58 protein-coding genes and 2 pseudogenes (2 of these 60 cut by a window edge) are annotated in these 57,671 nt (G+C 43.8%); 58 read left to right on the forward strand and 2 right to left on the reverse strand.

The features are described 5' to 3' along the window. The 14 genes from OCV99_RS00300 to OCV99_RS00365 form a co-directional block, all read left to right on the forward strand. On the forward strand, nt 1-259 hold the 3' portion of the coding sequence (locus tag OCV99_RS00300) for an STAS domain-containing protein (RefSeq protein WP_158367225.1). The gene continues 53 nt to the left of window position 1, outside the view; 259 of the gene's 312 nt are visible here — the last part of the coding sequence; the start codon falls outside the window, past its left edge; the stop codon is at nt 257-259. 1 nt (nt 260) lies between these two features. After that, nucleotides 261-719: an anti-sigma F factor gene (gene spoIIAB, locus OCV99_RS00305; RefSeq protein WP_158367228.1), complete on the forward strand. Its 459-nt coding sequence runs from the start codon at nt 261-263 to the stop codon at nt 717-719. Continuing rightward, nucleotides 698-1,411, forward strand: a complete 714-nt coding sequence (locus tag OCV99_RS00310; protein ID WP_158367231.1) for a SigF/SigG family RNA polymerase sporulation sigma factor — start codon at nt 698-700, stop codon at nt 1,409-1,411. Before spoIIAB ends, OCV99_RS00310 begins: the two co-directional genes overlap by 22 nt. A gap of 109 nt (nt 1,412-1,520) precedes the next feature. Beyond that, nucleotides 1,521-1,700 (forward strand): hypothetical protein, encoded by a 180-nt coding sequence (locus tag OCV99_RS00315; RefSeq protein ID WP_158367234.1) that lies wholly within the window; start codon nt 1,521-1,523, stop codon nt 1,698-1,700. After that, complete coding sequence (locus OCV99_RS00320) at nt 1,684-2,370, forward strand: stage V sporulation protein AA (protein WP_158367237.1); 687 nt, start codon at nt 1,684-1,686, stop codon at nt 2,368-2,370. Before OCV99_RS00315 ends, OCV99_RS00320 begins: the two co-directional genes overlap by 17 nt. After that, nucleotides 2,330-2,746: a stage V sporulation protein AB gene (locus OCV99_RS00325; protein ID WP_158367240.1), complete on the forward strand. Its 417-nt coding sequence runs from the start codon at nt 2,330-2,332 to the stop codon at nt 2,744-2,746. Before OCV99_RS00320 ends, OCV99_RS00325 begins: the two co-directional genes overlap by 41 nt. A 49-nt stretch (nt 2,747-2,795) precedes the next feature. Then, nucleotides 2,796-3,254, forward strand: a complete 459-nt coding sequence (locus OCV99_RS00330) for a SpoVA/SpoVAEb family sporulation membrane protein (RefSeq protein ID WP_227192766.1) — start codon at nt 2,796-2,798, stop codon at nt 3,252-3,254. Continuing rightward, entirely contained in the window at nt 3,254-4,264 is a 1,011-nt protein-coding gene (locus OCV99_RS00335; protein ID WP_158367753.1) for a stage V sporulation protein AD, read from the forward strand. Before OCV99_RS00330 ends, OCV99_RS00335 begins: the two co-directional genes overlap by 1 nt. A 15-nt stretch (nt 4,265-4,279) precedes the next feature. Further along, nucleotides 4,280-4,636 (forward strand): stage V sporulation protein AE, encoded by a 357-nt coding sequence (gene spoVAE / locus OCV99_RS00340; protein ID WP_158367246.1) that lies wholly within the window; start codon nt 4,280-4,282, stop codon nt 4,634-4,636. A gap of 89 nt (nt 4,637-4,725) precedes the next feature. After that, the gene (locus tag OCV99_RS00345; protein ID WP_158367249.1) at nt 4,726-6,366 is read left to right on the forward strand and encodes a Na/Pi cotransporter family protein; all 1,641 of its coding nucleotides are present in this window, start codon (nt 4,726-4,728) and stop codon (nt 6,364-6,366) included. A 167-nt stretch (nt 6,367-6,533) separates the two neighbouring features. Continuing rightward, complete coding sequence (locus tag OCV99_RS00350; protein ID WP_158367252.1) at nt 6,534-7,262, forward strand: ABC transporter ATP-binding protein; 729 nt, start codon at nt 6,534-6,536, stop codon at nt 7,260-7,262. After that, nucleotides 7,255-8,790 (forward strand): COG1361 S-layer family protein, encoded by a 1,536-nt coding sequence (locus tag OCV99_RS00355; RefSeq protein ID WP_158367255.1) that lies wholly within the window; start codon nt 7,255-7,257, stop codon nt 8,788-8,790. The genes OCV99_RS00350 and OCV99_RS00355 overlap by 8 nt, the downstream gene beginning before the upstream one ends. Further along, nucleotides 8,759-10,171: an ABC transporter permease gene (locus OCV99_RS00360; protein WP_158367258.1), complete on the forward strand. Its 1,413-nt coding sequence runs from the start codon at nt 8,759-8,761 to the stop codon at nt 10,169-10,171. Before OCV99_RS00355 ends, OCV99_RS00360 begins: the two co-directional genes overlap by 32 nt. 89 nt (nt 10,172-10,260) lie before the next feature. Beyond that, a complete protein-coding gene (locus OCV99_RS00365; protein WP_158367261.1) occupies nt 10,261-10,524 on the forward strand; it encodes a hypothetical protein in 264 nt (87 codons plus the stop codon). Nucleotides 10,525-10,573: 49 nt separating this feature from the next. On the opposite strand, the gene OCV99_RS00370 is transcribed toward OCV99_RS00365, so the two are convergent. Next, nucleotides 10,574-11,932, reverse strand: a complete 1,359-nt coding sequence (locus OCV99_RS00370; RefSeq protein ID WP_158367264.1) for a sodium-dependent transporter — start codon at nt 11,930-11,932, stop codon at nt 10,574-10,576. Between the two features lie 120 nt (nt 11,933-12,052). Between OCV99_RS00370 and OCV99_RS00375 the strand changes: the two genes are divergently transcribed. The 5 genes from OCV99_RS00375 to OCV99_RS00395 all read left to right on the forward strand — a co-directional run bounded on the left by OCV99_RS00375 (nt 12,053) and on the right by OCV99_RS00395 (nt 17,295). Continuing rightward, the gene (locus tag OCV99_RS00375; protein WP_158367267.1) at nt 12,053-12,982 is read left to right on the forward strand and encodes a LysR family transcriptional regulator; all 930 of its coding nucleotides are present in this window, start codon (nt 12,053-12,055) and stop codon (nt 12,980-12,982) included. Between the two features lie 339 nt (nt 12,983-13,321). Next, the gene (locus OCV99_RS00380; RefSeq protein WP_158367270.1) at nt 13,322-14,887 is read left to right on the forward strand and encodes an S-layer homology domain-containing protein; all 1,566 of its coding nucleotides are present in this window, start codon (nt 13,322-13,324) and stop codon (nt 14,885-14,887) included. Nucleotides 14,888-14,902: 15 nt separating this feature from the next. Next, a complete protein-coding gene (locus OCV99_RS00385) occupies nt 14,903-15,958 on the forward strand; it encodes a PTS sugar transporter subunit IIC (RefSeq protein WP_158367273.1) in 1,056 nt (351 codons plus the stop codon). Nucleotides 15,959-16,013: 55 nt separating this feature from the next. Then, on the forward strand, nt 16,014-16,538 hold the full coding sequence (locus OCV99_RS00390; RefSeq protein WP_158367276.1) for a cob(I)yrinic acid a,c-diamide adenosyltransferase: 525 nt from the start codon (nt 16,014-16,016) through the stop codon (nt 16,536-16,538). A 103-nt stretch (nt 16,539-16,641) separates the two neighbouring features. Then, the gene (locus tag OCV99_RS00395; protein WP_158367279.1) at nt 16,642-17,295 is read left to right on the forward strand and encodes a GTP pyrophosphokinase; all 654 of its coding nucleotides are present in this window, start codon (nt 16,642-16,644) and stop codon (nt 17,293-17,295) included. A gap of 72 nt (nt 17,296-17,367) precedes the next feature. On the opposite strand, the gene OCV99_RS00400 is transcribed toward OCV99_RS00395, so the two are convergent. After that, nucleotides 17,368-19,497 (reverse strand): rhodanese-like domain-containing protein, encoded by a 2,130-nt coding sequence (locus OCV99_RS00400; protein ID WP_158367282.1) that lies wholly within the window; start codon nt 19,495-19,497, stop codon nt 17,368-17,370. Nucleotides 19,498-19,754: 257 nt separating this feature from the next. Here OCV99_RS00400 and OCV99_RS00405 point away from each other — a divergent pair, with 257 nt between their 5' ends. The 39 genes and pseudogenes from OCV99_RS00405 to OCV99_RS00595 all read left to right on the forward strand — a co-directional run. After that, complete coding sequence (locus OCV99_RS00405; protein WP_158367285.1) at nt 19,755-20,669, forward strand: substrate-binding domain-containing protein; 915 nt, start codon at nt 19,755-19,757, stop codon at nt 20,667-20,669. A 34-nt stretch (nt 20,670-20,703) separates the two neighbouring features. After that, on the forward strand, nt 20,704-21,597 hold the full coding sequence (gene pstC, locus OCV99_RS00410) for a phosphate ABC transporter permease subunit PstC (RefSeq protein ID WP_158367288.1): 894 nt from the start codon (nt 20,704-20,706) through the stop codon (nt 21,595-21,597). Nucleotides 21,598-21,616: 19 nt separating this feature from the next. Continuing rightward, nucleotides 21,617-22,447, forward strand: coding sequence for a phosphate ABC transporter permease PstA (gene pstA / locus OCV99_RS00415; protein WP_158367754.1), 831 nt, complete (start codon nt 21,617-21,619; stop codon nt 22,445-22,447). Nucleotides 22,448-22,485: 38 nt separating this feature from the next. Continuing rightward, nucleotides 22,486-22,608 (forward strand): annotated as a pseudogene (gene pstB, locus OCV99_RS00420) (phosphate ABC transporter ATP-binding protein); the annotation flags it as partial. Nucleotides 22,609-22,934: 326 nt separating this feature from the next. Further along, the gene (locus tag OCV99_RS00425) at nt 22,935-23,072 is read left to right on the forward strand and encodes a hypothetical protein (protein ID WP_155512674.1); all 138 of its coding nucleotides are present in this window, start codon (nt 22,935-22,937) and stop codon (nt 23,070-23,072) included. Between the two features lie 4 nt (nt 23,073-23,076). Next, nucleotides 23,077-24,192, forward strand: coding sequence for a DUF6017 domain-containing protein (locus tag OCV99_RS00430; protein ID WP_055056112.1), 1,116 nt, complete (start codon nt 23,077-23,079; stop codon nt 24,190-24,192). A gap of 33 nt (nt 24,193-24,225) precedes the next feature. Next, nucleotides 24,226-24,402: pseudogene (locus OCV99_RS18170) on the forward strand (helix-turn-helix transcriptional regulator); the annotation flags it as partial. After that, on the forward strand, nt 24,399-24,941 hold the full coding sequence (locus tag OCV99_RS00440; RefSeq protein WP_025577432.1) for a hypothetical protein: 543 nt from the start codon (nt 24,399-24,401) through the stop codon (nt 24,939-24,941). The pseudogene OCV99_RS18170 and the gene OCV99_RS00440, both read left to right, overlap by 4 nt. A gap of 33 nt (nt 24,942-24,974) precedes the next feature. Then, nucleotides 24,975-25,901: a ParM/StbA family protein gene (locus OCV99_RS00445; protein ID WP_025577434.1), complete on the forward strand. Its 927-nt coding sequence runs from the start codon at nt 24,975-24,977 to the stop codon at nt 25,899-25,901. 16 nt (nt 25,902-25,917) lie between these two features. Then, nucleotides 25,918-26,334, forward strand: coding sequence for a hypothetical protein (locus OCV99_RS00450; protein WP_025577436.1), 417 nt, complete (start codon nt 25,918-25,920; stop codon nt 26,332-26,334). 13 nt (nt 26,335-26,347) lie between these two features. Further along, a complete protein-coding gene (locus OCV99_RS00455; protein WP_155512673.1) occupies nt 26,348-26,500 on the forward strand; it encodes a hypothetical protein in 153 nt (50 codons plus the stop codon). 130 nt (nt 26,501-26,630) lie between these two features. Beyond that, nucleotides 26,631-32,069, forward strand: a complete 5,439-nt coding sequence (locus OCV99_RS00460; RefSeq protein WP_172677213.1) for a SpaA isopeptide-forming pilin-related protein — start codon at nt 26,631-26,633, stop codon at nt 32,067-32,069. A gap of 76 nt (nt 32,070-32,145) precedes the next feature. Continuing rightward, nucleotides 32,146-32,454 carry a hypothetical protein gene (locus tag OCV99_RS00465; protein WP_070098922.1) on the forward strand — a complete coding sequence of 103 codons (309 nt, stop codon included), beginning with the start codon at nt 32,146-32,148 and terminating at the stop codon, nt 32,452-32,454. Further along, on the forward strand, nt 32,451-33,575 hold the full coding sequence (locus OCV99_RS00470; protein WP_029676832.1) for a radical SAM protein: 1,125 nt from the start codon (nt 32,451-32,453) through the stop codon (nt 33,573-33,575). Before OCV99_RS00465 ends, OCV99_RS00470 begins: the two co-directional genes overlap by 4 nt. Beyond that, nucleotides 33,556-34,617 carry a DUF3991 domain-containing protein gene (locus tag OCV99_RS00475; protein WP_025577440.1) on the forward strand — a complete coding sequence of 354 codons (1,062 nt, stop codon included), beginning with the start codon at nt 33,556-33,558 and terminating at the stop codon, nt 34,615-34,617. The genes OCV99_RS00470 and OCV99_RS00475 overlap by 20 nt, the downstream gene beginning before the upstream one ends. 12 nt (nt 34,618-34,629) lie before the next feature. Beyond that, complete coding sequence (locus tag OCV99_RS00480) at nt 34,630-34,854, forward strand: hypothetical protein (RefSeq protein WP_025577443.1); 225 nt, start codon at nt 34,630-34,632, stop codon at nt 34,852-34,854. A 249-nt stretch (nt 34,855-35,103) separates the two neighbouring features. Continuing rightward, nucleotides 35,104-36,627 carry a DNA (cytosine-5-)-methyltransferase gene (dcm, locus tag OCV99_RS00485; protein WP_025577444.1) on the forward strand — a complete coding sequence of 508 codons (1,524 nt, stop codon included), beginning with the start codon at nt 35,104-35,106 and terminating at the stop codon, nt 36,625-36,627. A gap of 511 nt (nt 36,628-37,138) precedes the next feature. Further along, nucleotides 37,139-37,462, forward strand: coding sequence for a plasmid mobilization protein (locus tag OCV99_RS00490; RefSeq protein ID WP_025577448.1), 324 nt, complete (start codon nt 37,139-37,141; stop codon nt 37,460-37,462). A 3-nt stretch (nt 37,463-37,465) separates the two neighbouring features. After that, nucleotides 37,466-38,881, forward strand: a complete 1,416-nt coding sequence (locus tag OCV99_RS00495) for a relaxase/mobilization nuclease domain-containing protein (protein WP_025577449.1) — start codon at nt 37,466-37,468, stop codon at nt 38,879-38,881. Next, the gene (locus OCV99_RS00500; RefSeq protein WP_025577451.1) at nt 38,882-39,835 is read left to right on the forward strand and encodes a hypothetical protein; all 954 of its coding nucleotides are present in this window, start codon (nt 38,882-38,884) and stop codon (nt 39,833-39,835) included. Next, nucleotides 39,836-40,255 (forward strand): hypothetical protein, encoded by a 420-nt coding sequence (locus OCV99_RS00505; RefSeq protein ID WP_025577453.1) that lies wholly within the window; start codon nt 39,836-39,838, stop codon nt 40,253-40,255. It begins immediately after the preceding gene. 10 nt (nt 40,256-40,265) lie between these two features. Then, on the forward strand, nt 40,266-41,429 hold the full coding sequence (locus OCV99_RS00510; protein WP_025577455.1) for a PcfB family protein: 1,164 nt from the start codon (nt 40,266-40,268) through the stop codon (nt 41,427-41,429). Between the two features lie 42 nt (nt 41,430-41,471). Continuing rightward, nucleotides 41,472-43,553: a VirD4-like conjugal transfer protein, CD1115 family gene (locus OCV99_RS00515; RefSeq protein ID WP_070100864.1), complete on the forward strand. Its 2,082-nt coding sequence runs from the start codon at nt 41,472-41,474 to the stop codon at nt 43,551-43,553. 111 nt (nt 43,554-43,664) lie between these two features. After that, entirely contained in the window at nt 43,665-44,003 is a 339-nt protein-coding gene (locus OCV99_RS00520; protein WP_021651237.1) for a hypothetical protein, read from the forward strand. Nucleotides 44,004-44,050: 47 nt separating this feature from the next. Beyond that, entirely contained in the window at nt 44,051-44,887 is an 837-nt protein-coding gene (locus OCV99_RS00525; protein WP_025577460.1) for a VirB6/TrbL-like conjugal transfer protein, CD1112 family, read from the forward strand. Nucleotides 44,888-44,899: 12 nt separating this feature from the next. Then, complete coding sequence (locus OCV99_RS00530) at nt 44,900-45,844, forward strand: DNA-methyltransferase (protein WP_242856463.1); 945 nt, start codon at nt 44,900-44,902, stop codon at nt 45,842-45,844. A 17-nt stretch (nt 45,845-45,861) separates the two neighbouring features. Continuing rightward, nucleotides 45,862-46,674, forward strand: a complete 813-nt coding sequence (locus OCV99_RS00535; RefSeq protein WP_081019432.1) for a DUF4313 domain-containing protein — start codon at nt 45,862-45,864, stop codon at nt 46,672-46,674. 23 nt (nt 46,675-46,697) lie between these two features. Further along, nucleotides 46,698-47,198: a PrgI family protein gene (locus OCV99_RS00540; protein WP_055056111.1), complete on the forward strand. Its 501-nt coding sequence runs from the start codon at nt 46,698-46,700 to the stop codon at nt 47,196-47,198. A gap of 130 nt (nt 47,199-47,328) precedes the next feature. Then, complete coding sequence (locus OCV99_RS00545; RefSeq protein WP_025577466.1) at nt 47,329-49,695, forward strand: VirB4-like conjugal transfer ATPase, CD1110 family; 2,367 nt, start codon at nt 47,329-47,331, stop codon at nt 49,693-49,695. Between the two features lie 174 nt (nt 49,696-49,869). Continuing rightward, on the forward strand, nt 49,870-49,992 hold the full coding sequence (locus OCV99_RS00550) for a hypothetical protein (protein ID WP_255610470.1): 123 nt from the start codon (nt 49,870-49,872) through the stop codon (nt 49,990-49,992). Further along, complete coding sequence (locus tag OCV99_RS00555) at nt 49,961-50,497, forward strand: JAB domain-containing protein (protein ID WP_262574437.1); 537 nt, start codon at nt 49,961-49,963, stop codon at nt 50,495-50,497. The genes OCV99_RS00550 and OCV99_RS00555 overlap by 32 nt, the downstream gene beginning before the upstream one ends. A 134-nt stretch (nt 50,498-50,631) precedes the next feature. After that, nucleotides 50,632-51,228 (forward strand): DarT ssDNA thymidine ADP-ribosyltransferase family protein, encoded by a 597-nt coding sequence (locus OCV99_RS00560; protein WP_025577469.1) that lies wholly within the window; start codon nt 50,632-50,634, stop codon nt 51,226-51,228. Between the two features lie 18 nt (nt 51,229-51,246). After that, nucleotides 51,247-52,284: a type II toxin-antitoxin system antitoxin DNA ADP-ribosyl glycohydrolase DarG gene (gene darG, locus OCV99_RS00565; RefSeq protein ID WP_025577471.1), complete on the forward strand. Its 1,038-nt coding sequence runs from the start codon at nt 51,247-51,249 to the stop codon at nt 52,282-52,284. A 95-nt stretch (nt 52,285-52,379) separates the two neighbouring features. Beyond that, nucleotides 52,380-53,720, forward strand: coding sequence for an LPD25 domain-containing protein (locus tag OCV99_RS00570; RefSeq protein ID WP_055056109.1), 1,341 nt, complete (start codon nt 52,380-52,382; stop codon nt 53,718-53,720). Between the two features lie 59 nt (nt 53,721-53,779). After that, on the forward strand, nt 53,780-54,601 hold the full coding sequence (locus tag OCV99_RS00575; RefSeq protein ID WP_172704712.1) for a phosphoadenosine phosphosulfate reductase family protein: 822 nt from the start codon (nt 53,780-53,782) through the stop codon (nt 54,599-54,601). A gap of 147 nt (nt 54,602-54,748) precedes the next feature. Then, complete coding sequence (locus OCV99_RS00580; protein WP_025577477.1) at nt 54,749-55,210, forward strand: hypothetical protein; 462 nt, start codon at nt 54,749-54,751, stop codon at nt 55,208-55,210. Further along, nucleotides 55,200-57,296 (forward strand): C40 family peptidase, encoded by a 2,097-nt coding sequence (locus OCV99_RS00585; RefSeq protein ID WP_055056108.1) that lies wholly within the window; start codon nt 55,200-55,202, stop codon nt 57,294-57,296. Before OCV99_RS00580 ends, OCV99_RS00585 begins: the two co-directional genes overlap by 11 nt. 12 nt (nt 57,297-57,308) lie before the next feature. Beyond that, the gene (locus OCV99_RS00590) at nt 57,309-57,515 is read left to right on the forward strand and encodes a DpnD/PcfM family protein (protein ID WP_055056107.1); all 207 of its coding nucleotides are present in this window, start codon (nt 57,309-57,311) and stop codon (nt 57,513-57,515) included. Then, on the forward strand, nt 57,512-57,671 hold the start of the coding sequence (locus OCV99_RS00595) for an N-6 DNA methylase (RefSeq protein ID WP_055056106.1). Its footprint extends 6,728 nt past the window's final position; 160 of the gene's 6,888 nt are visible here — the first part of the coding sequence; it begins with the start codon at nt 57,512-57,514; the stop codon falls past the right edge of the window. The genes OCV99_RS00590 and OCV99_RS00595 overlap by 4 nt, the downstream gene beginning before the upstream one ends.

Below are 57,671 nucleotides of genomic sequence, written 5' to 3' on the forward strand. Positions count from 1 at the left end.
GGATCATCACAATGCAGAAGAAATCAAGAAAGAGGCGGACCATCTGGTAGACCGGAACCATATTCGTTATATTATTTTTGATTTTGCCGAGACGAATTTTATGGACAGTTCGGGAATTGGTGTGATAATGGGGCGTTATAAGAAGATTTATATGTTGGGGGGAGAAGTCTGGGCCGCTCATACCAGCGAGCGGATGAAGAAAATATTGACGATGTCGGGAGTTACGAAAATTATGAAGATCTATGAGGAGGAAAAATAGGATGGAACAGATTGCGAATGAAATGGAATTGATATTTGACAGCAGGTCTTCTAATGAGGCCTTTGCCAGAGTGACAGTAGCTTCTTTTATGACGCAGCTCAATCCGACGCTGGAGGAGGTATCGGATGTAAAAACAGCCGTTTCAGAGGCGGTTACCAATGCGATTATTCATGGATACGAGAATGAATTACATAAAATCTATATCCGGGCGTGGATTCAGGGAAAGGATCTGTATCTGGAAATCAAAGATAAGGGCGTAGGAATTCCTGATATTAAGAAAGCGATGGAACCTCTTTTTACAACCAGACCGGAAATGGAGCGCTCAGGAATGGGGTTTTCTTTTATGGAGGCATTTATGGATGAGATAGAAGTAATCTCTAAGGTGAAGGAGGGAACCACGGTAAAAATGAAGAAAACAATTGGCAAAGGACGGGGGTTATGGACCACACAATCGCTTTAATCAAAAAATCTCACGAAGGGGATAAAGAAGCGAGGGCACAGTTGGTGGAAGAAAATACAGGGCTGGTCTGGTGTATTGTGAAACGGTTTTATAACCGGGGAGCAGAGGCGGAAGATTTGTTTCAGATTGGGAGCATTGGGCTTTTGAAGGCAATTGATAAATTCGATTTGTCCTACGATGTGAAGTTCTCGACCTATGCAGTTCCCATGATTTCGGGAGAGATTAAGCGGTTCCTTCGGGATGATGGAATGATTAAGGTTAGCCGATCGCTAAAGGAGCTTGCCTGCAAAGCATTCAGCTGTCAGGAGGGGCTGAGAAGGAAGCTTGGCAGGGAACCGCTGCTTGCAGAGATTGCGGCGGAACTTAAGGTGGATAAGGAAGAACTGGCGGCAGCGATGGAAGCGAGTGCAGAAGTGGAATCCTTGCATAAAACCATTTATCAGAAGGATGGGCATGAGATTTCCCTGATGGATAAGCTGGAGGAGCAGGAGACAGGGGAAGACAAGGTGGTGGATCACATGCTTTTGTCGGAGCTTTTAAAAGCGCTTAATGGGGAAGAGAGAAAGTTGATCTATCTGCGGTATTTTGCCGGCCGGACCCAGTCGGATGTGGGGAAAATCCTGGGAGTGTCGCAGGTCCAGGTATCAAGGATGGAGAAAAAAATCCTTGGGCGGCTGCGAGAAAAATTATAAATAAAAACAGCAAAAAGCATACCGGTGCATATTTTTCCGGAGATTATCCATACTAACACAAGAATCAGGAATTCTTTTATTTATTTTAGAAGAAGGAAGGTGCATAAGGATGGATGAGGCCAGAAAAAAGCTCAGGGTATGCTTAATTTGTGTAGTGGCGGCGGCAGTTATTGTGGGAGTTATTTATTATTTCGGAGATGTAAGGAATGCAGAGAATGTAAACGAAGGGACACTGGTAACGATATCAGAGAACGCCGGATGGAGGCATTTTTATGGCGGCAATGAATGAGACAGTGTATATAAAAGGTGATAAGAATGTGGAAGTGACGTCACCGGAAGTGTCTCTTGGGCAGGTCGTAAAAATTGAGTGCGGTAATCCGGAGATTGTCCCAAAACTGAAGGCGCTGAAGCTTCTGAAATTTGTTGATAATCCGAAGAAAGAGAAGAAAAAGGGAAGGAGCCGGACGGTAGTATCGGTTCTTAAGGTTATTGAGTGTATTCATGAGCAGTACCCCAATATCGAGGTGCAAAATATGGGAGAGAAGGACATGATTGTCACTTACGAGAACCAGCATACTCCGGGAGGAATGGTACATGCGGTGAAAGTGGTCTGCGTGGTGCTGATTACCTTTGTGGGGGCGGCATTTTCGATTATGGCATTTAATAATGACGTAGATACGACAAAACTGTTCGGCCAGATCTATGAGCTTCTTGCGGGTAGACCTTCCGACGGATTTACGATGTTGGAGCTGTCCTATTGTATCGGACTGGTTATAGGTATTCTTGTCTTTTTCAATCATTTCGGCAAGAAGCGGTTTTCCGTTGATCCCACGCCGATGGAAGTGGAAATGCGGCTCTATGAAAATGATATTGAAACGACACTGGTGGAAACCTATGGAAGAAGGGGGAAAGAGCTGGATGTGGGGACTACAGATTGTGCTGGCAGTCATAGGTCTTAGTGCAGGAATTACAGTGGCAGGAGGACTGTTTTCTTTTATCAGTGGCCTGGGGGTTATCTCTGATTTTGCAGACCGGACGCATACGGGGGAGCATATTTTATTATATGAGGATGCCACCGCCCTTGGAGGGATTCTGGGAAATATTTTTATTATTTATCAGATAGAGATTCCCTGTGCAGAAATTCTGCTCCCTGTATTTGGGATACTGGCGGGGATTTTTGTGGGCTGCTGGGCTATGGCGTTGGCAGAGATGCTGAATGTCTTTCCTATTTTTGTAAGAAGGGCAAAGCTGATCAGATGTATTCCGTGGGTAATACTGGGAATGGCACTTGGAAAAGGCATAGGAGCATTTCTTTTCTTTTTTCACCGCTGGTAGTATCAGTCCGGCAGTAGTTTATGAATTTGGAGGAAACACAATGAAACAGATGACAGAGAGTGAAAAACAAGCTTATCAGGAGTATGTAAAACAGAAGACTCCTATGCACAGCCTTCCGGCAAATATGGCAAAAGCCTTTGTCGTGGGAGGAATCATCTGTGTGATAGGGCAGGGAATCTTAAATTATTGTGAGAAGCTGGGACTTGATAAAGATACCGGCGGAGGATGGTGCTCGTTACTTCTGGTGCTGGGCAGTGTTCTGTTGACAGGATTAAATCTCTATCCGCGTATCGCCAAATGGGGAGGAGCGGGAGCGTTAGTGCCGATTACCGGATTTGCTAATTCGGTGGCTGCTCCGGCAATTGAGTATAAGAAAGAAGGCCAGGTCATGGGAATTGGCTGCAAGATATTCACAATTGCAGGTCCGGTTATTTTGTATGGGATTTTTACAAGCTGGATACTCGGGCTGATTTATTGGATTGCGTTGAAAGCGGGGATTGTAGGATGATGGAGAAGAAAAAAGGCGGACAAAGTATTGCATTTGACAGAGCACCTTATCTGATAGAGAGCGCCTCCGTCGTGGGAAAGAAGGAAGGCGAGGGACCGTTGGGAAAGTTTTTCGATATGGTAGAAGAAGACAATCTGTTTGGGGAAAATACCTGGGAAGAGGCAGAAAGTACCATGCAGAAGGAGGCATGTACACTGGCGCTTGGGAAAGCCCATGTGAAACCGGAAGAGGTAAGATTCCTCTTTGGCGGCGACCTTTTGCGTCAGGGAGTTGCCACATCGGCAGGGGTGGAGAGCCTGCAGATTCCGCTATTTGGGTTGTTTGGCGCCTGCTCCACTTCGGGGGAAGCGCTGGCACTGGCATCCATGTGTGTGGCGGCAGGATATGGGGAGTATATGCTGGCGGTGACATCCAGCCATTTCGGGAGCGCGGAAAAGGAATTCCGTTTTCCGTTGGGATATGCCAATCAAAGACCTCTGTCGGCACAGTGGACGGTGACGGGGAGCGGTGCTTTCCTTGTAGGAACTAGAAAAAGCCATGTGAGGATCAGTGGAGTGACTATTGGGAAAATCGTAGATTATGGACTGAAGGATTCTCAAAATATGGGCGCGTGTATGGCTCCTGCGGCAGCAGATACCATCCTTTGCAACATGGAAGATTTTGGAAGAAAACCGGAAGATTACAGTAGGATTATAACGGGAGATCTGGGGTATGTGGGACAGACGATCCTCTTCGATTTGATGCGCAAGAAGGGACTGGATATTATGAACAGCCATATGGACTGTGGAATGGCTATTTTTGACCAGCAGACGCAGGACACCCATGCCGGAGGAAGCGGCTGTGGCTGTGCTGCGACTACACTTGCGTCTTATATTCTTCCTAAAATCAGTAAAGGTGAGTGGAAAAGAGTATTATTTGTGCCGACCGGAGCGCTGATGTCTACGGTAAGTTACAATGAAGGAGCCAGTGTCCCGGGGATCGCGCATGGGATTGTGATAGAACATTGTTAATGCAGGAGGAAAATGATGGATTACGTAAATGCATTCTGGGTAGGAGGACTGATCTGTGCATTGGTACAGATCCTTCTGGACCGGACGAAGCTTATGCCGGGAAGGGTAATGGTACTGCTGGTGTGCAGCGGAGCGGTGTTTGGATTTTTGAATCTTTATCAGCCGCTTATAGAGTTTGCAGGCGCCGGAGCAAGCGTTCCTCTTCTTGGATTTGGCAATACCCTGTGGAAAGGGGTGAAAGAGGCGGTAGAATCGGATGGGTTTATCGGTATTTTTATGGGAGGGTTTACGGCCAGCGCAGTGGGAATATCGGCGGCGCTGGTATTCGGCTACCTGGCTTCCCTTGTTTTTGAGCCAAAAATGAAAAAATAAAAGAAGTAATTGTTTTCCGACTATAAAAATGCTATGATTAAAATGATGTGAAATAAAAGTAAAATATTGTCAAAAATAGGAGGAAAACGGTGGATTACGTGAATATTATTATCCCTTTTGTAGGGGGGCTGGGGATGTTTATTTACGGTATGCAGATTATGTCCCAGGGACTGGAGAATGCAGCCGGAAATAAAATGAAATCCATTTTGGAAGTCCTGACCAGAAATAAGCTGATGGGCGTGCTTCTCGGCGCTGCGATTACGGCGGTCATCCAGAGCTCATCTGCGACTACGGTTATGGTAGTAGGTTTTGTAAATGCCGGCATTATGAATCTCACACAGGCGATGGGAGTTATTATGGGAGCTAATATCGGTACGACTGTAACCGGATGGCTGGTATCAGCTGTGGAGTGGGCAGAATTTTTAAGCCCGGCAAGGCTGGCACCTATCGCGGTAATTGTCGGCGTGGTAATTATGCTTACAGGAAAGCGGAGGTCTGCAAGAGATATCGCCAGTATTATTATCGGCTTCGGACTGCTGTTTATCGGGATTACCAATATGTCTTCGGCGGTGGCGCCGCTGCAGGAATCAGAAGCTTTCAGCAGTATTTTTGTGAAGCTGGGGCATAATCCGCTTCTTGGTATTTTGGCGGGCGCATTGATTACGGCGATTATTCAGAGCTCCTCTGCGTCTGTGGGAATCCTGCAGAGCCTTGCGGCTGCAGGTTTGGTGCCGTTTAGCGCAGCAATCTATATTATTATGGGCCAAAATATCGGTACCTGTGTGACGGCAATGCTTTCCAGTATGGGAGCGAAGAAAAATGCCAAGACGGCAGCGCTTATGCACCTGCTGTTCAATATTATCGGAACGATTATTTTTAGCATATTTGCCATTTTGTTCTTTAAAGTCATTAATCCGGCGGCGGGAGTCGGCATGATCAATCAGACACAGATCAGTATGGCGCATACGGCATTTAATATCGGAACGACAGTGCTTCTTTTCCCGGTATCGAATCTTATTATTAAACTGGCAAAGAAGATTGGGCGTGTGGAGGAAGATGAATTTGATGAAGGCAAGGTTCAGCTTGATGAACGTATCATGGAAACACCTGTTATTGCGATTCAGTCTGTAGTGAATGAAGTTGCCCGCATGGGTGATATTGTTGCAAGATCACTGGAGGTGGCGAAGAAGGTTCTGTTTGTGGAGAGCTATGAAGATGTTGTCTTTTTGAAAGAAGAAGAGTCGAAGGTGGACAGGCTGAGTGCAGGAATTACCGAGTATGCGATTAAGCTTAGTTCCCTCCAGATTAGTGAGAAGGAACATCAGGATGTGGCGCACCTTTTGCAGACGGTGTCTGATATTGAACGGATCAGCGATTATTGTGAAAATATTTCGGAATTTGCCGAGAACCTGTATCAGAAGAAACTTAGATTTTCTAAAGTGGGAACAGAGCAGCTCAAAGAAATGCTGGATGTGTGTGCAGATAGTTATCAGTATGCTATAGAAGCTTTTAAAGAGAGAAGCAAAGAGAAGGCTCTTAAGGTTATTGAGAAAGAGACAAGAGCAGATGATTTGGAGATTACGCTGCGGAGCAAGCATATCAAGCGTCTTACCAATGGAGAGTGCAATACGGAAGCAGGGATTGTCTTCTTGGATACTTTGGTCTGTCTGGAACGTATTTCAGACCATGCAAGGAATATTGCAGAGGAAGTTATGGAGCAGATGGTATAGCCAGAGTGAAAGAAAGAGAATAAAGAGATATAAGGGACTGCCATGACAGAAGGAAAGAATTCTGCCATGGCAGTTTTTATTAATATTAATGAAAATTTAATAATTTATTCTATTAGTCCTTCGTTTTATTGTGTATGATTAGCATAGAGCAGTAAGGAGGGGATAGAATGCGGAGTGTGATTGAGGTAAAGAATCTGTATAAACTTTACCGCGTAGGTGATGAGGTGGTTCGGGCACTTGACGGTGTGGATTTTCAGATAAAGAAGGGAGAATTCTGCGCCATTGTCGGAACTTCCGGTTCCGGCAAATCTACTTTATTGAATATGCTTGCCGGTCTGGAACATCCCACCAAAGGAGAGATTATTATCAGCGGACAGCATATTGAGCGGCTGAATGAAGAGCAGCTTGTGAAATTCAGGCGGGAGCATGTGGGATTTATTTTTCAATCATTCCATTTGCTTGGGACTATGAATGCTGTGGAGAATGTGGCGCTGCCTTTAAGCTTTCGCGGGGTGCCAAAGAGCGTACGGCTGAAGAAAGCAGATAAGATGCTGGAACTGGTGAAGCTCGGGAAGCATAAGAAGCATTTGCCAAACCAGATGTCCGGCGGACAGCAGCAGCGTGTAGGCGTCGCCAGGGCGCTGGTGGTTGATCCGGATATTATCTTTGCTGATGAACCGACCGGGAATCTGGATTCCCATACGTCGGAAGAAGTGATGGAACTTATGCAGCAGGTGGTGAGGCGGCAGAAGATGACGCTGGTTATGGTGACCCACGATGCCCATCTTGCTACCTATGCCGACCGTGTTTTCCATATTATTGACGGTAAGATTGTGAAGATAGAAGATAACCGGAAGAACGGAAATGAAAAGAGGGAGGAAGAGAAGGATGATTAGTTTTAAGAAAGCAGCGGCAGGAATATTGAGTATTGCATTGCTGGCAGGGATGTTTCTGCCTGTAAACAGCCGGGCAGAAGGACAGGGACAAGAAGAAGCGGCGGTTGCAACCCGGAGTGTATCAGCGCTGTCCGTAGAGACGCCGGATAACGGAGTGCTTACTTATGAATACGGGACGGCGCAGGATTTTATCCTGCAGGTCACGAATCGAAGCAGTGAAGCCGTTGCCAATATCGTAATTGCGCCGAAGCTTAGGAATGGAACGGACGTCTGGCCTTTTAAGACGGAGTACCAGAGTTATAAAAGTGTGATTGATGCTTTGCAGCCGGGAGAGACGAAGGAGGTTTCTTTTAGCTTTACAGAGCGGGACGATATTGCGACGGGTACCTACAGCCTGTGTTTTCAGGTTACAGCGCAGTCTGCGGGCGGGGAGGAACTTCCGCCGGGTGAAGAATATTTCTTTGTAAATACGACGGCGAAGCCGGAAGATCCGGTTACGGATCCTGCTTTCGAGCCGCAGGAAGAGAGCGGAATGGAAGAAGAATTATTGGAGGCGTCAGCAGGCGGGTTCGCGAATGGAGACATATCCTACAGCGGCGGAGGCGGCGGAACATCTGCAGCGTCTGTCCCCAGAGTGATTGTGACAGGATTTTCCACCAATCCGGCAGAAGTAAAAGCCGGAAGTGACTTTGTACTTACGATTCATTTGAAAAATACTTCCAAAAGCACACGGGTAAGCAATATGCTTTTTGAACTGGCGGCGCCGACAGAGGGAAATGATGAACAGACATCTGCTCCGGCATTTCTTCCTACTTCAGGTTCTAATTCTATTTATCTGGATGGAATTCAGGCGGGAGGGACCGCGGATATTTCCATTCAGCTGAATGCAAAGGCAGATTTGGTACAGAAGCCATATGGAATTAATCTTAGTATGAAGTATGAGGACAGCAGCGCTTCCCAGGTGGAGGGAGAAGCCAGCATTTCTATTCCGATTAAACAGGAAGCAAGATTTGAGTTTAGCGAATTTGAGGTTACTCCGGAAATGATTGAGGTGGGCGAGGAAGGGAATGTTACCTGCAGCCTGTATAATCTGGGACGGATAAAATTATATAATGTGAAGGCTGTATTTGAAGGAAAAGGAATTAAGAAGGAAGAGGTATTTGTCGGCAATGTAGAACCCGGCGGAAGCGCTTCGATAGATGCGATGCTGGAAGGAACAGATGTGAATGCGGATACAGACAAGATTAAGATGACTTTGTCCTATGAAGACGAGTCGGGGAATGTCAAAACCGCAGAGCAGGAATTTCAGCTTATGGTTACGGAGGCTATGGAAGACAGCGGTGGTATGGTAATGATGCCGGATGAGCAGGAGAAAAGCTTTCCGGTCATTCCTCTGGTAATAGCTGCGCTGGTGCTCCTGGCAATTGTTGTAACGGTTGTAGTAAGAAAGAAAAAGAAAAAGCAGATATTGTCAGCGGAAGAGGAGGGGTTGCTGGATGAACTGGATGGACCTTCTGAGGATGAGTAGTGGGAATTTAAAGAGAAGAAAGCTTCGGACATTCCTTACGGTTCTTGGTGTAATTATCGGTACAACCTCCATTGTGGTTATGATTTCTCTGGGGCTTGGGATGCAGAAAGAGATTTATAAAGAAATAGAACAGTCCGGCGGGCTGAATACGATTACAGTAAGCGGCGTAAGCGCCGGAGACAGCATGATTTATTACGGAGACGGGGATTCCGAGGAATCTACGAAAAGGCTGACGGACAGCGTGGTGGATGAACTTGCTAAGCTTCCGCATGTGACCCTTGCTTATCCGCAGTATGATATGTCAGTTATTCTGCTTAAAGGACCTTACGAAGGATGGGCGCAGCTTACGGCGCTGACACCGGAGGGAATGCTGGCTCAGAATATAGAGCTGACACCGGGAGCGCGGCTTCCTGAGCCGGGAAGTAAGTTGGAATTATTGTATGGAAACGGCGTGATTACGCAGTTTACAGAGAAGGGGAGCCAGTTAGGATATTATGAGACAGGAGAAATTGCAGACATTGACCTGAGCAAAGATTCCCTGTTCTTAATCCTGGATCAGGAAGGATATTATGAAAGCCAGGAACAATCAGGGACTGCAATAGGTACGGACACAGAAGGAACCGGGGAAAATGACAGTACGCCGGTGAAGCCGGTGCAGAAGTATTCCGTCCTTTCCTGCGGCGTTACAGCCGGTGATTACGAAACTTATACGTCACAGTACTATAATGTGTATTGTGATCTGGATACTTTGAAGCAGGTACTGAAAAAAGAATTTTCCGGAAGAGCGATTCCGGGGCAGCCAACGACAAAATCAGGTAAGCCGTATAAAGATTTTACCTATTCGTCTATTCAGGTTAAAGTGGATGATATAGAAGAAGTAGAAGCAGTTTCGTCAGTAATTCGCTCTATGGGGTATAACACCAGTACAAATGTAGAATACATGGACTCCATGAAGAGCCAGCTGGCTATTATTCAGGCAGTGCTGGGAGGAATCGGAGCGATTTCCCTTCTGGTGGCAGCCATCGGGATTGCCAACACGATGATGATGTCCATCTATGAGAGGACGAAGGAAATCGGAGTCATCAAAGTACTTGGATGCAGTCTGAAGAATATTAAACAAATGTTCCTTATGGAAGCAGCATTTATCGGATTTATCGGCGGAGCCGCAGGCTGTATCCTGAGTTATGGTTTGTCGGCAATCATTAATTTTGTCACAGGCCATGGGGAAGCAATGGGATTTACGGGAAATATCTCTTATATCCCTATATGGCTGGTTTTTGCGGCAATGGGATTCGCCGTATTTGTTGGCATGGCGGCGGGATATTTCCCGGCATTGCGGGCCATGAAATTAAGTCCTCTTGCGGCAATCAGGAACGAATAGAAAAGCGGGTGGGAAGCTTGACAATTTATCCATTATTGCAATATACTTAGAAAATAAAAAAGAAATGGATAATCAAAGGAGACTTTGCCATGTTTCGTTTATGGGGAAAAGAATTTAAAGATAATAAGTTAATCCGTGATACGGTGGTCTGCGACGATACAGATGATACCCGGACACATAAAATCTTCCATGCACTGGAGCAGATCTGTAATGAGTTTGATTTAAGTAATCCCATTTGGCTTGACAATACTATTGTGGAATTCCAGAAGCATGCGAAAGCAAGGTTCTATCAGGACAACTTTGTAGACTCCATTGATTTTGATTATCTGGAAATCCATGTAATTGAAGAATGATTTGGCTAAAACCAGCACCGTAAAGGCGCTGGTTTTTTGCCGATGTTTTTTATGGGAGCAGTCCCTGGATTAGAATTACAACAATAAGGATTGGCAGGACAAACAGAAAATACCATTTCATCCAATTGGTAATTTTAATTCCTTTTCCTGTGTTGGCTTCTTTCTGATATTTTTCAAAGCCCCATCCCCATTTGGTAACGCAGAACATAAGGTAAATCAGAGAGCCTATCGGCAGGAGCAGATTGCTTACAAGAAAGTCCTCGCTGTCTAATACGTCGCGCCCGCCGATGAGATGTAAATCGCTCCAGAGATTGTAGCCAAGGACGCAGGGAAGACTTGCAATCAGGATTACGATACAGTTGATTACGGCGGCTTTTTTTCTGCTCCAGCCGAAGTTATCCATGCAGGAAGACATAATATTTTCAAATACGGCAATGACCGTTGAAAAGCTGGCAAAGGTCATAAATAGGAAGAAAAGGCTGCCCCAGATACGTCCGCCCGTCATATTCACGAATACATTCGGAAGCGTAACGAAGATAAGACTTGGTCCGGCATTGACTTCTACGCCGTAGCTAAAGCATGCAGGGAAAATAATAAGTCCTGCGCTGATTGCCACGAAGGTGTCCAGTGCGCAGATGCGGATGCCTTCACTTGTTAAGGTATGTTCTTTGTCCATGTAACTTCCGAAAATTTCCATTGCGGCAACCCCAAGACTTAGTGTAAAAAAGGACTGGTTCATTGCTGCGGCGACTACATTCCCGAATCCGACGCGCTGGACGGTCTCCATATTGGGAATCAGATAGAAGCTTAAGCCTTCCCGGGCGCCTGACAAGGTAATGCTGTGGATGGCCAACACAACAATGAGGATTAAGAGGGCACTCATCATGCCTTTGCTGATCCTTTCCAGACCATTTTGAAGCCCGCGGCTACACACAAGGAATCCGGCAAGAACGACCACGGCCATCCAAATTCCCATTTCCAGAGGGTTGGACAGGAGTGTGGTGAATACAGAGCCACTGCTCTCGGCGTTCATGCCCTGGTGAAAAGTCCCGGCGGCGAACTTGAAGAAGTAGGATACCATCCAGCCGGAAACGGTAGTATAGTACATCATCAGCAAGTAGCATCCGAGAATTGCGAACCAGCCGTGGATATGCCATTTGGTTCCCGGCTGCTCCAGCGCTTTGTAGCCAGAGACTGCGCTTTTTCTGCTTGCCCTTCCGACAGCCAGCTCCATGGTAAGTACGGGAAGTCCCATGGTGATTAAGAAAATGATATATAAAAGTACGAACCATCCGCCACCGTTTTCTCCCACCACATAAGGAAAGCGCCAGACATTGCCGATTCCGATGGCGCAGCCCGCACTTACCAGTAAAAATCCTAATCTTGATTTAAAGGATTCGCGTTCCATAATAAAAATTCCTCCCATTCTCTTTATAGTAACAATACTTATTTTAGAAGTAAAAATGGTAGTTGACAATGGGGCAATACAAATAATAAAATAAGAATAACTTATACTATGGAGGGTGTAATGAACCAGAATCAACTAAAATATTTTGTGGCGGCTGCAGAAACAAGAAGCTTTTCAAAGGCCGCAGAGGAATTTTTTATTTCTCAGGCTGCGATTACCCAGCAAATAAAGTTTCTGGAGTCAGAACTTGAGGTGCAGTTGTTTGACCGGAGTACAAGGCCTGTAACGCTGACAGCGGCGGGCCGTACTTTTTTCGTAGAAGCGAAGGCAATTCTGGAGCGGATGAGCCGTTCGCGTAATCTGGTCCGGGATACGGCGGCAGGAATGTCAGGAACGCTTCGAATAGGGTATCTGCGGGGATATGAAAGAAGCAGCCTGTCATCCGGAGTACAAAAGTTCCATTACAGGAATCCCAATGTGCTGGTAACCTTTTACCGGTGTTCCAGTGACATTCTGGCATCGGGAATTCTTCAAGGCGATTATGATATCATTTTTACCTGGGATAGCACGAATTTAAAGCAGAATGTAAATATAGCCTACAAACTGATAGAACGGGCGAGACTTGTCGTTGCGTTGTATAGTCGGCATCCTCTGGCGCAGAGACATGCAATTGATCGGAAGGAACTGTCTGGAGAAAGTATAATTTTTATGTCTCCCAGTGAGACGGATGATTCCTATGGGGACGCTTATTTTATGAATTTATACTACGAGGCAGGTTTCAAACCGAATATCCTGGCAAGAACCGCAGATACGGAAAGCGTCCTGATGATGGTAGCTGCGGAAGAAGGCATCTCTATTCTGCCGGATTATTGCACAACAAAATTATACCATGCGGAGAATCTGGCGTTTGTGCCGCTTAAGGGAGAGTGGGAGAAGGAAGAGATTATTGCAGTCTGGAAGAAAGAAAACAGGAATCCGGCACTTAGGCGTTTCGTAGAGACACTTGGGCAGGAGATGAGCGGAGATATAGCAGAAAAAATTATAGATTAGCACAAAGTAATAAGCTGCGGTATATACCGCAGCTTAGAAAAGAGGATAAAGAGAAAAAATCTATACTAAAAATAACTTAATGTCTTTGGACGAAGCTGACGAAAATCCAGACTCATCTGTCGTAAATCATCGGCAGCCTCTTTGTTTGTATGAATTTAGTATATAATGGAAATGTGACGAATCTGTGTCATCTATCTGAAGAAAACGTGAAAATATCATTAGAAAGTTCTAAAGTTTCTTAAGAAGATATGATTTGGCAATCCAGAGAAAAGATGATATGATGGAGAAGAAAAAAGATGCTCAGAGAGTCGGATGTTTAGAAAAAAGGAGTAGAGAAAAATGATGAGAAAAAGATTATTAGCGATGCTTCTGGTTCTGGTTCTGTCTTTTTGCCAGGCGGCAGTGGTATTTGCTTCTGAAGTACCGCAGCAGAAAGCGGGGCTGGAGACGGAAGAAGAATCAGGGGGAGAATTATCGGTGTTGGAAATCGGAGATTATCTCAGGCAAGGGCAGACAGAAGAGATTGTAGAAAAGCTGGAGATGCCCATTGTGTCATCAACACAGTTTTTTTACTCGAGCGCTGCACATGCAAAAGATGGGCTGCGTGTCGAATGGTATGACGATGGAGCAGCACGGCAGATTTCAGTTTTGTGTGAGGATAACAAAACGGTCAGCATAGATGGGATTCGCTGCGGAATGGATAAGGAGCAGGTGCGGCGTATTTTGAAAGCTGCAGGTTACCTGCCTCCGCAGTTAACAGGAGGCGGAGAGACAGGCGCATCATATGAGGAATATTGTGATAGCCGTCCGGATTTCTTTTTTGTCCTGGATTTATACTACGATGCAGACGGAATTCTGGAAGGGTTCTATTGGAATAATTATTCCCAGGGGGATATCCTTCGCGAGCCACTTTCTGATGTAACCCGTTCAGATTGGTTTTGCGGGGCGGTTACCTATGTTTATAACAACTGGCTCATGACAGGGTTGGGTGATTTTGTTTTTGGACCAGGTGAACCTCTGGCGAGGGCGCAGTTTGCGGTGATTATACACAGGATGGAGAACAGTCCGCAGACAGAATATTTTTCTGCCTTTCCGGACGTAGAGGATGAGCAGTGGTACACAGAAGCCATTCTATGGGCAAATAAAAATAAAATCGTAACCGGGTATGCAAATGGGAGGTTTGGTCCGGCGGATCTGATTACCAGGGAACAGATGGCGGTGATGATGTACCGATATGCGAAGACAAAAGGATATGATACGCAGGCAAGGGCAGAGTTGTCTGGGTACAACGATGTTTCCCTTGTCAGCGCTTTTGCAAAAGAAGCAATGGAATGGTGCGTAGCGGAAGGGATTATTTCCGGCAAGGATTATGGGACAAGGCTGGATCCGCAGGCAAATGCGGCAAGAGCAGAATGTGCGGCAATTATAGCGCGGTTTGTAAAGAAATATTCAGAAACGGAGATTCCTGAAAAATTGGACTATGAGAAGATATATGGTCCGCTAGTGGATATGTGTGCGAACAGTTATGGAGAATATGCGAAATATAATACCTATTTTCTGTATGATATCAACCATGACGGAGTGAAAGAGCTACTGCTGCAGGAAGGAACCTGTGAAGCGGATTATCTGTATTATATCTATACGATAGAAAAGGGAAGAAGCATCTGTCTCGGGTATACCGGAGGCGGGTGGACCATGTTCTATAAGGATGAAAGTGGAGGAAAAGAAGATTATATTCTGCGTTTGAGCGCCCATATGGGATATGAAAGGATAGAAAAGGTATGGATAGATTCCTTTGAGGTGAAATATCAGGTTCTGTCTGAATCGGAAACGGAAGGCGAGTACTATTCCAATCCTTATCCGCTGGAAGCACATTATGTGACAGATAAAACCGGACTTCGGTAGTTGGGAGTATATTTTATGAAGAAATTATTAGACCGTATTTTTATAGAAGGTCTGAGCGGAATGGCTCAGGGGCTTTTTGCTACGTTGATTATTGGGACGATTATCCAGCAGATTGGCTTGCTTGTGGGCGGCAGCCGGGGCGATATGATTTATGTGCTGGGGAAGGTGGCAGCATCCCTGACAGGGGCAGGCATTGGCATCGGTGTTGCAGCTAAGTTTAAAGAGAGCCATTTGGTTATTGTCTCGGCGGCTACCGCCGGAATGGTGGGTGCTTTTGCAAGCAAGCTGCTGGCAGGAGAAGTGCTGGCGGAAGGAAGTATGGTGTACGCAGGACCGGGAGAACCGCTGGGAGCATTCATTGCAGCTTATGTGGGGATTGAACTGGGACATCTGGTGGCGGGAAAGACAAAGCTGGATATTCTGCTGACCCCGTTAGTAACGATTGGTACAGGCTCTGCTGTGGGACTTCTGCTTGGACCGCCGATTTCCAGATTCATGGCAGGACTGGGCGGAATCATTAACTGGGGGACAGAACAGCAGCCCTTCTTAATGGGAATCGTAGTTTCTGTGGTGATGGGAATGGTACTGACCCTTCCCATCAGTTCAGCAGCCCTTGGCATTATCCTGAATCTTTCTGGTCTTGCAGCCGGGGCGGCGACCATAGGCTGCTGCTGCAATATGGTAGGATTTGCGGTGGCAAGCTACAGAGAGAATAAGATGGGAGGACTTCTGGCACAGGGAATCGGAACCTCTATGCTGCAGGTGCCTAATATTGTGAAGAAGCCGGTTATCTGGCTGCCGGAGATCCTTTCCAGTGCCATTTTGGGGCCGGTAGGGACGATGCTGTTTCATATGACCAGCAATGCCACCGGTTCCGGTATGGGGACGGCAGGACTGGTAGGACAGATTATGACATGGGAGACTATGATTCAGACAGAACCCGCACAGATGGTTCTGATTAAAATTCTTGTTATTCAGATTATTCTTCCGGCGGTTGTGACACTGGCGATTTCTGAATATATGAGGAAAAAGAAATGGATTAAGCCCGGAGATATGAAACTTGATTTGTAAGAGAAGAATCCTACAATATGAAACCGGATATTACAAAAGAAAAGAGGAAGAGTATATGTTGGGTACAGGATTGATACATGTGTATTACGGAGATGGAAAAGGAAAGACGACCGCTGCGGTAGGACAGGCGGTTCGTGCGGCAGGAGCGGGGCTGCGGGTACTGTTTTTTCAGTTTATGAAGGATAATACCTCCAATGAGCGGCAGATTTTGGAGAAGATACCGAATGTTACCTGTCTTCCGGGAAAACGGCACATGAAATTTTACAATCAGATGAATAAGGAAGAAAAAGCAGAGTACAGACGTTATAATACGAAAGCATTAGATGAGATTGGAAAATTCTGCGTTAATTTCGATCTGCTTGTTCTGGACGAGGCGGTGTGTGCGGCAGATCTGGAATTGTTAAGTGAGAAGAAATTAATTGATTTTCTGCGGCACAAGCCGCGTGGACTGGAAGTAATTATGACAGGACATCATGTGTCAGATGCTATCTTTAACGAGGCGGATTATGTTACCGAGATGACGAAGGTGAAACATCCTTATGATAAGGGCAGGACAGCGCGGGAAGGGATTGAATTCTAATTCTTAAATAAATATGAACTCCATGGTAGTTCCCTGTCATTTATGGTATACTGAATAAGTAAGCGATGAGCTTATGATATACAAAGTGTTGGGGGAGAACCATATGAAACTTGCTCTTAAAAACTACGAGGATGTAGACAGCTGGAAGACGATTATGTTCCTGTATACATCTGCGGTTAAAGAAGTAAATACGAAGCTGGAGATACTGAACGACGAGTTCCAGCATGTGCATCAGTATAATCCAATTGAACATATTAAGACAAGGATTAAGACGCCGGAAAGTATTGTAAAGAAATTAAAACGCAACGGGCATGAGACGTCCATTGAGAATATGGTAAAATATGTCAATGACATTGCGGGAGTACGGTTAATCTGTTCTTTTACATCTGATATCTATAAGCTTGCAGAGATGATAGGGAATCAGAGTGATTTGAAAGTCTTATCAATTAAAGACTACATAAAGAATCCCAAGGAAAGCGGTTATAAGAGTTATCACATGCTGGTTTCCGTCCCTATTTTTTTATCTGACAGCGTGGTGGATACAAAGGTAGAGATACAGATCCGGACCATTGCCATGGATTTCTGGGCGAGTCTGGAGCACAAGATTTATTACAAATTTGAAGGGAATGCACCGGAATATATCAGCCGGGAGCTGCAGGAATGTGCGGAGATGGTATCGACGCTGGATGAGAAGATGTTGTCTTTGAATGAAGCAATTCTTGCCTGCCTGGATGAAGAAGAGGAAAGCGGATGTTAGACGGGCAGACAAAACAGGAGGGAAAACTTATAAGGTTTCCCTCCTGTTTTTGTTGCCCTTTTTGGACAGTGCTTATTCAAATACAGGATAAGTTGTTACAAATCTTGTGATGATTGTAGAAGCCTGTGCACGTACAGCGCTTCCCTGTGGGTCAAGTTTACCATTATTTCCTGTGATGATTTCATTTGCAACAACCCATTCCATAGCATCCTTTGCAAAAGCAGTTACACTGGATGCATCCGGGAATGTACTCAGATCGTCAGATGCCGTAACATCCCACTTCTTATAATTTGCATAACGGTACATAATCGTAGCCATCTGCTCACGGGTGATCGGGTCGCTTGGCCCGAACAGACCGGTGTTCGTGTAACCTGTGATAATCTTATTCTGGTTTGCCCAGATAACAGCGTCTTTGTACCAGTCTTCACCGGCATCCGGGAAAGTAGGTTCTGTAGTATTTACCTTTGGTGAACCTTCCATACGGTACAGGATCAGTGCGAACTGTGCACGTGCAAGATCCTCGGTTGGCGCGAAGGTATTTTTATCTTTACCGGTCATCAGCTCCGTGAAGTAAGTAAATTCTACGTAGTTATAATACCAGTCAGCTCCGTAAACATCTGTAAATGGAAGGCTGACAAATGCATCGCTGACGGTCTTATTTCCTGCTCCGCCTGTGATGATGAAGATATTGTTTGTATCAAATCCCAGATCTTTTAAGATGGAGATAGCCGTCTTAGCACATCTGTTGCCGCTGAAGCAAGTAATATAAATTGGAGAGTCTGCATCTAAGTTTGAGGAAGCCCATTCAGCGAAAGCGATCTGAAGGTCTGCGTTCTCCACATCCTTTAAGTTACAGTTGATTGCTCCCGGAAGATGTCCTTCTGTGTAAGAATCTGCATCTCTTACGTCGATATACTGGATATAGTCTTCGCTATCCAGATCGTCGACTGCTTTCTGCGCCTCTACATATTTCCAGTCAATTTTCTCATCGTATCTGTTGGTAGTAAGAGCACCTTCGATTTTTTCCAGAGCAGCAGCTCCGCCTGTAATTGTGAAGATTCTGTCTTCGGCAATTCCTGCAGCGAGAAGGTTTCTGGTAGCTCTCTGCGCGCCTCTCTGGCCGCTGTTGCATACGATATAGATTGGTTTGGTGTCCCCTTCACCCATGAATGTAGCCTTTGCATAATCTACCAGTCCGGCATCCAGGGATTCATCATCTAATGGGAACTGCGGGCACCAGAGGGAGTTCGCAATACGTCCGGCTGTGTAGTTTTCAAAAAGACGTACATCCAGAATGTATGCGGTATCTTCTTTTGATGCAGTCAACGCTGCCTCAGGAGTTACAAATTGGTATTCCGGCTCATCGGTAACGAATGCGCCGCTGAGTGTTGCATCGGAAGCGCCGCCGCGGATGATATAAGCCTTGTCGGTATCATAGCCCAGATCCTTCAGGATAGAGATAGCGGTCTTCGCGCAACGGTTGCCGCTGTAGCAGGTAATGTAAATCGGCTGGTCGGCATCCAGGTTTTCGGGAACCCATGCGGCAAAAGCATTCTGAAGAGCAGCATCTGCCGGAGTTCCAAGGGAACAGTTAAGAGCGCCTTTTAAGTGGCCTTTTGCAAAATCAGCCTCACTTCTGACGTCAATAATCTGGATTTCGTCATTATCTACTGCTGCAATGGCGTCTGCAGGTTCTACGTATTTCCAGTCAATAGCATCGTTGTGTCTTTCTGTGGTAAGAGCGCCTTCGATTTCTTTCAGAGCAGCAGCGCCCCCTGTGATTGTGAAAATCCTTGCTTCATCAATCCCTGCTGCAAGAAGGTTTGCAGTAGCTCTCTGCGCGCCTCTCTGGCCGCTGTTGCATACGATGTAGATTGGTTTGGTGTCCCCTTCACCCATGAATGTAGCCTTTGCATAATCTGCCAGTTTAGCATCCAGTGATTCGTCATCTAACGGGAACTGTGGGCACCAGAGAGAATTTGTAATCCGGCCTGCCGTATAGTTCTCGAAAAGACGCACGTCCAGGATGTATGCGCTGCCGTCAGCAGCAGCTTTTACTGCGTCTGCCGGTGTGACAAAATTATAAGTTGCTTCCGCCTCTTCTGCTGAGGCAATTGGGTCTTCCTCTGCAGCAAATACAAGGCTTGCGTTAGAAAATACCATTGTACCTGCAAGAAGAAGAGCTAATAGTTTCTTTTTCATAAAAAACCTCCTTAGTATTATTATAGATTAATGGTAAACTACCACCTTTATTATAGTATTAATTGGATAAATCTGCTAATAGATTATATTGATAAATGATAAATATAATAGATAACTCCTATAAATGTAAGCTGGAAATGAAGGGAAACTGTTTTTACGCAGATTTAACATTCCGACGGTTTCAGATTTAACATTCCTCCTATATGATGGCAACTGTGAAGAAAATACAAATCTGAAAACAAAAGGAGATTATAATTATGAAATTGAAAAAGTTTATTGCAGTATTAGGAGTGGCAGCAATGATGACAGGTCTTCTGGCCGGCTGTGGAAATAGTGCAGATGAAGGAAATGCAGATGGAGGAAGCGAGGCGGCTGCAGAATGGGATTCCGCCAATGATATTACCATTGTTTCCAGAGAAGATGGTTCCGGAACAAGAGGCGCCTTTATTGAGCTTTTTGGAATTGAAGAAGAAGTCGAGGGCGAAAAGGTAGATATGACAACGGAGGAAGCACAGATTACAAATAGTACTTCTGTAATGCTTACTACAGTAGCAGGTGACGAATACGCAATCGGCTATGTATCTCTCGGCTCTCTGGATGATAGTGTAAAGGCTCTGAAGATTGACGGGGCAGAGGCAACTGCCGAGAATGTAAAGAGTGGTACATATAAAGTGTCCAGACCATTTAATATTGCAACCAAAGAAGGGGCAGATAATGAAGTAGCAAATGATTTTATTACTTTCATTATGAGTACAGAAGGACAGCAGGTTGTGGAAGAAAACGGATATATTCCGCTGGACGGAACACAGGCATATGAAGGAACAGCTCCTTTCGGTAAAGCAGTGGTAGGTGGTTCTTCTTCTGTATCACCGGTAATGGAGAAATTAATTGAGGCTTATAAAGAAGTGAATCCAAATGCAGAAATTGAGCTTCAGACAACAGATTCAACCACTGGTATGGAATCTACAATCAATGGAAGTTATGATATTGGTATGGCGTCCCGTGAATTAAAAGATACAGAATTGTCAGAAGGACTGACAGGCCAGGTCATTGCAACAGATGGTATTGCGGTTATCGTAAACAATGACAGTACTGTAGATGAACTGAGCAGTGAACAGGTGAAATCCATTTATACAGGTGAAGCCGTAACATGGGCAGATGTAGTGGAGTAGTAACGAAATCATCTTTAAAGAGGGAATAGAATCAATGAAATCAAAAGCATGGACAGAAAGCTTCATGCGGGGAGTGTTCTTCATTGCCGCCTGCGCTTCGGTGCTGGCGGTAGCTCTCATTTGTGTATTCTTATTTGCAAATGGGATCCCTGCCATGAAGGAAATCGGATTTGGAGAATTTTTGAGTGGGAAAATGTGGAAACCCAACAATAAGATATTCGGGATTTTTCCTATGATAATCGGAAGCTTGTATGTGACTGCCGGGGCAATCCTCTTTGGGGTGCCGGTTGGAATCCTGACTTCCGTGTTTATGGCAAAATATTGTCCAAAACGTATTTATAAACCATTAAAGGCAGCGACAGAACTTCTGGCGGGGATTCCGTCTGTTGTATATGGCTTCTTTGGATTAGTGGTGCTGGTACCGGCGATACGAAGCGTTGGAAGGATACTTTGGCAGATGGGGCTTATAAAGTCACCCGGAAATGGAAATAGTATGCTGACAGCGTCACTTCTTCTGGCTATGATGATCCTGCCTACCATCATTGGTGTAACGGAATCAGCAATCCGGGCGGTCCCGGAGCATTATTATGAAGGTGCCCTGGCATTGGGTGCAACCCATGAAAGAAGTATTTTCCGGGTTGTAATCCCGGCAGCGAAGAGTGGTGTGATTGCAGGGATTGTTCTGGGCATCGGGCGTGCGATCGGTGAAACGATGGCAGTTATCATGGTGGCGGGCAATCAGGCGAGAATGCCAGCCGGAATCCTGAAAGGAGTCCGGACGCTGACAGCAAACATCGTTATTGAGATGGGATATGCTACGGATTTACACAGAGAGGCGCTGATAGCGACAGGCGTGGTATTGTTTGTATTTATTTTGATTATTAATTTCAGTGTGGCATTGTTGAACAGGAGGGGCGGACGTGAATAAAGAGACATTTAGACAAAAGATGAAATCCTATGCCCTGCATCCGGGTTCATTGCTTATGATGCTTCTTGTGATGCTTTCAGCGGTTATTACCTTTGCAGTTTTGCTTTTTTTGATTGTATATATATTGGTACACGGTATTCCGTACCTGAAGCCGTCTTTGTTTTCTTTTACTTATACTTCTGAGAATGCATCTTTAATGCCGGCGCTGATTAATACTGTTATTATGACGCTGCTTTCCTTGCTTATCGCAGTTCCGCTGGGAATTTTTGCGGCAATTTTTCTGGTAGAATATGCGGGAAGAGGCAATAAGTTTGTTGAGGTTATCCGTCTTACAACAGAGACACTGTCAGGAATTCCTTCTATTGTATATGGGTTGTTCGGTATGCTGTTTTTTGTTACTACATGTGGATGGGGGTTTTCGCTTCTGGCAGGAGCGTTTACCCTTTCTATCATGATTTTACCTCTTATCATGCGTACAACAGAGGAAGCGTTGAAATCTGTTCCTGATTCCTACAGAGAAGGAAGTTTTGGGCTTGGAGCCGGGAAGTTAAGAACGGTGTTCCGTATCGTGCTCCCATCGGCCGTGCCGGGAATTCTTGCGGGAATTATTCTGGCGATCGGAAGAATTGTGGGAGAGACGGCTGCGTTGATTTATACAGCAGGAACGGTGGCAGATGTGCCGTCAAGCGTCATGGGTTCCGGAAGGACGTTGGCAGTCCATATGTATAATCTTGCGAGTGAAGGACTCTATATGGATCAGGCGTATGCAACTTCGGTGGTGTTGCTGATTCTGGTGGTTGGAATCAATACGCTTTCCAGTGTAGTGGCAAAGAAGTTTACCAAGGCATAACCGTCTTAAATCTAAGAAAGGAAAACGAACATACAGATATGGGAAAACTAAGTATTAAAAATCTGAATTTATATTATGATGATTTTAAAGCCTTGAAAGATGTGAATCTGGAGATTGAGGCAAATAAAATCACAGCATTTATCGGACCCTCCGGCTGTGGTGATTATGTTAAAATAAGACTAAGTTAGCAGATTCCTTATAAAATAAGGGCTCACGCCAATTTAGTCTTTTTTCTATTATACCATAAAAGGTAGAAAATTCATAGACCGGGAATGAATTTTTCATAGTAAAAATCAAATGGCAGGGGCTCTTAAAGATAGAAACCTATTGCTACTGGTCCTGTCAAAATTATATCCATTCTCACAGGCGGTCAAGTTTGTGAAAAACCATTCGGTTACAATATATTGAAAAAAATATGTTAAGGACTAGGTTAGTTAAAAGATTCTGTTAGCTGGCTTAGTCCTTTTTTTCTTGGGAGGACAGAGCAATGATAAAGGTGATTATGATTGTTGGAATAATTTTTTTCCTCGTTTCGTTGTATGCGTGTCTGGTGGCAGGCAAAAGAGCAGATGAAGAAATAAGTGCTTTATTTGAAAAAGAAAAGAAGCAGGGGAGTGAGGAATAAACGTATGAATGGAGGTATTTATAGCACTGGAAATGAAATTGTAGATGAAAATGCAAAACTGAATATATCTGGAAATATCATTCCGCAGGTGTGGTATCGGACAATCATCAGAGAAAGTGGAAAGCCAAATCTAACAGCTATTATTATACTGGCAGATATTGTGTACTGGTATAAGCCTACAGAAATCAGAGATGAAGGAACCGGACAGGTCATTGGGGTAAGAAAGAAATTTAAGTCAGACCTTCTTCAGAGAAGTTACCAGCAGATCAGCGAACAGTTTGGGATTTCCAAAAAAGAAGCGACAAATGCAGTGGTATTTTTAGAGAAGCTGGGTGTGGTAAAACGGGTATTTAGAACCATTTCCATGAATGGGATTGTTGTAAATAATGTTCTGTATCTGGAATTGATCGTAGACCGGTTAAAAGAATTGACTTATCCAGAAGAAACAGGAGCAGATCCGGTTTCCTTTGAAAAAAGAAGAGAGAAATCCAAAGCAGAGAAAATCAGTTCCCATACAGCCATAGAGGAAGAGATACATTTTGTAGAAGAGAGGGCTGTCCCTTTCCAAAGGAAGAGGGTGTCACCATTCAAAGAGGGAGCATACCCCGACAGGGAAACAGAGCCCTGGATACCCAAAGAGGTACCTCAGACTGATAGCGGGCAGACAAATACAGAGATTACTACAAAGACTACAGCAGAAAGTACCCAAAAGAATACAACAGAAATAGGGAATGGGTATAGAGATAATCCTATCTTATCCTATCAGGCAGCAGAAGAACAGTTCAAAGATCAGATTGATTATGATGCGATATGGATAGACAGACCTTTTGACAGAAAACTGCTCAATGAGATTGTAGGGCTTGCAGTAGATGTTTTGACGTCCAATGCAAAGACCATAAGGGTAAATCAGGAAGAACGACCTCTTGGCATTGTACAGGGAATGTATAAAAAGCTGGATAAGTTTACCGTAGAGTATGTGATAGACTCAATTAAGCAGTGTACAAGGAAAGCCAATAATATCCGGGCAGTGCTGCTTACCGCTTTATACAATGCCACATTGACAGCAAACAGCTATATATCCAATCTGTTTGCTTATCAGGAAGCTATCCCTCAGACGTAAGGAGCGTGATAGAAAGTAACAAAATTAAGAAAATTCAGGACAGCTCATGGATATACACAGAGAGAACTTGCGGCTGTCTTGGGTATCAGTCTTCGGACGTATCAGAGGATTGAATACGGACAGCAAAAGCCAAATGTCTATGTAGTTGTCCTGCTTCAGCGGCTATTTCAAAAAGATATTAGTGAGATTATGGAGGAATATACAGAATGAGGGAAGAAAGGTTTCGTATTCAGTGCCCCAAACATTTTCTGGTTGGAGATTCAGAGCATTTTGAAAAATCTTCACAGGAAAAGGATTCGGATTTTGTAGTAGATTATGCTCCACCGGAAATATTTGAAGCCGGGATTGTTTTACAGGAGATGGGGACGGAAGGAGAGACCTATTGCACAATGTATGTCTATTTTGCCCCAGAGGAACACATGCCGGTTTATATGGACAGCATGAAATACGACTTACAAAAAGTATCCATTCGGAAAATCTTTGTTGATACCGAAGAATATCTCATAAAAGTAAATGAGAAGACAAAAAAGTTTTGTGCAGGTGAGGACGGTTGTTGGGGTTCCTATACAGAACTTTACCGGAGAGAGAACGGGGAACGTCAGACGGATGCAGTGATTGTTTTTCTGTGTATGCCAGATGAAATGAAGTTTCAGGAAATGGAAGCGGTGATGGGGGAACTGTTTGACAAACTTCCTGTGATAAACAAAGAAAAGAAAGAAGCAGGTCAAGAACCAAAGAGAACAAGATAAAATACAAACTATAACTTTCAGGAGGATAAGAACGTGGAAACTAAAATGATTATTGGAATTGATCATGGAAACCGTAACATGAAAACTGCAAATACTGTATTTTCAGCAGCAATCCAGCCTTTGCAGGCAAGGCCGGACAGCCTGGAACACATTCTGGAATACCAGAACCAGTTTTATTATGTGGGTGGGAAAGTACCGGAAAAGGAATGCGTAGATAAGACAGAGAATGAAAACTATTATCTTCTTACCCTTGCAGCACTGGCGCAGGAAATGCGCTGCCGGGGACTGACAGACGCTTCCGTAAAAATGGGAGCTGCCCTGCCACCCAGAAGATTTCAGCAGCAGAAAGAAAATTTTAAGAAATATCTGTTAAAGACAAAGGAACTGCATTTCCGCTATGAAGGAGTACATTATCATGTGTCTTTGGAAAATGTGTTTGTTTTTATGCAGGGGCATGTGGTGATCCATACGCTTTTAGAAGCGGTTCCCGGTTATTGCCTTTTAGTAGATATTGGTGGAGGGACTACCGACCTGGTAGAGTTTGTTGACGGAATGCCGGACGGGAAGTATTCGATTTCGGATAAGGCAGCTTTGTATTGTATCGGAAAAGTCAATGAGGAAGCCATTGCAAAAACAGGGGCAGGGGTACCGGCATACATTACAGAAGCATTTATGAGGACAGGAAGCTATGACTGCCCGAAGCAGTATCAGGAAGTGATTATAAACTGTTTGAAATCCTATGCAGAGGAAATTTATGGTATCATACAGGCAAATCATTATAATCTGGACCTGACCAAAATGGTATTCATGGGAGGTGGTTCTTCCATTGTGGAGCATTTTGGAGCTAATGAGGGAAAAGATGTACAGTTTGTGACGGATATACATGCCAATGCAAGGGGCTGTGAAGAAGCAGTGAAAAGTATTATCCGGGCAAAACAGAGGAAAATGCGGACGGCATGATAGGAAGTGAATGCTTATGGATACGGAAAAAGTATATACTACTTCACTGCGGCTGTATAAAAACAGGCCGGTACATCATCAGGCATACCGATATCTGAAGGAGTATAACAAAGATATTTTCAAGACGAAAGACGATTTCATAGCAGAAGCAATCGTTTATTTTGCAAAATACCTGCAGCAGGAAGAAGATGTACAGCAGATGAAACTATTAAATACCCTTCTGGAGAACCAGAAAGAACAATTTTGTAAAATCGTAAAAGAAGCGGTTTCAAAGGCACAGGAAGAAGCCTTTGAGAAGCGGGGTGTGCTGGAAAAGACCGTTCAGGGAGAACTTTCTGACGGTGGAACGATAGCAGAGAACAGGGAAAAGGAAGAAGCCTGTATGGAAAAAGATTTACGGTTTGCGGAATTTTATGGGGCATTTGAAGAATAAGGAGGAAAAAGATATGGCAGTAGGAAGAAGTGTATGGGAAGTTGTAAAAGGGATTTTCATTGCAGTGGGGAAACTGCTGTATCTGACAGGGAAACTGGTGATATGTTTGTTTCTGCTGGTTCTGCAGCTTGTTTTGGCAGTGTTCCATGCAGGAAGCAGGGAATAGAAAGGGGATTGACGGGTGCATTGGATACGGGACAGACCGTATACAAAAGATAGAAAAAAGAAGATAGAAAATGGAAAGCAGGCTTGTGTGGCCTGCTTTTTTTGACGAAAAAATGAAAAGGAGCAAAGCTATGATGAAAGGAAAAAAGAAAAGGCTGCTGGCTGGGACGCTGGCACTTCTTCTTAGTTGTTCTACGTTACTCAATACAGGGATCACCGCACTGGCTTCTGAACAGTCTGAGGAACATGCACAGATACAGGAAGTAAAACAGGAGGAGGCTGCTTCAGAAACATTACCGGAGTTGGAAGAGGTAAAGGAGCAACTAACAGAAGAAGAACTGGTGTATGCAGAGGATCTTACCATAAAAGCAGGAGAGTCCTTTGACCTGGAAACAGATTACAGGGGTTTTCAGAAAAATGATGAAAAAGTAAAGGTAACGTTTCTGAAAGCAGAAGGGGACTCCGGCAATTCTTTTGATTTCAATACCCCAGGTTCTTACCAGGCATTTTATCGTGTTGATCCGTTAAGCGGAAACCCTTCCTATCAGATTATGAGAAGAATTGTGGTAGAAGCAAGGGAAAACAGTACACAGGAACCCCAGGGAGAAGTAAGCCAGCATACCGAAGATGGCTCCGGTGAGGACGGTGAGGCGGACCCTGACCCGGAGATACCGGAGGTACTGACGGAAGAACCGGAAATGCCAGATGCAGGGGCAGAGTTGATTGATCTGACACCAAAAGAGGATAAGGGAATGTTCTTATCGGTTGTTCCGGCAGCAATGGAGCAGCAAAAAGGAAGCAATGTACATCTGGTACAGGGAGAGAAAATCCCATACCCTTCTAACGTGGGGAACTATTCTACTTCCTATTTCACCGTAAATGGCCATGTGGCATATTGTCTGGAGTCTATGAAGGCTTCCCCGCCGACCTCGGATTATGTAGCCAATGAATTTGAAAGCAACCCGGAATTACAGAAAGTCCTTTATTATGGATATGGCGGTCCCGGGGACATTACTGGGGAGTATATGCCCTCTTTTGACTGGAAGACAAAGTATATTTTTACGCATTTAGCTGCCGCTTATTCTTATTGTGGCATGGACGGTTTTTATGGCTGTACCTTTGAAGATATTAAGGCAAGCGGTGTGTGGGGATATATCCAGCATATTTACAGCCTGGAAGCACCTCCGACAGCAGCAATCACGTTGTCCCCAAAGGAAGCAAAGGGTTATGAAAGTGGAAAGGAACAGCGTACCGGAGAATTTACTTTAAAAGGTGACCATAGAAACTATATTACTTTAAAAATGCCAGAGAATGTGACTTATCACAGTGGAAGTACAAAACAGACAGGAACCGTAAAGATCAATGGAAATACCACATTCTATTTCAGTGCTCCCAAAACTGTAACTGGTACATGGAACAGTGGTAAGCTGAAAGGACAAATGGGAACTCAGTGGAAGACCTTAGTATTGTCTACGGGTTCTGGTTCTCAGGATATTGGGTATGGGGCATTTTTTGAAGAAGAAAGTGCTTCTGTGGAATTTACGGTGAAGTGGCTAGACCTGGCAAGGGTAAAGGTAACAAAAAAAGATAAGAACAGTAAAGTAAATCTGTCCGGCGCTGTTTTTGGTATTTATTCAGACAGTGCATGTAAAAACCTTCTTGTACAGATGCCGGCCACAGACAGCAATGGTACTTCTGAGGTGGAACTTCCGAAAACCCAGGATACGGTATATTTAAAAGAAATTTCTGTTCCAGAAGGATATAAGCTGAATACAGAGTCTTTTAACGTGAAGCTGGAAACAGGAAAAACAACTTCTGTTGCAGTGACGAATGAGGAACAGAAAGGAAAAATCACAATCCGTAAAAAAGGTGAGGTTCTGACCGGAGTAACCGGAGAAGAGGGAAACCTGACTTTTGTATATGGAAATGCGGACTTTGCAGGGGCAGAATATAACATTTATGCGGCAGAGGATATTTACAGCCAGGATAAAGTGACGAAGGTGCATAAAGCAGGGGATTTGGTAGAAAGTCTGACAACAGGGGAAGATGGAAGCGCTGTTTCCAAAGAATTGTATCTTGGAAAATATAAGGTTGTAGAACAGAAAGCACCGGAAAATCTGGTGATTGGGAAAACAGAACAGGAACGTACCCAGTTTGTAACCTTGTCCTATGCAGGACAGAATGTAGAGCTATCCCAGGGGGAAACCGTTTTTACCAATGCAAGACCGGAGATTTCCGTAAATGTAGTGAAAAAATCGAAACATGATGATGTTACCCTGGAAGGTGCGACGTTTGGCTTGTATGTAGAAGAAGACCTGACAGCAGCAGACGGAAAGGTCCTTGTAGAAAAAGGAAGCCTGGTGGAACGTGCTGTTTCCGACAGGGAAGGAATGGCTGTGTTCCATGCAGATATTCCTTTGAATTTCCATTACAGTGTAAAGGAAATCCAGGCACCGGATAAGTACTATATGACAGATGAGGTGTATCGTTTCTTCTATGAATATAAAGACGACAGCACCTACACATATACTTTTTCCCATGATTTTAAAAATGAGGAAGTACGGGGAGAAGTTCATGTAAGTAAGATTGACCAGGATTCCCAGGGATTTATTTCCCAGGGTGACGCAACCTTAGTAGGGGCAAAATACGGATTATATGCTGCACAAGATATTGAACACCCAAATAAGAAAGATGGGATTGTCCATAAAAAAGGGGAACTTGTAGCGCAGGGTACGATTTCCAGTGAAGGAACCGTAGATTTCAAAAACCTGTATCTTGGAAATTATTTCGTAAAAGAAATAGAGCCGGCAGAAGGGTATCTGTTAGATGAAACAGAGTATCCCGTAGAGGTTTCGTATGAGGGACAGGAAGTACAGATTGTACACCGGGAGGTGACTGTAAAGGAAACTGTAAAGAAACAGGCCTTTCAGCTTATCAAGATCTCAGAAGACGGGGAGCAGACAGAAACAGAACTGGTAGAAGGAGCTGGATTTAAGGTATTCCTCATCAGTGAGCTGTCTGGTGTAAAAGACGGAAGTTTGAAGCCGGGAAATGGTTCTTATTATACCCCGGAAGATTTTATCACCTATGATTACAGCAAAGACGAAACAGCTTCTTATTGGGAGAATGGTAAAAAGATTACGGTACCAGAGCTGTTTACGGATAAGAAAGGATATTTAAAGAGTCCAGAACTTCCTTATGGAACCTATGTGGTGTTTGAGTCTACGGTTCCGGAAAATTTAAAAGGGATTCGTCCATTTATTGTACAGATTTCGGAAGACAGCCGGGAACCCCAGGTATGGCGTGTGTTTGATGACCGTCCTTTGCAGTATTACTTCAAGATTGTGAAAAAAGATGCCCAGACGCAGAAGCCGGTGCTGGATAACAGTGCAGCTTATAAGATTTATGATGTGGAAGCAGAAAAATATGTGGAAATGATCGTAAGATATCCAAAAAAAGAAGTGGTATCTGTGTTCAGGACCAACGAAGAGGGATACCTGATTACACCGGAGCAGTTAAAATGTGGCACTTACCGGATTGAAGAAGTGGAAGCACCGGAAAATTATGTACAGGTAGGATTTGAAAATGTCCTCTTAAAAGACGGGAAGGAAGTTCCGCTGAATGAAGTTGCAGACGGGGGAGCTTACCAGGAGGCAAAGAAAGCGCCGATCACCATTACCGTAGATTCTGATACCGTACACCAGGTAGAGGAGGAAACTGGTAAATTTATTGTTGTCATTGAACAGTATAATGATGAAGCAGTAGGAAGTCTTACAATCCATAAAAAAGGAGAAAAACTTTCTGGTGCTTCTAAAGTAGAAGAAAAGTTCCTGACAAAGATGAAAAACGGTGTAGCAGGTTTCGTAAATCAGGTAAGCAGTTTCTTCACTGGGGAAGAGGTCATGGAAAAAGAGAAAGGTTATGAATTTGACTATGAAGAGGGAAATATGGAAGGTGCAGAATTTGCCATTCATGCAAAGGAAACCATTTATACCCCGGACGGACAGAAAGACGAAGCAGGAAACCGCATTGTAAAATATGAAAAAGATGCCCTGGTAGCTCGTATGGTGACAGATAAAGAAGGAAAGGCAGTCCTGAATAATCTTCCTATCGGAAAATACTATGTAGTGGAAGAAAAAGCAGGTCAGAACTGCGTGCTTGACTCGGAAGCAAAAGAATTTGAAATTGCATATAAGGGACAGGAAGTAGCAGTGGATTATGTAACAATGGAACTTACCAATCAGCGACAGAAAGTTTCCCTGAGTCTTCTGAAGAAAGACGCAGAAACCGGAAAACCGCTGGAAGGAGTGGTATTCGGGCTGTATGCGCAGGAGGATATCAAAAATGCTGCCGGGGAAGTAGTTGTAGAAAAAGATGCCCTGATTGAACTGGGAACAACAGATGAAGAGGGCAAGCTGGTATTTCAGGCAGATCTTCCTCATGGAAAATACTATATTCAGGAAGTAGAGCATAAGCCGGGATACCTGCCAAATGATGAGGTGTATTCCTTTGATGCGTCTTATACAGACCAGACCCTTGAACTGCTCGCTTTTTCAGAAGAAATTTCTAATCAGCCTACCATTACGGAATTTACAAAAGTAGATTTAACCGGTGGACAGGAAATTGAAGGTGCAAAAATGCAGATTTTAGATCAGGACGGAAAGGTGGTAGAAGAGTGGGTATCTAAGAAAGAACCCCATGTAGTCTATGCACTGGAACCAGGAGAATATGTACTGCATGAAGAGCAAGCGCCTACGGAACAGGGATATGTCCGGGCAGAAGATGTGAAATTTGTTGTGGAAGAAACAGGGGACATACAAAAAGTGAAAATGGAGGACGACCATACCAAAGTTTCAATTTCCAAAACAGATATTACAGATGGAAAAGAAATTGAGGGAGCGAAGCTGCAGATTCTGGATCAGGACGGGGAAGTGGTAGAGTCCTGGACCACAGGAGAGGAACACCTGATTGAGTACCTTCCGATAGGTACTTATACTCTGCATGAAGAAGCGGCAGTTGACGGATATATTGTGGCCAATGACGTGGAGTTTACAGTAGAAGAAACGGGAGAAATCCAGAAAGTAAAGATGGAAGATGAGCGTGCTATGGGACAACTGGTTATCGTAAAAACGGATGCAGACAGCAAAGCGGCTCTGGAAGGAGTAGAATTTGTTCTGCTGGAAAAGGAAACCGGAAAAGAAGTAGGACGTTTGAAGACTGGAAAAGATGGAAAAGCAGTTTCAGAACTACTTCCAATTGGAACTTATGAAAATGGTGTTTTCAAAGAACCGATCACCTATGTGCTGAAAGAAACTGCCACCTTAAAGGGATATGAGAAGACGGAAGAAGAGTGGGAAATCGTATTTACCTATCAGAATGATAAAACACCAGTCATTGAAGTGGTAAAAGAGATCCAGAATAAAAAAATACCAGAAACACCAGGTACCGTAAAACCAGGACCAAAAACGGGTGATGATACAAACTGGTTCCTGCCTTTGCTGGCTCTTGGTGTAAGTGCAGGTATGGTAGCAGGCCTACTTTATTACAGAAAAAGACATAAAAAGGCATAGAAAATAAAAATCAGTTTTTAAACTTGGGAAAGGGCGGCTGCGGCTGTCCTTTCTTTGGCAATATGAGGTGAGAAGCATGGAAGAGAAAAAAAGAATACGGTTTATTGACAGCCATTATCATACCCTGTTCAGCATAGCAGACGGGGACTCCATAGAGATTGTATATCCAGATGGAAAAAGGGAAGAACGGGTTTGTACCTATATTGATGAATACCACACACAGGTAGGGGCAAGGGTGTTCCATATTTGTGAATTTGCAGAAATCATGGAAGCAAATGGAAAATCATATTGCCCGGCAGAATGCAAGGAAAAGGAAGAAAGAAAAGAGGCAGTCAAAGGGGAGAAGAAAACCGGAACTATCCGTATGGAAAGGAGCAGGCGTTGAGGATAGGGATTATAGATGCAGATCTTTTATACCGGAAAAGACACCGGTTTCCTAACTTGGCATGTATGAAACTTTCCGCTTATTGGAAGGAGCAGGGATTTGAAACAGAGCTTCTTTTGGATTACAGCCAGGCAGGGGAATATGACCGGCTCTATGTATCAAAAGTGTTTACGGATACCTTTGTGCCGGAACATATTTTGACGAGGGAAACAACCGTTTATGGAGGGACTGGATTTTTTTACGATAAAGCACCGGTACTTCCAGAAGCGATTGAACACCATACACCGGACTATCATTTGTATGACCAGATGGTAAAAGAACATAGCGAAGGAGAGAAAAAGAAGAAAGAGTTCCAATTTTATACGGAGTATTCCATTGGTTTCCTCACCAGGGGGTGTTTTCGGAAGTGCAGTTTCTGTGTAAACAAAAACAGCACCGGTGCAGCACCAGCAAGCCCATTGGAAGAATTTTATGACCCGTCCAGAAAGAAGTTATGCTTTTTGGACGATAACTTTTTTGCCTGTGCAGGGTGGGAAAAAATCTTTTCCAGTGTCCTGGAAACAGGCAGGCGGTTTCAATTCCGGCAGGGGCTGGATCTGAGGATTATGCAGAAAAGGCAGATGGAACTTCTGGCATCTGGAAAATTGGATAATGGTATGATTTTTGCCTTTGACCATATCAAAGATCAGGAACTTATTGTAAGAAAATTGGAACTTTTGCGGGAAGTGATCCCAGTTTCTTACCAGAAAATTAAGCTGTATGTACTGTGCGGTTATGACTGGGAAGGGACCTGGAAAGCAGATTTTTGGGCAAAGGATATTCGGGACGTTTTCATACGGATTGAGATTTTGATGCGGTATAAGTGCCTGGCTTATCTGATGCGCTATGCAGCATGGGAACAGGCACCGGAGGTTTATAAGGGAATGTATATCAACCTAAGTCGTTGGTGTAACCAGCCGGCCCAGTATTCGAAAAAGAGCCTACGGGAATTTTGTACCGGACAGGGAGAGTATAGTTCCTGTTTCCGCTACCTGACTGCTTTTGAAGCTCTGCACCCGGAAATGGCACATTATCTGGATATGAAATATGAAGAGGTGCAGTATGGGAAAATTTACGGCTGAAGAAATTCAGATTGCAAAGGCAGTGGATTTAGTGGATTTGGCGGAGCAGATAGGGATTCCATTGAAAAGGAAAGGCAGGTTCTATCAGGCAGTGGGTATGGACTCTGTGATGATCTTCAACCGGTCTTCCTGGTGCCGGTTTAGCCAAGGGGTAGGTGGCAGCACCATTGACTTTCTGGAATATTTCAGAAACATGGATTTTGTGGAGGCAGTCAAATATCTGCTGGAGTTTGCCGGATATATCCGTACTGAAACCATGCAAAAATTTCAACCGGAAAGACAGACTGAAAAAATAGAAGAAACAAAACAGAGAAAAGACATACCGAAAGAACCTTTTGTACTTCCTTCAAAATCAGAAACCAGCCGCCGGTTATATGGCTATCTGATAAAACAGCGGAAGCTGTCAAAGCAGATGATTGATTTTTGGGTAAAAAAGGGGATTTTGTATGAGAGCGGAACGTACCATAACCTGGTTTTTGTGGGAAAAGATACGGAAGGTATCCCACGTTTTGCCAGCCAGAGGGGAACCCTGGATAAATATGGAAAACCCTTTAAAGGAGATGTTACGGGGAATGACAAAACTTATGGGGTTAATCTGGTAGACCAAAACAGTGATACGCTCTATGTATATGAGGCGGCCATTGATGCCATGTCCGATATGGAACTGCGGGAAGACTATCAGAACAATATCCTGGTACTTGGAATGCTTTCCGATGGTCCTTTGGAAAAGTTCTTAAAAGATTATCCTCATATCAGGAAGATACAGTTCTGTTTGGATAATGACCTGCCGGGAAGACAAGCGGCAAAAAAATTGGCAAGAAAATATACCCTTATGGAGTATGAGGTTTTTGTACGTCTTCCACCTATGGGAAAAGACTATAATGCTTTTTTGCAGTATAAAAAGGAAAACCAAGAGCTTTCCAGCCTGGTAGAAAAGGAAAGGCCGCTTCTTACTGAAACAAAAGGGACAAACATACAAAAGATAGAAAAAATGGTAGGACACAGGAACATAGTACCATACCAGATAGCACAGGCAAGATAGGAGGGTATTCTTTTGGAAAATAGCTATGATGAGGAATGTTTCAAAAAATGGGAGATCGACGAATGCGAAGCGGAGATGGAAAAAGTAGTGCAGTGGATAGGAAAGAGGAAACTGCATGGACGTGTACGGGTTGCGTTTATCGAAGAGAGCTATGAGCGGCAGGGATACCGCATGGGGATACCCAAGCAGGCGTATGTGTCCAGGGTGCTGGCAAACATCAGGAAAGAAGAGCGGTGAGAAAGAAATAACCAATCCGAAAGTGGGGGTGTTAGGAAAGGAGGTGGTGCAGACCAACAGAATTTTTGACAGAAGGATAAACTCTGGATACGGGAAGGGGTGATTCTATGATTGTAAGGTAATGCCAGATGGATATTTCGTTTGTAGCTGTGGATTTCTCATGAAGACTATAAAAAATTTAGGAGACAGGAGGAAATAAGTGAGTAATCCTAGGTAAAATGTGTAGCTACACCTCATGAAATATGAGGAATGAAATATAGTTTGGTGAATTTTTGTGAGTTTGATAAATATGCAGCAAAGAGTTATTGTGCGATTCATGGTACAAGTGAAACATTGAATCTGGGAGATATTACAAAAGTGGACGAAAGGGAGATTGAACCGTTTAACATGATTTGTGGCGGAAGCCCCTGTCAGGATTTTTCCCTGGCAGGCAAGCAGGCAGGCGCAGTTTGGAAATGCCGAAGCTGCGGGTATGAGTATAACCCTCTGCAGGTACATTATTCCAAAAGGGACGCCTGCGGCATGTGTGGTTCCCATGATATTGATAAAACACGTTCTTCCCTTCTGGTGGAGTGGCTCCGTATGATACGGGGTGTCAAACCAATATGGGGAATTTATGAAAATGTAAAAAATATTGTAGGAAAAAAATTCCGGGATACCACATTCCGGTTGTTTGAAGAAGAACTGCATGAATACGGATACCACACCTATTGGAGTGTTCTTAATGCAAAGCATTACGGAATACCCCAGAACAGGGAACGGGTATATCTGATTTTGATACAGAAGGAAATGGATAATGGAACATTCCAGTTTCCAGAACCGCTGGAGTCCTTCCAGTGCCTTATGGATATTCTGGAGGATACGGTAGAGGAAAGATACTACTTATCCCAGGAAAAAGTACGCCGCTTGATTGAAGATATGGAAGAGAGAAAAGCGCTTTTGTTTGAGCCGGACGAAAAAAGCCTGAAGGCTTTTCGGGAAAACCGGGTAAAACGGGCCGGAAATATCAAAGGGGTGTTTGAACAGACTGGACGGGTTTATCTGCCAGACGGGTGCTGCCCTACGGTAACTGCCTGTGGTGGTGGCGGACATCAGCCCAAAATTCTTCAAGTGGGAGATATTCATACCGGCTATGGTTCAAGCGGGGTTATTTATTCCCCTTTAGGAAGCAGCGGTGCGGTTTTAGCAGGGCATGACCAGCCAAAGATTGTAGAAAAATGTCCAGGAGCAATCCGGGGCAGGTATGACCCGGAAGGCCGGATTGTGCAGACTTTGGAACTGGGAGAAAAAGAAGTCTGCCATACCCTTACTTCTGTACAAAAAGATAATATCATTCTGGTACGTCAAAAGACACAGAAAGGTTATGAGGAATGTTTGGAAAATGGTGTTGTAAATCTTAGTTATCCGTCTGTGGAAAAACGGGGAAGGGTACAGGAGCATGGGGAACTCTGCCCTACGCTTACGACATCAAATGGGATACACCGTTTAGAGTCTTTGATCCGTATCCGGAGGCTGACACCTTTAGAATGCTTCCGGCTTATGGGCTTTTCCGATGCGGATTTTTGGAAAGCAAAAGAAGCAGGCATAAGCAACAGCCAGCTTTACAAACAGGCAGGAAATTCCATTGTTGTTGATGTGCTGTACTATATTTTTCTGGAACTATACAAAGCCATGCCATATCTGTTTGAGGATATTCGGCTTTCTTCCTTTTTCAGTGGGATTGGAGCTTTTGAAAAGGCATTGGAGCGTTTGGAAGAACAGGTAAACCAATAATTTCATAAGAGAAACCCAAAGCGGCAAATGGTCCATAGAGAGTCTTCCCATACTTGTTGGAAAGAGAGAAATTGCGGAAGAAGAAGCAGCCAGCAGGGAGTCTGTGCAAAAGCGTTGATAGCAGAATGGAAGAACTGCTGCCACATCAGACACAGGAGGCTGGCAGATTTGCTAACAGAACTGGGGTTTTGTTAGCAGAAATAGAAGTAGGAAGTGGAAAAACCGATAGCAGATGTTTGGAACTGCTATCGGTTTTTCCCTATATGGAACGCAGGTCTGCTATCAGTATCTGCGTTTTGCTATCTATGTTATCCGGGGTATTAGGGGGTGCCCCCTAACAAGATGGGATTTTGTACGGTAAAATCCGTATCTTGCAGAGGACTGGCATAGCCAGTCCGGACGCCGGGAAGTTATACGGTGACCGATAGCAGGTCTTAGGAGTTGACTGCAGATAGCGTTGGAGTAGAAATCGGTAGATGAAATATGTGATAAAGATAAGGAAAGGGGGAGCATGAAAAAAGAAACAATGAAATGCAGAAAAGAAATCCGGCTGTACTCATGGGAGTTGGAAGAGTTACAAAAACAGGCAGAAAAGATGGGGCTTTCCGATTCCCAGTACCTTCGTATGCTGATTACCAACCGTCCCAGGGATTACCCGGAAATCCGTCAGGAACTGGAACGCATGAACCAGGAAATCAACCGGATTGGTGTAAACATCAACCAGATTACCCATAACAATAACAGCGCCCTTTATTCCAGGGAAGATAAACACCGTCTGTATGTGTTTTTGAAGCAGATAAAAACACTGGTAAGCCAGGTGCAGGAAAGGCTGTAGGTTATGGCAATTACAAAGTGCCTGCACATGAAACAGGCAAAAACGGGTTATCCGGCAAAACATCTGGCAAATGGTCTTCGCTATATTATGAACCCGGAGAAAACAGAACATGGCCGCTATGTCTGTGGACATAACTGTATTCCTGAACAGGCATTATCCCAGATGGTAGATACCAAACGTCATTTTGGAAAGCTGGATAAAAGGCAGGGCTACCATTTCATTCTTTCATTTGAGGAAGATGAGGTTTCGGAAGAAGAAGCCTTCCAAATGGTAGGAGAGTTTGTGACAGAATTTCTTGGGAAGGATTTTGAAGCGGTTTATGCAGTCCATAATGATACGGACCATATTCATGGGCACATTATTTTTAATTCAGTACGCTGTACTACGGGATATAAATACGATTATAGAAATGGGGATTGGGAAAACATTATCCAGCCTCTGACCAACCGGATATGCAGGGAGCATGGTTTATCTGTGCTGGATCTGGAAGAAGCCAAGGAAAAACGCAAACAAAAAGGACAGGAAGAAAAATCTCTTTCTGAACGGGACAGGCGGATCAGAAGAGATGTGGACCAGGCATTACAGGACGCAGGTTCTTATGAGGAATTTCTTGAAAATCTTTCCAGCATGGGATATGAGTTGCGGGGAAGAAAGCGCCTTTCTGTTCGGGAACCCGGAGCAGGAAGGGCAAGGCGGCTTGACCAGCTAGGGGAAGAATATACAGAGGAAAAGCTTCGGCAGCGTTTTGGACGCCTTCCAATCCCGGAAATGACCGGAGAGGAGATACCGGTAGAATGGACGTATGTGTTTATCCCATACCGGGAGCGGCATTTGACCAGATACCAGAAGGAATGTTTTCTTCGCAGGTATCGGCAGGGGAAACCAATGGCAAACTCTAAAACCTGGAAATACAGGGCAGCAATCCATGAATTGAAAAAATTGCAGGAGGAATTTGATTTTCTGGCAGCTTATCGCATACAGGATAAGGCGCAGTTGAAAGCCATTTCTGATGCAACAAAGGAACAGCTTTGGGAAAACAGCAGGGCAAGAAAGCAGCTACGAAAAGAAATGGTTCCTTATGAGGAAATGCTTCTGCTTCTCAATAAGCTGCAGGAAAAACAGATGGAAGCAGAACTTTATCAGGAAGGGTATCAGGAATTTTTTCAAGACCACCAGACATACCAAAACCTTCTTGGGCAGTTAAAAGAAATGGGATATTCCTTGTCTGATGCAGAACAGACAGACGCTTATTTCTTTGAGAAAGAGGAGCGTTTGCGGATCGAACGGAAAAAAATCTTAAAAGAAAAAAGGATTGCAGAGCGTCTGCGTGAAAAAGCAGAAGAAAAAGAAAAGTTGGAAGCACAGCAGAAGGAAAAGAATAGGAAACCGTCTGCGAGGGGCAGAGGAAAAGGAGGGTAAATGACAGTAGAAGGACAACGGTATCTGGAAGAATGCCGGAAAGTTTTAAAAGAAGAACAGATGGACGCAGTTTCTATGGGGCTGGATTTTGGTCTTCCTGTTTCAGATATTCAGAAAGTAGTTAAGAGCAACCAGGAAGCCCCGGTGATGAAAGCAATCATCATAGGGCTTATGGAAGGGATTGGGGAAATCGACTTTTTATGCGAAGGAAATTATAACCAGTTCCAGGTACGGGAAATCGTAGAGGGCTTAAAAAACGGGCTGGATCTGGAAGAGGTGAAAACCTATGCCGGAAATGAACTGCCGGCCAGCCGTATGCGGACCATGCGGATACAACTGGAAGAGTCAAAGGCAAAAAAAGAAGTTCCGAAAGATGAAGAAATGCGTTCTTATATGAAAAATCTTATGGGGATCATGGAACAATCCATTCAGCAGTTCCGGGAAAGCAATGACCGTTTTACAGCCTTGTCCTCTCTGGTAAAGGAGCATGTTGTTGAAGAGAAAAACCAGGAGATTAAAGACCTGTATGAGAACCTGCAATATAAAGATAAAAACATACAGGAATTAAAAGAAAAGCTGGCAAAGAAAGAGCAGGAAATTCAGGAGCTGAAAAAAGAAGCAGAAAAATACAGGGAAAAAACAGAAGCTGCTTCCAGGGAAACAAAAGTGGTATTGGAAGAAAAAAGCATACAAACAGCGGAAGGGCTGCAAAAAAGTAAGCGCCGGCTGCTTGGGATTGCCATGCTTGGAAAAAAAGTACCCAAAAGTGTTGTGGAGAAAATTCTGGAATATAACTTGTCCGCAGAACAGTTGGAAGAAATTCGCCAGTGTGTAGAAAGTGGGCTGGCAGATGCAGAAATTCTTCAGGTGATGGAGAACAGTCCTTCACCGGAGAGAATGAAAAAAATGCGGGAAATTATCCTTTTGATGCGGAAACGGAAGGCGGGTGTGTAAATGGCAGAACTTGAACATGTGGTAAAAATATTTTCCCTTTTGGAAGCTGCCGAAAAGGAACAGCCCTTTCTTACTAGGGAGCAGAAACAGGATTTGTACCGTATTGCTTTTCATAAGGAGTCTATGGAAGAGGTAGAAAAAATTATTTTGCAGTTACAGGCGCCTCATGCAGGAAAGGAAGAAAAAGAGCGTATTCTTTATCATTACCTTGAACCGTTTTCTCAGGTTCCGGAAAATATTTTGCAGATTGAGAATTATATTTTTCAGCTTCAGTATATGACCTATGAAAAGGAAAAAGCAAACCACATGCTGGAGGCTCTCTTAAAACAGGAAAATATCCAGTATGACCTGGAAGCCATGCTTGCAGAAGGAAAAACAAAGGCGGCTGTTTTAGCAAAAAAAGACAGGGCAATGGGATAGGAGGGAGAGCATGAGTGAAATACAAGATGCGGCGCAAATCATTAAAGTTTCCTTTGAAGGCGCAGAAATCATTCTGAAAATGGGAAATACAGGCTGGCAGTTTGTAAAAGATATTTGTGCGGTATTTAAAAAAGTTCTGGACCAGGAAAAATTGTCAGGGAAAACTTCTGTACAAAAGCTCCTGAAAATGGGAGGCGATTTGCAGGTTTTCCGTTTTGAAACAAAAGACCTGGAACGGGTAAAAGCCCTGGCAAATAAGTATGGGATTTTATATTCCATTTTGCCGGATTTGAATGAGAAGGACGGTATGAGTGAAATTTTGTTCCATTCCCAGGCAGCGCCCCGTATTCAGTCCATGATGGCAAAAATTGAACATTCCAATATTGGGACGTTAGATGAATACTATGAAAATGCAGAGCCGGATAAGGTAGAGCAGTTGGTAGAAGAAGTAAAAAAGCCTGTCCTGCCGGAGCCGAAGGAGTGTGAACTGGTTGCGCGGGAACTGGCGAAAAACCAGGTGGAGAAGATCAGTGATGTCCGTTCCCGTCTGAATATGACCTGGCTTCAGATCTGGCCGATTATCTGCTACATGGAAGAACAGGGGATTTTGGAGAAAGGGAAGGAAGGTACGGTGACACTGACCAGGACACCGGAACAGATCGAAGAATTGGTAGATTCCCAGCAGTGGAAACAGTTGTTTGGGGAAGAGGAAGCCCAAAGACGCAGCACTGGAAACAGCCAGGAAACAGAAGAAAAGATGCAGGTCATTCAGCGTATCCAAAAGGAAAAGCGGAACAATCCAGGTGTGAATGCCATTACCATAGACCAGAAGCTGGTATATGAAGAAACAGAGCATCATATCAAAACCAGGATTCCGTACCGTAAGAATGAATTTATCTGGCTGGACAAATCGGAAATTAGCTGGATTAATGACCATAAGACTATTTTTGCAGGATTGGAAAAGAAGAAGGAGTATGCAATTTTAGACCTGGAGGACCGTTTTCTTAGAAAAACTTCGGGGGAAGATTTATATAGGGAAAGCTATGATCCGGTACGCAGGGAACGTGCCAGACAGGAGCAGGAAAAGATACGCAGAAGAAGGGAACATAATTACAGGAAGACACAACAGAACCTGGAAGCAGGGAGAAGAAGCATACAGGGGCAAAGGAGGTAGAGAACCGGAGCAATTCAGAAAAAGAAGAAACAGTCCTGGGGTATGTATTTCATTGGAGGCGTAGCTTCCGGCTATGGAGGTTATCTCTTGAACGTGTGTTATCAGCCTGGAAAGGATATCAACTATTTTTTAAACCGTCTGGATCAGGTGATGGCAGCCCCGTTTGCCAATTATTGGAACGAAACTTCCTTAAAAGCAATCATTCTGGGGATTTTTGTATATGTGATCGGTATGGTCATGTATGTCACCAGCCGGAAAAACTATATGCCGGGTCAGGAATTTGGTACCGCTGTTTTTGCAGATCCGAAAAAGGTGGCAAAGCAGTTTGCGGATAAAGATGAACACAATAACCTGATCTTATCCCAGAATGTCAGGCTGTCCATGAATACCAGAAAGACTAGGAGAAACCTAAATGTCCTGGTAATCGGAGGAAGCGGCGCTGGAAAAACCTTGTTCATGGTGAAACCCAATCTCCTTCAGTTAAGCAGGGCTTCCCAGATCATTACAGATCCCAAAGGGGAGATTTTAAGATGCTGCGGAGGTATGCTGAAAGCGCATGGATACCGGATACGGGTGCTGAACCTGGTGGAAATGGAGCAGTCTAACGGATATAATCCATTCCGCTATATCCGCTCTGAAACAGATATTGTAAAACTGGTTACTAACTTGATCAATAATACCACACCGAAAAACGCACAGCCCAGTGATCCATTCTGGGAGAAAGCCGAGTCTTTGTACTTGCAGGCTATTTTTCTTTATGTGTGGCAGGAGTGTGAAATGGAGAAAAGGAATTTCCGTATGGTTTTGCAGCTTTTGAATGAGGCGGAAGTCCATGCAGACGGTTCCCCTTCTGATTTAGACCGGCGTTTCCGCAGACTGGAGAGAAAAAAGGGAAGCAACCACCCTGCTTTAATCCAGTATAATAAAGTGGTACGGGGTGCAGGAGATACGGTAAGGAGTATCATCATTTCCGCAAATGCAAGGCTGGGATTGTTACAGAACCCACAAATTTTGCGGATTCTGGATCATGATGAAATGGAGATTGAGGAGATTGGGATTGGTGTTGATGGGGACAGAAACCGGAAGACCGCACTTTTTTGTGTGACGCCGGATTCGGATAAGAGTTATGCCTTTTTAATTGGTATGCTTTATTCCCAGATTTTCCAGGAATTGTATTACCAGGCAGACTTCCATTACAATGGAAAACTTCCCATTAACGTGAATTTTATGCTGGACGAATTTGCCAACGTGCCATTGCCAGATGACTACTGCAGCCTACTTAGTACCATGCGTTCCAGAAATATTTCCTGTACCATTTTTATCCAAAACCTTGCCCAGATCAAGGCTTTGTTTGAGAAAACCTGGGAAACCATACCGGGTAATTGTGATTCCCTGGTATATCTTGGTGGGAATGAACAGTCCACGCATAAGTATATCAGTGAGTCCCTGGGAAAAGGAACCATTGATAAAAAAAGCAGTGGGGAAACCAAAGGCCGGCAAGGGAGCAGTTCCCGGAATTATGATGTGCTGGGGCGTGAGCTTTTGACACCGGACGAAACCCGAAAGCTGGATAACTCAGAGTGTATTTTGTTAATCAGGGGTTGTGATCCTATTATTGATAAGAAATACAATACTTTTGCACACTCCAGATTTTCGGAAACAGAAGATGGCGGGGGTGCGCCTTATATCCATGACAGAATGGCTGCCCAAAAACAGGCGGTACAGATTTTAAGTGAAGAATCCCTGGATTATTATAAGAAGAAAAAGGAACAGGGAGAAGATGTTCAGATTGTGGAACTGTCTTTTGATGAAATTTTTTCTTATGAGCCTATTCCTAAGAAGATTTTTTCGGAGGAAGAGCTGAAAGAGAACCAGAAGAAGAGAACGGTAGAGGAGGTGAGGCCGCCGAAGAAAACGGAAAAACCGGTACAGACAGAGGAAGAAAAACTTTCTGAATTATTGGAAAGCCATGTTTATAATGAGGAACAGTTGGGAGAAATCATGCTTGCCATTGGTGCTGGAATTTCGTATGATAAAATCCTTCAAATGGCAGATACAAAAAACAGTGCTGAAAAGATGAAGGAAATCCGTAAAAAATTTACAAAAGAAACAGCCTCGGATTAAAGAAGGCAGATTTTTGGAAACCTGTAGTTTTTGCATTACGCAGGGCAGGTTTTTAAAAATCTGTCTTTTTGCGTAATGCGGTATCAATCACATGAAAAGGAGTAAAAAGATATGAAAATCAAAGAGGTTATCAGAAAGAAACAGAACCGCTTGAAAAAATCTCTACTGGGAGTCCTGGCAGTAAGCGCTGCCACTGTTTCCCTGTTCCCCCAGACTGTCATGGCTTCCGGGGTAAGTGACGTAACACAGCCGCTTATGAATTTAAAGACACTGGTGATCAGTATTATCGGTGCGGTGGGTGTGATTATCCTGGCAAAAAACGTGATGGAATTTGCACAGGCTTACCAGCAGCAGGACAGTTCTTCTATGAACAGTGCCATTAAAGGAATTGTTGCAGGGCTTATTATGGCAGCTATTTCCTCCGTTCTTACTTTCCTGGGAATCAGCTAAAACCGTTCTTCTTTTTGAGATAAACAGATAAGAAGAGAGGTGAAGTGATGTTTAATTTAGGAGAGGCGATCCTTGCACTTTTGGAAATCGTGTTTGGATTTTGGAATAATCAGGTCAGCCTCGTATTTGAACTTTTAGGACAGTCCCCTACCGGGTTCAAAGGGGGCGGGCCCTGGGGGATCATTGAAGGGATTGAACCCCTTTTTGTTGGGATAGGCTCTGCCCTGGTAGTCCTTTTTTTCGTCATTGGGTTTTGTGCAGAGTCGGTAGATATCCGGGAAGAAATCCGGTTTGAAGCAATCCTCCGTATGTTTATCCGGGTTGCCATTGCACAGTGGCTGGTATCTTATAACATTACCATTATGAAAGCCCTGTTTACTTCCTGTGGAAACCTGGTGGGGCATTTGGGACAAAACCAGAGTGTGGAGTTATCCATTGACCCGGCGCAGGCAGAAGTGATCAAAGATTTAGGATTTGGAACCAGTATCGTGTTCCTGATACTTGCTGTTTTCCTATCTTTAATCGTTATTATCTGTGGGTTCTTCCTGCTGTACAATGTTTATTTCCGCTTTTTGAAAATTATGGTAATTGTACCTTTTGGGGCGATTGCCAGCAGTACCCTGGCTGGAAACCGGGGGCTTAGCAATACCTTTGTAGCCTATATGAAATATTTTATCAGTGTCGTTTTTGAGGCAGTCACAATGGCACTGGCAATCCTTTTGTGTAACCAGTTTATTTCCTCCGGACTTCCGACCTTTACCGGAGATTATGAGGACTGGGCCAAAACCCTGATTTATTTGGGGGAAATGACCTTTACGGTTGCGCTGACGGTAGGCACTGTAAAAGGAGCGCAGAACCTGACTTCCAGGGCACTGGGATTGTAGGAGGAAAGGATTGTGCAGGAAAAAGGGATACAGATGACACTATTTGAATATTTTCAGGACGCAGAATGCTTCAGCCTTAAAGAAGCAGTGGCTTGTGTAGAACAGGTAAAAGAGGTAAAAGAACCCAGTATCCGGGCAAGAATTTATGAGGGAATAGAAAAGGGGCTTTTTTCCAGGATAGCCAAAGGAGTCTATACGGTTACCAAAGAACAGGACGGAGAAGAGGTAACTTGTATGATGGTTCAGGGGAATGGCAGGGATTTGAGCTTTTTAAAAGATAACAGTATAGATGCCATTATTACAGATCATGCTTATGACCTGAAAAAAAGCCTGAAAGGGGGAAATCGGGATTTTGCGGCCTATGAATGTTTTCAATATACGCAGGAAGACTTTGATGAAAAATACCGGGTGTTGAAAAAAGGGTGTTTTCTGGTAGAGTTCATGCCGGAAGAAAATGGGGAAAATTATGAATACCTCTATCAGATGAAAAAAATGGCGAAAGAAGCAGGGCTTGAATATTATGCAAAAGTCGCCTGGAAAAAAGGAGATTTCGTTGCCAATACGGGAAGAAAATCTAAAAATACGGAAGAGATTGCATTTTTTACGAAAGGAAAAGCCAGGAATTTACGCCCAGATGCGAAAAAGGATAAGGCGGAGCCAGGAATATCCCACTATATGTCAGGCGCCAGGGGAATGCTTCCAACGGTCTTTGACATTGAACCGCCAGGGAAAAACTCCCGTATTCATCAGGCAGAAAAACCAGTGCAACTTTTGCAGCAGATCCTTGGATTTGTAACAGAAGAAAAGGAGTGGGTACTGGATCAGTTTGCAGGTTCGTTTTCCCTGGGGGAAGCAGCACTTTCCAGTGAACGGAATGCAATCTGCATTGAAATTAATGAAGAATATTTTGAAAAGGGAAAAGAAAGGCTTCTGTCTGCAAAGAGCAGGAGTCGGTAGGAAAGGAGGATATGTAAATGGAACAGGAAGAAAAACTCAGCCTGGATTTTGGCAATGGGGAGATCTATGAGGTCTGGCTGGAAGTTGCAACTTATCCGGCTGATAAAAACATCAAAGTTTGTGTGTTTACGGAAAAAGAGGAAGAGATATGGAAACTTTTTGAATTGACCACAGATATGGGAATTCCGCTGGAAAAGAACCAGACCTTTTTGCTCCCAGGCTATGATCTGGAGCAGATAGTAGAATTTATCAAAAAAAACGCGATTGGACAGTTAAAAGAAGAAATCTGCTGTTCTGGCTGTATGGAATATCCACTGTTTGAATTTCAGGAAGAAACTTTAAAGAAATTGGACCCGGAGGGATATGCAGCCTATGAGCAGGCATACCAGGAACGGGGAGAAGTAAAGAATCCAGAATTTCAAAAGGAAATCAAAACAGCGGATTTTCAATGGGCGTATGGAACCGAAGAACTGGCATTGCGGGTAGATTATTATGCAATGAACCAAAACCTTTATGTGGAGCTGTATAGCCGGGAAGATGGGATGTGGGAACCGTTTTCAGATTTGACCGTAAACCTTCCCGGATATTGCCTGGAGCCTGGAACTGCCTGTATCAGCGGTGATTTTAGTAAGGAAAATATCCAGTTTATTCAGGAGCATGGATTGGGAACACTGCTTCCCTGGAAAGCACAATCCGGTATGGGGCAGTATGCGGTGGTGAAATTTCATCTGGAGGAACTGCGTAAGTTTGACCAGGCTGGGGTTGCCGCCTTTTGCAATCAGCATGGATTACAGAAAACCATGCAGGAAGAGCGAAGACAGAGTAGATAAAAAACAGAGACAGGAGGTTATGTATGGAGATTGAATTAAGTGAGGACCTGCAGCATTATAAAGAATCCCTGGTTCTAGGGCTTACAGCAAAACAGTTTTTGTTTTCGGCGTTGGCATTGGGCGTAGGAACTGGGATTGTCCTGCTTTTGTATGAAAAAATCGGGATTACTTTGAGCTGTTATGTGGCAACCCCTTTTGTTGTACCTCTGGCACTGACTGGGTTTTATAACTATCATGGGCTGACATTCTGGCAGTTTGCAGGGAAGATGATTTATTTTTCCTTTTTTAACCGCCCTTTGGTGTATGGCTCTACGGAATCGGTGCAGGAACTGAAACAGATTTATATGGAAACCCGTCAGGAAGAAGAACGGGAAGTACAGCAAAGGAAAAAGGAACAGAAAAAAGAGAAGAAAGGTGGTGATGTCAACGTGGTGAAAAAGAAGGCAATCCGTATGGGGATCGTAACGGTAGTGATGATTGTACTTGGTGCGGCAGCAGCGGTGTGGTATAAGATGTACCGTTGACCAGAATATTCAATCAAGGCGTGAAATAGCGCCTGCTCTCCATTTCAGGAGAGGGATACACAGACATGTAGCGGCAGATGGAAGCTGCTGTGTTTGTGGCCCCATCTGCCTGAAAGGAGGAAATTAGAGATTGTCAATTTTTTCAGATAAGTTTGACCAGTTAAAAAAAGCAGATAAAGCAGTAAAATCCCCGAAATATCTTCAGGAAGTCATGGGGATTGGGAGAATTGCAGAAAATGGCATTTTTGAAGTAGGGAAGGGGGTATATTCCAGGACATACCGTTTTTTGGACATTAATTATGTAACCGCAGGTGCAGAAGAACAGATGCGAATCTTAAAGCAGTATTGTAAGACGGTAAATGCCATTGATGTATATTTTCTTATTACCATTTTTAATCGGAACAAAAACATGCAGGATTTCCGGGAGCATGTACTTTTCCAGGAAAAAGGAGATGGTTTTAACTGGCTGCGTGGAAGTTATAACCAGATTATTGAAAAGCGCATTGTAGATGGAAGGCAGGGGATTGAACAGGAAAAACTGCTGACTGTATGTGTAGAACGGAAATCCTACGAACAGGCAAAAGCATTTTTTGCCACTTTTGAAGCGACCTTAAAACAGAACTTTGGAGAACTTGGCTCCTGCATTGAAGAATTAAATGCAGAAGAACGGCTGCGGGTACTTTTCAATTTTTACCGTATAGGGGAAGAGGAACAATTTTCCTTTGATTTCAGACAGGCATTAAAAAAGGGCGGTGATCCTAAAAATGATATTTCACCAGGGTATATGCAGTTTTACCCAGGTTATTTTGAAACGGAACGGAAAAAATGCAGGGCATTATTCATTAAAAAATATCCTTCTTCTTTATCGGATACCTTTTTAAATGAGATTACCAGCCTTCCGGTTCATAGTATTACTACAATCTGTATTGTACCAGTACCAAAAGAACTGGCAAATAAGGTTCTTCAGAAGAAATATCTGGGCATTGAAAATGATATTTTAAAGCAGCAGAGAGTCCGTAATAAAAATAACGACTTTTCCAGTGACATTTCTCATATCAAGAAAGTCCAGAAGGAGAAGATTGTAAATCTTATGGACGACGTGCGGGAAAATGACCAGAACCTGTTTTATACAGGGGTTAATTTCTTGATCATGGCAGAGGACAAGAAGGAGTTAGACAGTGTAACCGAAACCATTAAAAATATCGGCAATGGACGCATGTGCCAGATTGAAACCCACTATTATCAGCAGAGGGAAGCTATGAATACCATACTTCCAGTGGGAAACCGGCAGATCAGCACAATGCGGACCATGCTCACCAGGGATATTGCAGCCCTTCTTCCCTTTAATGTACAGGAATTAAACGAAAAGTCCGGCGTCTGCTATGGCATTAACCAGGTTTCTCATAACCTTTGCATTGGAAACCGGAAAAAACTGGCAAATGGAAATGGAATGGTATTCGGTGTTCCCGGCTCCGGAAAATCCTATTTCAGTAAGTCGGAAATGCTGCAGGTGTTCTTAGGAACAGATGATGATATTATCTGTATCGACCCGACACTGGAATATTTTGATATTGCAGAAGCCCTGGGAAACCAGGCAGCAATCATTAACCTGTCTACCTATACAAAGAATTACATCAATCCTTTGGAGATGGACGTTTGGGCGCTGGATTTAAACGATTCTCAGGGATATATCCGGGATAAAGGGGAATTTATGCTGGGGCTGTGTGAACAGTGTTACGGGGATAATCTAAACAGTCGCCATAAATCCATTATAGACCGTTGTGTACGAAAGTTGTATATCGACATTGCAAAGGCAAGGGAAAAGCATATCCCTACCATGTCAGAATTTTATGAGTTATTGTTGGAGCAGCCAGAAGAAGAGGCAAAGGACATTGCTTTATCGTTGGAGCTGTTTGTAAATGGCTCTTTAAATATTTTCAATAACCATACCAATGTGAATGTACAGGCAAGGTTCATTGTCTATGGTACCAGGGACCTGGGGAAAGAGCTGGGAGCCATTTCCACTCTGGTCATGCTGGAAAATATCAGTGCCAGGATTGCAGAAAACGCAAAGAAAGGAAGGGCAACCTGGCTTTATATAGATGAGTTCCATACTGTTCTTGACCGGGAGTATAGTGCGAAATTTTTGTTCAGCCTCTGGAAAAAAGTGAGGAAGCAAGGGGGACTATGCACAGGAATCACCCAAAATTTGGTTGATATGCTGCAAAACTATACAGCCATGACCATGCTTGGAAACAGTGAGTTTATTGCCCTGTTAAAGCAGTCCAATGTAGACAGTCAGGAATTATCCACTGCAGCAGGAATTCCAGAAGCACAATTAAAATATGTAGATAATTCTCCTTCCGGTACGGGGATCATTAAGTATGGAAATACCTGTATTCCATTTGATAACCGTATGGAAAAAGAAGCCAATCCGCTGTATGCGCTTTTCAATACCAACCTTCACGAAAAGGCGTTGCAGACAAAGCAGGAGTAATGTAATCTGAAAGGAACTTTTTCTTTTATCTGTAAAGGAAAAGGTATGACAGACGAGAAAAAAATTAGGCAACAGCAAAAATTATAAGTCGGTAAAGTAGAAAAAGGATAGGACAAAAAGAGTGCAGTTCTTTTATCAGGCACTCTTTTTGTATATCATGGGAAAGGTGGCAGAATGGCTGAAACATATCAAATAGAAATGAATTTAGAGCAGTTGGAAAGACTTTTAAAAAATCTGCCGGAGGGAATTATGCTGGAGATTTGCTTTGGAAAGGAAGAACATGGAGAAGACACATAAAATAGATGTGGTAAGTATACGCCTGGTGGAAGAACCTCCTCTATACAGTAGCAAAGAATTAAAAAATCCCTGTGATGTGGCAGAACTCTTTCAGGATTTTTTAAAAGATTGTGACCGGGAAATGTTCTGTATTTTAAACCTTCGGACAAAAGGACAGGTAATCAATCTCAATGTAGTGGGTGTCGGGACTCTGAACAGTGTATTGATACACCCGAGGGAAGTGTTTAAATCTGCAATCCTGTCTAATGCCAGCAATATCATCCTGGCACATAACCATCCTTCGGGAAATCCGGAACCTAGCAGGCAGGACATGGACATGACAAAAAGATTGGCAGAAGCTGGGCGGCTTCTGGGGATTGAAGTGCTGGATCATGTGATTGTATCAGATGACCGGTATTTTAGCTTCCGGGAGGAAAAGCTATTGCCGGAATATTTCCAGATGGATGGGATAGCTGCGGAGCAATCCTTTCCGTATGCAAAGAGTGAAAGAGAGAAGGTACGTTAATGGGATTGACGGATTAATACGGGAACCATATAATGAGTACAATGGAAAATTTGTTTATAGAAACAAACACGTTGATGGAGAATGTAAAAATTCTGTGATTAGCGTTTAAAGTGTGTTATATTAGGAGGAGAACGATGGGATTAAAAGATGCGAAAGAAGGAAAACTTCTATATCATTTAACAGAATTAAAGAATCTGGAATCTATTATTGATTTTGGCCTTGTGCCGAGAAAGATTCTAAGGGAGAATACGGTAACATTTGGAGATGTAGCAGATCCAGAAATTATACGCAAGAGGGAAAGTCTGGGATTGGACGGATACATTCCATTTCATTTTCATCCATATTCAGCTTTTGATGTGGCTGTAAAGAAAACTCATGCGGGAGAGGAAATGATCTATATCTGTATTACCAGAAATTTGGCAAGGCGCAATAATTTCAGCATTTTACCTAAGCACCCATTGGCATTGGAAGGATGCCAGTTATATGATTATGATGAAGGTTTTGAAATGATCAACTGGGATATTCTTACCAGTGTGGGGCAAAATGACGTGGAAGCCAGAAATATAAAGATGGCGGAATGCCTGAGCCCATTGGTTATTCCTGTTGATGCATTCCAGTGCATCTATGTTTCATCTGAAGAAACTAAAAACAGAGTAACAAATTTACTGAAACAGAAAGGCGTTATCTTTCCACCGCCATTTATTACGGTGATGTCCCAATGGTTTGAATAACGAGAGGAGGTGGTTGTGTTGATTAAATACACAACTGGAGATATGTTTCAGTCTGGTGCAGAGTGTTTAGTTAATACAGTCAACTGTGAAGGCTATATGGGAAAGGGAATTGCGTATCAATTTAAACTGAAATTTCCGGAAAACAATAAAGCCTATATAAAAGCATGTAAAGACAAAACACTTCATGTCGGAACAATCCATACTTTTGTAGAGAATGGCATTACAATTGTAAACTTTCCGACGAAAGATAAGTGGCGTGAAAACTCTAAAATAAGTTATATAGAAACAGCACTGGATGTTCTGGTAGAAAGGCTTCCGAAACTGAATGTAAAGTCCGTAGCGATTCCCCCGCTGGGATGTGGTAATGGTGGTTTGGATTGGCAGACAGTAAAAGAACTGATACAAAAGAAATTAAAACCAATTGCTGATGATTTTACGGTTTTGATTTATGAGCCACAGAGAAATTATGTGCAGAAAGCAGCTACTGCACCTAAACTTACAGCAGCCAGTTTAGTCTTGATGAAACTCAAAATGGGACTGAAACGTTGTACAAAACTTCGTCTTCAAAAAGCGGCGTATTTTATGAATTTATATCTGGAAGAACCTTATTTTTCCTTTCAAAAGTATAAATATGGTCCATATGCCCATTCCATTGATATTGTTGGCAGAAATATCGGAGAGTATCAGAGTTTTTATGGATTAAATGATACAGAATCGACGTATCAGTTAGCTTATCAGGTGATATGCAGTGAAAAAACAACAAAGCTATTGAACCGCCTTTCTCCTGCAATTGAAAAGGCTGTTGCTTATGTAAATGGGATAGAGAGCGACCATGAACTGGAAGGACTTGCAACAGTAACTTATTTAGTCCAGACTTTTTCAAGAATAGATGCCAGCCAGATCGTATCTGAATTTAAACAGTGGTCAGATGACAAAGCAACCCGTTTTACTGAGGATGAAATAAAGAAATACATTGACTGCTTGGAGCAGATGGGTGTGATAGAACGGGATATTATGGGAAACTATTGCATTTCAGAGTATCTTTCTTACAGATAAACAACAATTAAAAAAGAAAATAGGAAGTAACACGAAGAGCATTATCGCTAAAAACGGTAGTGCTTTTTTTGTGCATAAAAAGGAGGTATTGCTACGTGGAAAAAGGTGAGATGGGCGAGAATGCCACCGGACGTTTGGCAACGTATTATGTGGCAGAATGTATGGAATTTAACCGCTATGGAGAATACAGGGAGGATATCCACAGTGCAGAAGAGGCAGTAAAGATCTATCAGAGTATTCCTTCTGAAAGGTTGAATGCAGGAAAAGGAATTGGGCTTCATGTGGAGGAAGAAGATGGTATTCCATTGGAATTTTCCCTGGTTTATAACGGAGAGTTGGATGTGGATCTTTTGAGAGATATCTATGATCCAAACCAATACCCAGAGGTTTTTATAGCTGCCAGGGAACTGAGTGCTTATCTTCCGGAAACAAAAGTCATTGATACCAAAGGGCTTTTAAAAGAGAAAACCTTGGAGGCTACTGTTTTTGCAGATGAAATGATAAAACTGGAAAAAAATCTTGACCCTGATTTTTACCATACCTTTTATCCGAAAGAAGCAGAACATAAGGAAGCTATTATATGGAAAGCCTTATGTCAAGATGGAAAAGAGGAATACAGCAGGTGGCTGGGAAGCAAGATATTTGAGCAGAAACCAGAGCTGAAAGAACAGGCAGACAAACTAAAGACAACACTGGAACAGGTAAAACTTATTCCGCCGGTGGACTTGAAACCCTTTGTGTATGTGCGGATCAGTGAACACCCGGACATTCCATTGGAAGAAGCCATGCCATTAAATCAAGCGGTAGAATTGTTCGGAAAGCTGGATCGGCAGGCAGTGGAAGAGAAAGATATGGCAGGTTATTACAAAACACATTTTGAAATCTGTTTTCTCTCAGAGGGGGAAGTCATGTCTTATACCGGGCGCCAGGATTTTGGTGACGGGGAAGGAAATCTGCTGGATCATGTAAAAGCATTTGCAGATTATTATCTCCATACAGAAGAAGGGCAGAAGCTTATGAAACAGACCGCCAGGACAACAGAAGAATGGGAACATGAACAACAGCAAATGAGATGGGTACTGGAGGAGATGCTTCCTACCCTTCAGTATTTCTGCAACCTGGAAAAACTGGAAACAGCGGTTCTGGAAGAACAGGAAATAGAAAAGAAAGTCCCTTTACTGACGCAGGGGGACGCATCACGAAAAGCATATCAGGAAGCCATGCTTGCCTATATCCGGGAAAGCAGGATTGCATTAAATACAGGGAAGGAGCTGCCTTGTATGCCGGATATCCGGGATTTTGCAACTGCCTGTCCGGATAAATCATACAAAGAACAGGTTATGGAAGAGATACGACAGGAAGCAGAGTCATACGGTATGACCGTAGAAGCGTATGCAGCAAATGGATATGAGCCGCCAAAAAGGGGCGGCAGATAAAATTAGGAAAGGAGGCGGAGTTTTGGCCATGTAAAAGATATCTTCCCTCCTGAAAAAAATTGGATTTAGAAAAAACAGCAATAGAACGTATCCGCACTGCCAGCCAGATGTCCCTGCAACATTATGGGCTTCCTTTGGTAGTGACGGACAGTGGAGGAAAAGACAGCGCCGTATGCAGGGAACTGGTACGGCGTTCCGGCGTGCCATTTGAACTGATGCACAACCTGACTACTGCAGATGCCCCACAGACTATTTATTATGTGAGGGAACAGTTTCAGAAGGCAGAACAGGCCGGTATAACTTGTAGTATCAATAAACCTTACTATAAAGGGCAGCGGATAACTATGTGGAGCCTGATCCCCATGAAAATGATCCCTCCTACCAGGACTATCCGGTATTGTTGTGAGGTTCTAAAAGAAAATGGTGGGGCTGGGCGTTTTATCACCACAGGTGTCCGGTGGGCAGAAAGCCGAAAGCGGAGGAAAAACAGGGGGATTTATGAAAATTTTGTCCCAAATGGAAAAAAACGTGCCATTATTTTAAATAATGATAATGATGATACCAGGCGACTCTTTGAATCATGCCTGTCAAGGGGCAAACACGTATGCAATCCCATTGTTGACTGGAGTGACCAGCAGGTCTGGGAGTATATCCAGGCAGAGAAAATACCCATGAACCCTCTTTACGAAATGGGATTTCACTGGGTTGGCTGTGTAGGCTGTCCTATGGCAGGAAAACAAAGATACCGGGAGTTCCGCATCTTCCCGACCTATGAGAGGGCTTACCGGCGGGCTTTTGCTAAAATGCTGGAGTTAAGGAAAGCTGCAGGAAGGCAGTGCAATTCCCGCTTATGGTCAGATGTAGATGCTTTTTTCCGTTAGTGGATGGAGGATCCTGGTATCCCCGGACAGTATGAATTGTCCTTTCATGAAGATACCAATGAGATTTATTATGACTATTTGTAGTGGAAGAGAGGAGGAATTATCGCAAAATATCAATTATCTTTTGGACTGCAGTATGAAGCCTGGATGCTGGAAATCCGTATTCCGGACTGGCTGGAGTTTCCTTCTAAGGAGCAGGCACTAAAATATGGTGAGCAAGCTGAGGTTTCCGTTTTCTTAAAAGCGGAAGCTATTTTTTTGCTCTTTGATGGCAGTAAGGAGAAGATTTTACCGCAGCAGACGGAACTTTATCAGTTTTCCTACCTGAAAGAAAAGACTTATGACAGACTGGGACCGCCACTTTCCCCGGAAGACATAGACCATTTGGTAGAAGTGGGGGAATTGGAGCAGGTACTGTTCAGTGAAAAATATATCCTGACAGAAGATGATTACCAGGAATTTTCCGGAAACCTTATGGAAGCCTTTCAGGAATTGGAAAAGGAGTACGGTCCACCACCCAGAGAAAAGGAACAGGGGTATCTGTTTCAGGCGCTCTGGTATCAGGCAGAAGAATTAAACCCCGGAGAGGGGGACTGCTTTGGAGATTAAGGTAAAAAAAGAAAAAGAGCCGGAGCTGAAATTAAAAAAAGAAGCCCAGGTGACGGTGCATAAGAAAAATCCTATTTTATCTGCAAAGGAAAAGAAAGCTGCTTTTACCTCTAAGCCGGTGGCCGATCTTTTAGGGCAGAGAAAGAAAAAAGAAGGGGCAGAAAAAGGGAAACAGCCGAAGCAGGGCAGAGAAGCGCTGTTTGAAAAACAAAAGGAAAAGAAAAAGCAATCCGGGAAAGAGGCAGCAATCCGGGGAGCAGCAGAAGATAGAAAACAAAATGGAAAGGCCAAAAGCACCGTATCTGTACCGGGAACCTTACAGCCGGATCAGATGAAACAGGGGGTAGCACCAAACAGTCAGCCCTCTGCTGGTTTCCAGGCGAAGGAACAGTATCGGAGGGAACAGGCTGCAAAGCTGGCGGAAACAAAAAAATCTTCCCTGGCGAAGCAGACTGCCATAAAAGGGGTACGCCGGGGAGAGGCTGCTATATTGACCCAGTTAGAGGGCGGGGAGGAAGTCAATGATTCCCTTTATGTCATGGGGACAGCAACAAAACCGGCAGAAAAGCTGTGGAAGGATCGGAATTATAGAAAGGCAGAGCAGGAATTAAAGGTAAAACAGGCAGATGGGAAGATCACCAATAAGCAGTTTTACAGACAAACAAGAGCAGTGAAAAAGAAACAGATGGAGAAACAGAAAAAACAGGCAGTCCGGCAGAGAAAAATCCAGTATATGATCAATAAGCTCACCGGAAATGGGCAGCAGGACAGTTTGGCACAGGTGGCAAAAGATATTGTAAAGATGAAAGCCTCTGTGTTTATGCTGAAGGTGGTCCAGTTTGCCGGGGCGCTTTTGGCTCCGCTGTTCAGTATTCTTCTTGTGGTGGCAATCCCTGTAGTGATTATCTTTTTCCTCTTATACTGTTCGCCACTTGGTGCGTTCATGCCAAATCCGTCTGAGGAGAACCCTACCGTCCGAGAAGTTTTAAGCGGTTACTACATGGACTTTAATACAAAACTTGGACAAAATGGGAAAGATGGGGCAGTTACCTATCTCCATGAGAAAAACGGGAATTATGTGAGTAATTACTATGATACTTTAATGGTTTATATGGTGAAGTATGGAACCGGGGATATAGGTGTGGATATGGATCAGCGGCATAAGGACAAGCTGAAGGAAATCTTTGATGAAATGAACAGTTTTGAAAACACGACCATAACCACCACCATAAAGGCAGGGGAAAGCCTGGGAAATGTTGTCACCAGCGGTTATTGCCAGTGCAGTATCTGTTGTGGACAGTGGGCAGGAGGACCTACAGCCTCCGGTGTCATGCCAAAACCGGACCATACCATTGCAGTAGATGCACAAAACCCCTTTGTCCCTATGGGAACCAGGATCATTATGAACGGGATTGAATATACCGTAGAAGATACCGGAGCATTTGACCGGTATGGGGTACAATTTGATGTTTTCTGTGCAGATCATGCAACTGCGTCTGCCTGGGGACATCAGACTTTTGAAGCGTTTCTGGCAGATGGGGACGAAAATGAGATTACGGTAACAAAGAAGGGCTGCTACGTCAAGAACCTGAATTATGAGGACTATATTGCACTTGGAAAGCTGACCGAAAAAGAAGAAGAACTTTTAAGGGAAGTCATGAGTGAGGAATTCCGAAATGAGATCCCTTCCTTTGGCGTAGGAAGTGACGTTGCAAATCTGGCACTGACGAAGGTAGGCTGCAAATACAGTCAGGAACACCGGTATGAGGAAGGATATTATGATTGCAGTTCCCTGGTACAGCGGTTGTATCAGGAGGTAGGCATTTCCCTTCCGGCGATTGCCTCTACCCAGGGAGAATTTATGGTAACACATGGGTTGGAAGTTACAGAAGGCGAACTGGAGCCGGGAGATCTGATTTTTTATTCTTATGAGCAGAATGGGCAGTTCCGCAATATTTCCCATGTGGCAATTTATGTTGGTAATGGCAGAATGGTACATGCAGCCAACAGCAGACGTGGAGTAGTGAATGACCCGTTCAATCCGTCGAACATTGGGCTGTATGGAAGACCCAGCCGCTTGCAGTAAGAAAGGAGAAGCATGGACGAAAAAGAATATGAAGTGACCATAACAGAAGTCCTGGAGAAAAAAGTAAGATACCGGGGCAGGAATGAACTGGAGGCAACTGCAAAAGCAGAAGCAGATTATTATGCAGAAAAAATCGTGCTGGGGGCAGATGATTTTTCCTATCGTGATATTTCTGCAAAAGAACTGGTACCTGTAAAAGAAAGAAGGAACAGCAGATGAAGCATATCACAAAAGTACGGGAACTGTATGAGGAAACCATACACTGGATTTCAGAGTCGGAGGATTCCTGGAAAAATTTTCTTTTCTGCATGGGGCGCTTGTATCAGTTGGACTTCTTAAATACCTGTATGGTATATGCCCAGCGCCCAGATGCGT

Origin of the sequence: Dorea acetigenes, from assembly GCF_025567385.1 — a bacterium.
GTDB lineage: Bacteria > Bacillota > Clostridia > Lachnospirales > Lachnospiraceae > Claveliimonas > Claveliimonas acetigenes.

Coding starts and splice junctions, on each gene's coding strand:
- spoIIAB (WP_158367228.1), top strand. CDS start 261: ATGGAACAGATTGCGAATGAAATGGAATTGATATTTGACAGCAGGTCT.
- OCV99_RS00310 (WP_158367231.1), top strand. CDS start 698: ATGGACCACACAATCGCTTTAATCAAAAAATCTCACGAAGGGGATAAA.
- OCV99_RS00315 (WP_158367234.1), top strand. CDS start 1,521: ATGGATGAGGCCAGAAAAAAGCTCAGGGTATGCTTAATTTGTGTAGTG.
- OCV99_RS00320 (WP_158367237.1), top strand. CDS start 1,684: ATGGCGGCAATGAATGAGACAGTGTATATAAAAGGTGATAAGAATGTG.
- OCV99_RS00325 (WP_158367240.1), top strand. CDS start 2,330: ATGTGGGGACTACAGATTGTGCTGGCAGTCATAGGTCTTAGTGCAGGA.
- OCV99_RS00330 (WP_227192766.1), top strand. CDS start 2,796: ATGACAGAGAGTGAAAAACAAGCTTATCAGGAGTATGTAAAACAGAAG.
- OCV99_RS00335 (WP_158367753.1), top strand. CDS start 3,254: ATGGAGAAGAAAAAAGGCGGACAAAGTATTGCATTTGACAGAGCACCT.
- spoVAE (WP_158367246.1), top strand. CDS start 4,280: ATGGATTACGTAAATGCATTCTGGGTAGGAGGACTGATCTGTGCATTG.
- OCV99_RS00350 (WP_158367252.1), top strand. CDS start 6,534: ATGCGGAGTGTGATTGAGGTAAAGAATCTGTATAAACTTTACCGCGTA.
- OCV99_RS00355 (WP_158367255.1), top strand. CDS start 7,255: ATGATTAGTTTTAAGAAAGCAGCGGCAGGAATATTGAGTATTGCATTG.
- OCV99_RS00360 (WP_158367258.1), top strand. CDS start 8,759: ATGAACTGGATGGACCTTCTGAGGATGAGTAGTGGGAATTTAAAGAGA.
- OCV99_RS00365 (WP_158367261.1), top strand. CDS start 10,261: ATGTTTCGTTTATGGGGAAAAGAATTTAAAGATAATAAGTTAATCCGT.
- OCV99_RS00370 (WP_158367264.1), bottom strand. CDS start 11,932: ATGGAACGCGAATCCTTTAAATCAAGATTAGGATTTTTACTGGTAAGT.
- OCV99_RS00375 (WP_158367267.1), top strand. CDS start 12,053: ATGAACCAGAATCAACTAAAATATTTTGTGGCGGCTGCAGAAACAAGA.
- OCV99_RS00380 (WP_158367270.1), top strand. CDS start 13,322: ATGATGAGAAAAAGATTATTAGCGATGCTTCTGGTTCTGGTTCTGTCT.
- OCV99_RS00385 (WP_158367273.1), top strand. CDS start 14,903: ATGAAGAAATTATTAGACCGTATTTTTATAGAAGGTCTGAGCGGAATG.
- OCV99_RS00390 (WP_158367276.1), top strand. CDS start 16,014: ATGTTGGGTACAGGATTGATACATGTGTATTACGGAGATGGAAAAGGA.
- OCV99_RS00395 (WP_158367279.1), top strand. CDS start 16,642: ATGAAACTTGCTCTTAAAAACTACGAGGATGTAGACAGCTGGAAGACG.
- OCV99_RS00400 (WP_158367282.1), bottom strand. CDS start 19,497: ATGAAAAAGAAACTATTAGCTCTTCTTCTTGCAGGTACAATGGTATTT.
- OCV99_RS00405 (WP_158367285.1), top strand. CDS start 19,755: ATGAAATTGAAAAAGTTTATTGCAGTATTAGGAGTGGCAGCAATGATG.
- pstC (WP_158367288.1), top strand. CDS start 20,704: ATGAAATCAAAAGCATGGACAGAAAGCTTCATGCGGGGAGTGTTCTTC.
- pstA (WP_158367754.1), top strand. CDS start 21,617: ATGAAATCCTATGCCCTGCATCCGGGTTCATTGCTTATGATGCTTCTT.
- OCV99_RS00425 (WP_155512674.1), top strand. CDS start 22,935: ATGATAAAGGTGATTATGATTGTTGGAATAATTTTTTTCCTCGTTTCG.
- OCV99_RS00430 (WP_055056112.1), top strand. CDS start 23,077: ATGAATGGAGGTATTTATAGCACTGGAAATGAAATTGTAGATGAAAAT.
- OCV99_RS00440 (WP_025577432.1), top strand. CDS start 24,399: ATGAGGGAAGAAAGGTTTCGTATTCAGTGCCCCAAACATTTTCTGGTT.
- OCV99_RS00450 (WP_025577436.1), top strand. CDS start 25,918: ATGGATACGGAAAAAGTATATACTACTTCACTGCGGCTGTATAAAAAC.
- OCV99_RS00455 (WP_155512673.1), top strand. CDS start 26,348: ATGGCAGTAGGAAGAAGTGTATGGGAAGTTGTAAAAGGGATTTTCATT.
- OCV99_RS00460 (WP_172677213.1), top strand. CDS start 26,631: ATGATGAAAGGAAAAAAGAAAAGGCTGCTGGCTGGGACGCTGGCACTT.
- OCV99_RS00465 (WP_070098922.1), top strand. CDS start 32,146: ATGGAAGAGAAAAAAAGAATACGGTTTATTGACAGCCATTATCATACC.
- OCV99_RS00475 (WP_025577440.1), top strand. CDS start 33,556: ATGGGAAAATTTACGGCTGAAGAAATTCAGATTGCAAAGGCAGTGGAT.
- dcm (WP_025577444.1), top strand. CDS start 35,104: ATGAAATATAGTTTGGTGAATTTTTGTGAGTTTGATAAATATGCAGCA.
- OCV99_RS00490 (WP_025577448.1), top strand. CDS start 37,139: ATGAAAAAAGAAACAATGAAATGCAGAAAAGAAATCCGGCTGTACTCA.
- OCV99_RS00495 (WP_025577449.1), top strand. CDS start 37,466: ATGGCAATTACAAAGTGCCTGCACATGAAACAGGCAAAAACGGGTTAT.
- OCV99_RS00500 (WP_025577451.1), top strand. CDS start 38,882: ATGACAGTAGAAGGACAACGGTATCTGGAAGAATGCCGGAAAGTTTTA.
- OCV99_RS00505 (WP_025577453.1), top strand. CDS start 39,836: ATGGCAGAACTTGAACATGTGGTAAAAATATTTTCCCTTTTGGAAGCT.
- OCV99_RS00510 (WP_025577455.1), top strand. CDS start 40,266: ATGAGTGAAATACAAGATGCGGCGCAAATCATTAAAGTTTCCTTTGAA.
- OCV99_RS00515 (WP_070100864.1), top strand. CDS start 41,472: ATGTATTTCATTGGAGGCGTAGCTTCCGGCTATGGAGGTTATCTCTTG.
- OCV99_RS00520 (WP_021651237.1), top strand. CDS start 43,665: ATGAAAATCAAAGAGGTTATCAGAAAGAAACAGAACCGCTTGAAAAAA.
- OCV99_RS00525 (WP_025577460.1), top strand. CDS start 44,051: ATGTTTAATTTAGGAGAGGCGATCCTTGCACTTTTGGAAATCGTGTTT.
- OCV99_RS00535 (WP_081019432.1), top strand. CDS start 45,862: ATGGAACAGGAAGAAAAACTCAGCCTGGATTTTGGCAATGGGGAGATC.
- OCV99_RS00540 (WP_055056111.1), top strand. CDS start 46,698: ATGGAGATTGAATTAAGTGAGGACCTGCAGCATTATAAAGAATCCCTG.
- OCV99_RS00550 (WP_255610470.1), top strand. CDS start 49,870: ATGGCTGAAACATATCAAATAGAAATGAATTTAGAGCAGTTGGAAAGA.
- OCV99_RS00560 (WP_025577469.1), top strand. CDS start 50,632: ATGGGATTAAAAGATGCGAAAGAAGGAAAACTTCTATATCATTTAACA.
- OCV99_RS00580 (WP_025577477.1), top strand. CDS start 54,749: ATGCTGGAAATCCGTATTCCGGACTGGCTGGAGTTTCCTTCTAAGGAG.
- OCV99_RS00590 (WP_055056107.1), top strand. CDS start 57,309: ATGGACGAAAAAGAATATGAAGTGACCATAACAGAAGTCCTGGAGAAA.